This is a genomic window from Methanobrevibacter sp. V74, assembly GCF_963082495.1.
Classification (GTDB): Archaea; Methanobacteriota; Methanobacteria; order Methanobacteriales; family Methanobacteriaceae; genus Methanocatella.
In genome coordinates this window covers 345,882-400,054 of sequence record NZ_CAUJAN010000003.1, presented here as the reverse complement: position 1 = coordinate 400,054, position 54,173 = coordinate 345,882, and the positions used below count along the sequence as shown (strand labels likewise).

Sequence of the window (54,173 nt, the reverse complement as noted above, 5' to 3'; positions counted from 1 at the left end):
ATTTGAAAGTGATTTTAAGAGTCATGGAAGGCCTAAAGAATATTATTTGGATGAATTATTGGGTTTTGTTGTCTATGGAGTTTATAATAATAGATTTAGTTGTAGAAGTTTGGTTGATTGGATAAATAATAAATGATGAATCAGTTAATTATATCTTGAATGATAAGAAAGCTAAGAAATCGGTTATTCATTTGTTTTTACAGGAAAACACTTTGTTGATTAATAATGTATTTTTTCATTACACTGTAATTTTGGGGATTAATTTTGGGTTTAATTGATGGAGAGTGCGTTGCAGTTGATGGTAGCATTGTAAAAGCCCATGCCAACAATTTTCATTTGATCAAAATTGAAGAAATTGAATTTTTACAAAGTTTGATTTTAGATTATGGTGGAAACTGGAGTAAAAATAGTATTTGGTACAAAATACACCAATACTACAACCAAAATAAAAAAAATGAGGAAATAAGTAATTTAATAAGTGAAATAAATGATAATTTGAATAAAAATGCGTTAATTCTTCTTAAAACTGCTTTAATTAGTATGGATAATATGTATTATGTTCTTGATTTATTGAGTGTTTTAAAAGCAAATTATAATGAAAAACATACTATCAGTTTAACAGACCCTGAATCAAGATGGATGATGGATAAAAAAGGAAATATGGGTTTAAATTACAATTATCAAGTTGCTGTAGACAGTAAAAATGGAATGGTTGTAGGTCAATATCTAACACAGAATGCTACGGACGCTAATGAACTATTTGAAATGTTGCATGAACTAAAAATACAAATGGGAATCAATCCTAAAGTATTAATTGCAAACAACGGATATATGAACGACAATGTAATAAAATACGCTTATAAAAATAACATAGGATTATTGATGCCAGATCGAGCAGAAAGCAGTAAATCCAAACCTAAAAATAAAGAAAAACCATTTGCCAAAGCAAATTTCGTTTATGAATGGAAAACAGACTCATTTATCTGCCCAATGGATGAACATCTACATTACAAAAACGATAGAAAACTAAACGGCGAATGGATGAGAGTATACTCAACAAACAAGTGTAAAACTTGCTCTGTTAAAAATCAATGTACTCAAAGCAGAGTAAAAGAAATTTTCGAACCTGTCGATGATTTAAGATGGAAAATGAAAGCAGATTTCAAATCTCCTGAAGGAAAAATATACTATAAAAAAAGAGCAAATCTAAACGAAGCACATTTCGGATTACTCCGAAATGTACACCATTTCCAAAAATTAAATAGAATAGGCATGATAAATGCAGAAAAAGAACTAACAATACTCTCAATAGCCCACAACATACAAAAAATACACAAAAACCTAAACGCAACACTAATTTAAACAAAAAAACAAACAATTAAAAATACACTTCCAAACAAAAAACACAAATATAAACAAACTTAAAATTAAGCAAAACAACTACAAAAATAACCCAAAATTCTAAAAAAAAGTAACGAAGTGCAATTTCAAGTGTAAAATAACACCTGAAACTCCACTAACCTCAATCTAAGAATAAAACCTTTTTATTTAAATTCAATTAAAAAAATTGAATTATTGGACGAACTCTTATAATTTCTTTTTTTATTATTTTTAAGGATTTTGTCAATAATTTAATTTTTTGATATTTTTTCTTATTTTATCTATTTTAGAGTAATTTGGCTTTTGTTTTCATTTTTGAGTGTTGAGAGCTTTTATTTTTTCATTGTTTTTAGATGTTTTCAATCGTAATTTTTATTTAATTTGAGTTCAAAAATTAAATTTGAACTTCCATTTTTGAATTAATGGTGTTTCTTCTCAAAAAATGGTTGTTTAGGATATGGCGTACAGTCTATCTTAATGATAAACTATTAACACATCTAATGATGGAGATGCTTAATACGCTGTGTCTTTAAGATTAATTAGTCTTGTAAGGTTGTAAATGGTGTTTCTTAGTTGGATCTCGTTGTTTACTGCATTATCTGTAGTTCCGATTAATTTCAAAACTCCATTATCACCTTTCAAAAAACCATTTATACCTTCACTTCTTGAAAAACGAGCTTGATAATGAGTATTATATCTTTTATTCAAGAATTTTTCAGTCATTTCAAAATTAAGGTCTGTAGATTGGATTACAAAGGTTTTATGTTTGCAGTTTTCGATATTTGAGCATCCATTACAGGAATATGTTTCAAAGAAATACCTTTTTGTCTTACAATTGTCCGGAAGACCATCATCCTTATGTGGTTTCCGATGTTTCATAGTTTTGACTTTTATTAACCTCATAAAACGTTCATCTGGATAGATATGTCCGTTTTTAACTCTTTCAAAATCCTTTTTAGAAGAATAATTTCTTTTTTCCTTAAGATTATTCTCTCGTCTTAATTTATTGTTATGTTCTTCAGATAACTTTTTAGGCATTACTAATGCATTTATTTTATTTTTAAATAAGTAATGGAGGTTTTCCGTACTGAAATAACCTGAATCTGCGATTAAAATATGTTCTCGGAGCCTTCGTCGTATTTCTTTATAGTTCCATCTTTCTCTAAATTCTTTCTGCATTTCAATAAATAGTTTAACGGTTTCTTTAATGTCTTTTAAAACATATTTCATTGTTTTCCGGTCATTTGATTCTGATAAGAGCATTCCAATTAATATTATGTGATTTTCTGTCATGATTTCTTGCAGATTAAAAGAAAACGATTTTTCTTACATTCATCTTCCATTTTAAACTATCATAATATTGAATAGTCAATAAAAACCATTTAAAATCAATGAAATTTAACCAAATTTAAGTAAAATAAAGAAAGCATCAATTAAATTAGTTTACAACTTTAACACTTGTAAAATAACAAAAGACAAAAAATAACTATTTAAAGAAAGAACAACAAACAGCAAATTATTAATAAAGTAATATGCTAATAAAATAGAAACTAAGAGTTTTTAGAAAAAATAAGGTTGACGACTTGATAAAACTCATAGTAATTAGTGAATTGGGAGGAGTTATTATTGCAAATAAAAATGTTGAATTAATGAGAGGAAAGCCAGAAATTGCTGTTAGAAAACTAGCGATTCCAATAATGATATCCATGCTTTTAACAGCATCATATAATATTGTTGATGGTATTTGGATTGCAGGATTAGGTCAAACTGCTATTGCAGGAATAGGTTTTGTAACACCAATATTCATGATTTTAAATGGTGTTAGTGTAGGGTTAGGTAATGGGGCGACAAGCAGTATTAGTCGTGCTGTTGGAGCAAAAAATCATAAAAGAGCTAGTAAGTCAGCAACACATTCAATTGTAATTTTACTAATGGCTTCGATAATTTTGACTATAATTTTGCTTATAATTCAGGAACCTTTGCTTAAAGCATTCGGTGCTAGTGGTCAATCATTAGTTGAAGCAATTAAATATGCAACACCATTATTTGCAGGTTTATTTGCTTTTATTTTTGCTAATGGGGGAAGTGGGATTCTCCGTGGGGAAGGTGATATGAAAAGGGCAATGTATGCAATGATAGTCTCTGTTGTTTTAAATTTTATTTTAGATCCTGTTTTTATCTATGTTTTAAACTTAGGTTCAACTGGAGCTTCACTTGCAACAATAGTGAGTTCTATTGGTGCTGCAATTGTGATAATGTATTGGATTTTAATTAAAAATGATACTTATGTTGATGTTACTTTTAAAGGATTTAGATTTGACTTAGAAATAACTCGAGACATCTTAAAAGTAGGTATTCCATCTTCATTGGACATGTTTATGATGTCACTTGCAATGAGTTTTTATTTGATATTTATTTCATCTGTTGGTGGTGAATATGGTATTGCAGCATTTACATCTGGTCAAAGATTGTATTTGTTTGGAATAATGCCTTTAACAGCTATTGGTAGTGCAGTTGCAGCTGTTAGTGGAAGTGCTTTCGGCGCTAAAAATTGGGATTATTTGTCAAGAACCCATAGTTATGGTACAAAATTCGCCATGCTATTTGCAGTCCTAATCATGCTTATTTTAGTAATATTTGCACCGCAATTATCATTGATTTTTGCATATACTCCAGATACAGCTCCTTTAACTCCTGAAATAACAAATTTCTTAAGAATAGCTTCCTTTGGTTTACTTTTAGTTGGTTTTGGCATGCCTTCAAGCTTTTTCTATCAGGGAATTGGTAGGGGAACAACTTCTCTTATGTGGACAATCATAAGAGAATTAATTTGTACTGTAAGTTTTACTTATCTATTTGGAATTGTATTTGGTTGGGGGTTAATTGGTATTTGGACAGGTTTGGCAGTTGGTAGAATCATAGCATCTATTTTCAATTATGCTTATGCCAGATATACCATTCGCAAGTTAAAAACAACTTTAAATGATGCAGTTATTTAATCATTGAGAACAGAGATTTGTTTTAAAAATAAATAATTTAAATCTTTCTACTAGGCAGTAGGGGTATTTGTATTTATTTTTTTCCAAATTTCATATTGTTTTAGTCTTTTATCAGTTTAAAACACCATTTAAATCATTTTATTTTTATCATTCTGGAAGTAATATTAATTTTTAATATGTCATTGTTAAGTATTATTTTTTAAATTTTCTCTAATCCGTGATATTTTTGTTAATCATGGGTTGAATTTATAATAATCATTTTATAGTTCATTAATCTCTTTTTAAATTTATTTAAATTATTGTTTTTTTGTTAATAGGTATTTTTTTTAAAAGTTTGATAGGTGTTGTTATTACTTTTTATATAAAAAATAATAGAATTGTATTAAATAACTTTATATATGTATTATTTCAAACCAATTCTTATATTCTTGATAAAATTTCGATTGTTGGGAATATGTTAAAAATTAATTGGAGGTCAAAATATTAGAAAACAACTACTTTTATTCATTACTCTTATTACATTCTTAATGTTTGTAACAGGTGCAGTTTGTGCAGGTGATGCAGATGCATTTGATAATGCCGCTTTAGGTATTGATTCAGCATCTTATTCGGATGCAATATCAAGTTCTAATGATGATATTAACGAACAAGTTTCTGATTCTCAATCTTCAAATATTTTGAAAGATTCTGGATCCGGCAATACTACTTCTGTTGAGGTAAAAGTTAATTATCAATATTCTGATGATGCAAATAAATTAGTTCCTGATTTTTATGTAGTTTCTAATGGAAAATACCTTAATTTTACAAAAAATTATAATGTGAATGATAAAAATTATGTTCTAAATATTAAAGATGCTTTGGCAGGCAGTTATAATATTACTGCAATGACATCTGGATATGTTAGTCAATCTAAAATAATTAGTGGTGCAGATTTAACTAACCTTGTTTCCTTTGATTTAAAAGCTACAAAAGCTTATGAATTAGGAAAAACAGTTACTGAATCAGCAGATAAATTATTAGATTTCAAAAATGCCGATGATATTCTTATTGTCACTTCAGCTGGTGTAGCTAAATTATATGGCAAATGCAGTGAAGAGGCAATAGAGGGTATTATAAATTATGGTAACCATATAGCTTATACCGATGTTTTAATGCTACGCCAATCTGCTGTAGATCCGATTGACTTTGCTTTTATAACTAAAAAAGGAAATCAATTAAAAGCAGCAATATTTGAGAACGGGTCAACAAAACACTCTTACTTGGGTACTATTTCTGAAAACATGACCAAAAAGCAATGGAATACTTACTTTAAGTCTATTAAAGGTAAGAACGCATGGGCATTTGCAAGTTTAGCAAATGGTTGGGTTGCAGGTGTTTCAAGAGAAGTGCTTCAGGAAGGTGCATTCCATGGACATATTTGTGAAGGAACATTAGGCGGATTTAGTATTGTGCAAGCTTTATTAAAATATTACCCTCCTGTAAAAGAAACCCAATCTGAAGGTGCAGGTTCTCCAGGCGATATAACTTCATACAAGATTCTTGGTGTTCCAGGGGGATCTGATGATGATGCAGCAATGTTTTTCTTAGATGCAACTATTGGTAAAACTGGTTATGTAGGTGTTGATACCACAGCAACTGGTGCAACTGAGAATATGATTGGCTTTATCAGATGGTATGCTAGTTCCAATACTGGTGATTTAATCATCATGTCATTAAATTCCACTAATGTTAAAAATACTTTCATAAAAGAAACTGGTATTAATCCAGATTCCGGAAGTTTGGAAGAATTAAAATACTGTTCATGGTGGATTAAAAAAATTAATACAAATCCTGGATGTTTAGTTGACTTTTTATATGAATTTACTAATTTAACTGCAGAACAGTATTATTATTTAATGGGTACAAATGCCGATGTTAGTGCAGATGGTCATGCTATTCAAGCTATTGATGCTCATGGTTTAGATATGAAATATATTTTATCTTTAAATTTACCAAAAGCAACAAGAACAAATGCTGATACTATTAAAGGCACATTAACTGATGCTCAAATGAAACAAATTGGTATTGATGCAGCTAAAAAAGGAAAAGAGTTATTCAAAAATGAATTAGGTATTGATATTGACAGAGATAATGTTGACTTTGCAGTATTTACTTCAGCAGGTTATGTTTACTTGAAAGGTCAAGAAACAGTTTTAGTTCGTGATGGTCTTCATGAAGTATTAGGCACTAGTTTATACAGTAAAAACATGTTACAATACCACCAAGCACTTTGGAAGCCATTATGGTTTGCATTTATCTTACGTCATCCGGACACAAAAGAAATTCATGCAGCATATCTTAGATACAATGTTAATGGATCATTCTTTGTAGGGGAACTTGATGGTGATAAAGTAATAAACATAGGCATTGATACTTTAAATAACTCTGCAAAAGTAAAAGCTATTCCAAAATCTTTCATGCCAGATGGAAATTGGTTCAGTATTCAGACTATTGCAAATGCATGGAGATCTCACCCAGCATTTGATCAAATATTGTCTTTCTTATACCACAATCATGTATGTCCGGGTGTACAACCGGGATTCTTTATAACTGACCACATTCAAAAGAAATATCCTTTAGGTGAAAATGAATCATATACTTACATTGCTTCAACTACTTTCTGTAAGGATGACAGTATGACTTATTTATTAGGTATTTCTCCAGGTATGGGTACTTTTTTAGTTAAAAAATTACCTAATAATGAAACTGTATCTGAATATATTGCTGGCGGAACTTACCAGGGTGTTCTTGTGGTATGGGATAATAATCTTAAAGTTGGTAAGGTTTCTATTTTAAGTTTCAAATGGGGTGACATTGATACAAGTATGTACAGTACCTCTGAAGCTAAACGTGCTGCTCAAATCGAGGCTTACATTGATTTGTATAATGGGGTAAATAATCCAAATATTAAATCACGCCCTATTGTTTCTACAGACTGTGAGAAATGGATTAATGAAGAACAATTTAATAAATTAAAGCAAGGTGCTGATGATTCCGTTATTAGATATGTTAAAGGTCTTAACAATGTTACTAAAGAAGATTTATTAAAGTCTATTGCAGATAATAATAAAGATAAGACAAAAAACAATACCAAAGACAATACTAAAAAATCTAACACTACATCTAATGCAAAATCTGATGGCTCCAGATCTAATTCAAATGGTCATTCTAAGTCCACTGATGCTAGGTCATCTAATCCATCTCAAAGTAGATATTATGGTCATGCAAATGCAGCTACAAGTAAAGAACCTGTAAATGTTGGAGACAGTTCACAACCTTTAGAAGATTCTGAAGCTGATCAAAGTTCAGACAGTAAGTCAAAATCTTATGAAGTTTCAAAATCTATTGAAACACAATCTGCAGATTCCAATAATCTTTTATATGCTTTAATAGGTATTTTAGCAATTGGAATTGTATTAGGTTTAGGTTACATGAGACGTAAATAAAACTAAACATATTAATTAATAACTCATTCAATTGAGTTATTATTTTTTTATTTTAATAATTTGGTTGAATTTAATTAAATAAATTTTTATTATGGGTTTGTTTAATTAAATTTAATTATAAAATGGTGATTTAATGAAATATAAAAGACTGGCATTGTTGATAACAATAATTTTTATCATATCATTTGTTTCAACTAGTGTATGTGCTCATCCAGGACATGGTTCTGAGTATGCTGAGGAGGTAACTGTAGAAACTCCTTCTCATCCTTCTGATTCAGGGTCTGGTTCTTCTGGAAGTTCTAGTTCTAGCTCATCTAGTGGCCATAGTTCTTCAAGTAGTTCAAGTTCTAGCTCATCTGGTAATTCTGCTTCTTCTGGAGGTTCTGCATCTTCTGGCAGTTCTGGAAATTCTCATTCAGGTGGTTCTAGTTATTCTTCTAGCAATCCAAATCAATTAAGTTCTGACGAGTCTTCATCTGGTGTTTTGGAAGTGAAAGATAATTCAACAATTGAAAAAAACAGTACTGATAAAGCAAGCAATGATACAAATATTTCTGATAATGATGATGAAAATAATGATTTGTTCAATATAAACAATATAATTTTATTTGTAATCGTATTGATGTGTGGATTTTTCATAGCGGTTGTGATGTCAAAATTTTTCACTAAGGAATAATTATGGAGATATTATGGTTTTTAGTTCATTATGGTCTATAGCTTTTATAGGTTCTATAATAATTTTTTCTATTGTTATTGGGTTGATTTTAGGTTTAAATGTTTCTAAAAAATATATGGTTAAATTTTCTATCGTTTCAATAATGGTCATGTTAATATTAATTTATTTAATGAATTTATATAATGATCAGTTAAATTTGGCTATTGGTTCGTATAATTATTTATTGCTGTTTGTAATTTCATCTATTTTAATTTTCATTGGATATTTGATTAATAAAAGTAAGGATGTAAATAAAGTTATTTCATTGTCTTATTTATCCTTTGTATTAATCGCATTCACATGTATTTTATCTAAAAATGTTTTAAATGGTTGGGGAGATATTCAAATAACGTTATTGGCAACATGCTTATTTAATTCATTGGTAATTGCGGTATTCGCTATTAAAAAATTGAAAATTTTAAGTAATTCTTATGAATATTTGGGTAAATTCTATTTTATTTTTGGAATTTATTTTTTGGTAGTTTCTTTATTCATTCCAAACCTCGTTGCTTTGGATGTTAATACTATGAAACCGATAAATATTGTTTCTATAGAATCAATCATTCTTACTATTGTGTTATTGGCTGTAGTGGTTAGTTTAGGTTTATTATATAATAAAAAAAATACTTTATTTAAATAATTTATGTGGTGTTTTATGTGGTAAGTATTCCAGGAAGTGAATTGTTAATCGCAGCATTAAATGTTGTATCTCAGAGTTTACAGATTCCGGTAATTATTTTCTTATTAATATTTGCTGTTTTTGCAATATTTGCATTTGGAGGGTTAATTTCAGATTATAATTGTCGTATTAAATTGAATAGAGAATATAAGGAGAAATTAATTTTTTCATTGGTCAATGCCAGTTCTATAGACGAACTTAAAAGCATTGTCAGCAATTCTGAAATTTATGATAATCAAAAGGAAGTATTATTGAAAGTAGTTAATGCACATTCTCTTTCAATTGAATCAAGAGAATCATGGGCTTTAAATTTGATTGAAGATGAAGAGGTAGTCATGGCAAAATCTCTTGAAAGACTTGATATTGTTACACGTATCGGCCCGACTTTAGGATTAATGGGAACTTTAATACCAATGGGTCCGGGTCTTGCAGCGTTGGGTAGTGGAGACGTATCTACATTAGCTAATGCAATCATTGTAGCATTTGATACAACTGTTGTGGGTATTGGAGCTGGTGCGGTTGCTTATGTTGTTGCTAAAATTAGACGTAGATGGTATGAAGAATATTCTTCTAATTTGCAACTATTTGTCAATGCGGTTTTAGAAAATTTAAAGGATTAGATGATTTCATGATTCGTAGAAGAAAAGGAAAATTTCTAAGCCATGGTGAAGAAGATCCAATGGCAGGGACAACTAATCTTGTTGATGCAATGTTAGTAATTGCTGTAGGGTTGTTAATATTTTTAGTAATTTCATGGAATATGCAAAATATTGTCTTTAATGAAAATATGGATGAACAACAAAGACAAAAAGTTAAAGATGCTATAAACGAAGTTTCACAAGTAGATCAGGGTGAAGAATTAGAAGACACTCCTGATTTAAGTAAATCATCAGGTAGTGGTTATACTGAAATGGGTAAAGTTTATAAAGATTCTGAAACGGGCAAATTGATCATGGTTGAAGGTTAATTATATTAAAATAAACCTTAAACTTTTTAGGGCATGTTATATTTTAATTAAAGTGATGCTTAAAATCATGATAAAATATAATATGGTGAGGAATTATTGTTTATCTAATAAATCCACTACTTTATTTGCAATAAATACGCAACAGTCAACACAGGGTGATTTATCCTTCCCATGATTAGTTATTTTATCGCATCTAACAGTGCCATATTCATCTTTAAAAGCATTAAAAATTTCTTTTGCATTTTCTTTAATGATTGGAGGAGCTTCATTTAAAATACCGTTGGCCATTAATGCACCAGTTACTGCGCCACAGGTTCCTTCATCAAATGTTCCGCCCATTCCTCCTGCAAATCCACAAGATAATTTTGTCATTTCTTGAGGAGTTATGTCCGCCTCAGCAGTTTCACAAAGACCCATTAAAGTTGATTCGGAACAGCTTTTAAATGTTCTATATTCCCTAATTTTTTCTTCTAAAATTTTTTTATCAAGTTTCATACTACAATCTCCCACATATTATTATATAAATTATATTAACAATGAATATTAAATAGTTATTTAGTGAAAATAGTGAGTTGATAAGAAAATGCATCCAAGACCAAGTCCAATTGCGGCTTCTCTTTATACTCTAAGAGATATGAATGTCGATGTTATTATTATGCATGGGCCAAATGGTTGTTGTTTTAGAACTGGAAGACTATTGGAAAGTGATGGAGTAAGAGTTCTAACAACTGCAATGGCCGAAAACGATTTTATTTTAGGCGCTGGTGAAAAACTGGAAGAAACTTTAATTAAGGCTTATGACATGTTTGAACCTAAATTAATGGGGGTTGTTGGAACATGTGCAAGCATGATTATTGGAGAAGACTTAAAAGAAGCAATAGCTAATGCTGATTTGCCTTGTACAGTTATCCCTGTCGAATCTCATGGAGGATCAGGTGAAGGGGATAATACTATTGGAGCTATTATGGTTTTAGAATCAGCTGTTGAATGTGGAGTAATCCCTCGTGAAGAAGCTGACAGGCAAATTGAAATGCTTGAAAAAGCAACGGAAGTAGAAAAAACTCGTGGAATGGCTCAAGGCAGATATATCAAACCAAACTTTGGAGATTCTAAAGAACGTGTTGCAAAAGTCGTTGTTCAAGCCATTAAAGAGGGCAAAAATGTAGCTTTTGTTCACAACGCCAAAAAAGAGACTGCATATTTATTTGCAGATATTATTAATTTTGATTACACGGAAATTAATCAAGATAATAAACCTATTGTTGTTGCCAATTTAGATGAAAATATAGGTTTAGAACGAATCAGAGGTCATGCAAGGAATATCAAAGAAGAATTGCCAATGGATATTGACTTTATTACTGGAGGATTAGATGAATATCCTGTAACTGCAGATGTTGCAGCCAAATATTTAAAAGATAAAGATTTAGATTTAATTGTTGTATTTGGTGTTCCTCATGCATTTCCAATCGAAGAATTTGACATTGAATCAGTAGCTGTAACCGATGGACCACGTTTAGTAGAACCTTTAAAGGATTTAGGTTATACTCATGTTGTTGCAGAACTTGATGCACATTCAAAAACACTTGGAACTGATAAAATCGTATTTTCTGACTTTGGCGAAATGATTAGGTCAACTAGCGGATGGTTAAATGAATGATAACAATAATTGATTATAAAAGTGGAAATTTAAAAAGTATTTCCAATGGATTTAGAAAAATTGGTGCTGATTATCAAATCACTGATGATAAAGAAATTATTGCAGATAGCGATTACTTGGTACTGCCTGGTGTTGGAGCATTTGGTAGTGCGATGGAGAATTTAAAACCATTTGAAGATGTAATAAATGAACATGTAAATGATAACAAGCCATTTCTTGGAATTTGTCTGGGTCAACAAGTATTAATGGGGTCAAGTGAGGAATCTCCAGAAATTAAAGGTTTAAACTTGTTTAAAGGACATGTGGAATTGTTGTCTGGGAATGTAAAAATACCTCATATGGGGTGGAATCAACTAAAAGTAGTCAATGATTCTCCAATTTTAGAAGGCATTGACAAAGAATTCTTTTATTTTGTTCACTCATATCATGTAGTTCCTGATGATGATGAAATAATTGCCGGAGTATGTGATTACGGTGGAGAAATTGTAGCAAGTTTATCTCAAAACAATTTATTTTCAACGCAATTCCATCCGGAAAAAAGCGGAAAAGCAGGATTAAAAATTATTAAAAACTTCACTAATTTGGAGATATAATTAATGGATATTGAAGGATTTGTAAGGGCAAGAATTGAGGATTATTCATATGATGATTTAGCTGAAATTCTCTCCTTACGTATTAGAGAGTATAAAAACATTTCACAAGATAATTCAGTTGAAATGGCAAAAGCTGTAATTGATGAGGTTTCAACAACTTTAAAATTACAAGAAAGTGATGACGAATTTTTAAAAGAAATAGTTAATGTTAATAAATCCGAGGTCTTGATGGGTGAAATGGGTGTAGGTTCCCGTGGAGCCGGAGACTTTTTTGTTCACAGAAAAATAGCAGAAATTGTAGCTTCAACTAACACCGCATCATTAGTTAACCCTTCAGAACAAGATGATGGGGGTGTTGTTAAATCATCTGTTAGTGATGATGAAGTTTATATTACAACAGCTGTTGATGGGATACATTCAAGATTAAGTGAATACCCGTTTTTAGGCGGTTTTCATGTTACAAGAGCAACACTTCGTGACGTTTGTGTAATGGGAGCAGACCCGGTAGCTATTCTAAGTGATGTCCATCTAGCGGATGATGGAGACGTTGCTAAAATATTCGACTTTACGGCAGGTGTTGCAGCGGTGTCTGAACTAGTTGACGTTCCAATAGTTGCTGGAAGTACATTGCGTGTTGGTGGGGACATGGTTTTAGGCGATAGGTTTGTTTCAGCTGTTGGTAGTGTTGGTGTTTCGCCTTATCCTCCAACAGCAAGAAAAGGGGCAACTGAAGGAGATGTAATTCTTTTAACTGAAGGATCTGGCGGCGGAACAATAACAACTACTGCATTATACAATGGATTTTTCGATGTGGTGTGGGATACAATGAATGTTAACTTTGTTCAAGCGTCACATGCATTATTCGAAGCTGATTTAGTCAAAGACATTCATGCAATGACTGATGTAACTAATGGGGGATTGCGTGGAGATGCTCATGAAATATCAAACACTACAGGTGTTGGATTGGAGTTTTACGAAAAAGAAATTCGTGAAATGGTGGCTCCGAATGTATTGAACATGCTTGAAACTTTAAATATTGATCCATTAGGGGTTTCAACAGATTCATTGATGTTAATCGTACCTCCTGAAATTTCAAATGATGTTAAAAAAGCTGTTAGCAAATACGATGTTGCTATATCTGAAATTGGGCAAGTTAATAACTCTGGTGAACCGATTTTAGTCAAAGAAGATGGTTCTATTGATAAGTTAGTTCCATTATTTAGGGAAGCAGCATATACAAAAATTAAAAAATTGGTTGGGGATACTACTCCTGAAGACTTTGAACTTATGAAGCAAAAGGTTCAAAAAGCTTCAGATGAAGCTATCGCCAAAAAAGATAAAGTCATTGAATACATTAAAGGAAATTAAATAATTTCCTCCCTATTTTTTTCTGAAGTGCGACTAGGCACAAAATCGCACTTGGCAATTTTTTATAAATTTAAAATCCCAATTATTTAGCATGTTAGATATTAAAGGGTCATTTTACATTATTGATGCACTTCTTGCAGTATTTTTACTTTTAATCGTATTTTTAGTAGTCAACACAGCAATAACCATGCCAACATATGATTATTCTTATGAAAGCAGAGACATAAGGATTGCTCAAGATGTTATGGAGTCATTAAGTGGAAAAATAGATTTTACAGACCAAACATTCATTGGTAAAATTTCAACTATTTTAAAAGATGAGGATAATTCAAAAGAAAGTATTAAAGAAGTTTCTAAAATGTCTAGGGATAAATTAAATTCATATAATCTTAAAAATTATAAGTTATGTGAGAATAATGTTTTTGATGGGAAAATTCTGGCTTCTCGAGGGAATTTTAAAAAAGCTGCCGATGTTGATGTAGCAACAAGAAATTATGGGGATTATTCTTACACGTTATCTGTGTGGGAGAATTAATTTGAGAGGTGACACAATCATTTTATGTTCAATAAGAACATCAAATAATAAAAAACATTTAAATTTAAAGTTTGAATTTTAAAAATATATAAATTAATATTAATTAGACAAAAATCTAATTTTATGGTTGTGCTGCATCGTCAATCTGGAATAAAAAAATTAAAAATAAAAAAGAAGAAAACCCTTAAGTTTCTAGGAATGAAATTATTTCATAAACATTAAATACTATAAAAACCTTACGTTTATATGTTATCTTATTTTGTTTAGCCCTGGTGGTGTAGTTTGGATAACACATGGGACTGCGGATCCCATTCCCCGGGTTCAAATCCCGGCCAGGGCATTATAATTCCGTGATTATTATGTTAAATGCTGATACTTATGTTACTCCTCAAAAAGGAATTGAGGGAACTATTAGAAATAGATATGAAGATTTTTATGTAGAGGAAATTCCAGAAATTGTTCCGTCTGGCGAAGGTCCAAATATTTATATCTGGATTGAGAAATTAGGAAGAACTACATTAGATATTGCTCTAGATATTTCAAGAGACTTACATATCTCAAGAAAAAGATTGGGATTCGCCGGAATGAAAGATAAAAAAGCTTTAACCCGTCAATGGATTTGTATTGCAAATATGGATTCGGAAGAACAAATGAAGCAAGTTCAAAATTTAGATATTTACAAAACTGATTTTTTAAAAGTTGTTCGTGGTCGTAAAAAACTCAGAATGGGTCAGCTTAAAGGAAATAAATTCAAAATCTTAATTAAAGATTTAGATGATATAGAGAAATCCGCAGGGATTGCTAATGATGTCCTAAATGAGTTACAAACTACCGGCGTTCCTAATTACTTTGGCTGGCAGAGATTCGGGAAACCTAGAACAAATACTCATTTGGTTGGTGAAGCTTTAATCGAAAATGACTTAAAAAAGGCTGTAGACAGATATATTGGCGGGCCATCTGAAGAGAAACATGAAGAAAATCAAATGGCGAGACAAGCTTATGATGATGGAAACCTTGAAGAATCTCTAAATTTAATGGGTAAGGGAATGAGATATGAAAAAATGATGATTCGTGAGTTAATTAAAGATTCTAAAAAAGGCGAATTAACTGATAAATCATATAAAAATGCTTTACATGCGCTCCCGAAACCTTTACAAAGAATGTTTGTCCATGCTTATCAATCTTATTTATTTAATGAAGCTGTAAGTAATCGTGTAGCTATGGGAATTGATAAATACATTGAAGGGGACATTGTCATTGACAGAGAAGAACACATTGTCTATGATAAAACTCCTGAGGAGTATCAGAAACTAATTGATAATTTTGAAGCAAATCCGACCTGTCCATTATATGGTACTAAAGTTCCATACGCAGGGGGAGTAGTTGGAGAGATGGAAAGAAATGTATTGAAAGGTTATAATCTTACTAAAGAAGATTTTGAAGTTCCAAAAATGCCGCGTTTAGGAAGTCATGGTCTTAGAAGATTCATGAGATTCCAAGTTTGGGATGCTAGTGCAACACCAACAGATGATGGTGTTTTGTGCGAATTTTCAATCAATAAAGGTTCTTATGCTACTGCAGTTTTAAGAGAAATCATGAAAGTTGAGGTAATCTAGGTGAAATAATGGTAATTTGTCTAGATTGTGGAAAAGAAGTTCCAAAAAATAAATTTTGCAAAAATTGTGGAGCTTACATTTCAAATATTGATGAACCAGTTAAAATAGAATCTAAACCTATTGTGGAAGGCAATGCTTTAAATGCAGAAAATCAAGATAAATCCGCGTCCTGTTTTAATTGTGGTCATGAGTTGTCCTGTGATTTTCATTTTTGTCCAAATTGTGGTCAGGATTTAACATCTCAAAAAATTAACTCTAAAAAGGATGGCGGTGATAAAAACACACTTTTAGCTGTTATTTTAAGTGTTTTCATACCGGGATTAGGTCAAATTTATTTAGGGCTTGATAATAAGGGAGCAATATTTTTAATAGCTTATATTGTATCGGTATTCTTGATTTTATGTTTAATAGGTATTTTATTTGTAATTATTATTTGGGTTTGGGCATTAATTGACACTATAATATCAATTAATGCTTTAAATCGTGGTGAAGAGGTTGTAGATAAACTATTTTGAGTGATTTTATGATTAAATGTAGAAATATATCAAAAGGAAAAGGAAAAGGCAAATTAATTGTTTCATCAGAGCCGATTAGTTTTTTAGGAGGAGTAAATCCTGAAAATGGTGAGATAATCGATCCAAATCATGAATTGAAAGGAAAAATCATTAAAGATAAGGTATTATTTATTCCGGGCGGAAAAGGTTCTACTGTTGGATCTTATGTAATTTTTCAAATGATGAAAAACAATACGGCTCCTAAAGCAATTATTTGCTTAAATGCAGAACCAATAATAGCAACTGGCGCCATAATGTCTGATATCCCAATGGTTGACTCTCCATCTGATGTTAGAAATTTAACAACAGGAACATTAGTGGAAGTTGATGGGGATAATGGAACGATAGAGATATTATAGTGAAATTATGCAAACCCTAATTGAAAATGTAAATATTGTAAATCCATTTGAAGAGATTAAAACAAATCAAAGTATTTTAATCGAAGATAAAATAATTAAAGAAATCTCATCAAGTAAAATAAAAGCAGATGGAAAAGTTATTGATGGAGAAGATAATTATTTGCTCTCAGGATTTATTGATTGCCATGCTCATATTTTTGCAAAGGGTTTTCACAAGCAAGAAAATATGGCAAATCCATTAGGAATTCATTTTTACAATGCGGTGCCTCATTCTTTGCAAACAATTAATGCAGGCGTTACAACAATTAGAGATTGCGGATCTGCTGATTTAAGTTTTAAATTAGCTCAAAAACAAAAATTATTCATAGCTCCAAAAGTACATTTGTCAATAACTCCATTAGTCATAACTGGGGGACATTTTGATTTATTCCTGCCTTCTGGTTGGGATATGGAAATAAGGTATCCTGGTTTTCCTAAAGGGAGATGCGATGGTGTTGAAGAAGTCTTAAAAAAGACTCGTGAAGTTAAAAGGGCAGGTGCTGATTTTATTAAAGTAATGGCAAGTGGAGGAGTATTGACGGCAAATACTTCACCGGAATTTGCTGAATTTAACAAAAGTGAGTTAAAAACAATAGCATATGAAGCTAAATCCACCAACATGAAAGTTTCAGCTCATTGCCATAGTTTAAAAGGCATTAATAATTGTATAGATGCAGGATTTAGCTCAATTGAACATGGAACATTCATTGATAGAAAAACTTCTAAAAGAATGGTTGAAAAAAATGTCAGTCTTGTTCCGACATTGCTTGTTCATAATTTCTTATATAAAAACGGTTTTCCAGTATGGGACAGCTATGCGAATGAAAAAACATCTAAACTAAAAGAGATAGTTAAAGTTCACAAAGAAAACATATCGCTTGCCTATGGGGAAGGGGTTAATATATTAATGGGAACTGACAGTGGTGTTATTCCTCATGGACATAATTTAGAGGAATTAGTTCATTTAACTGATATTGGAATGAGTGAAGATGAAGCAATAGCTAGTGGCACAGTCAGATCTGCTGAATTTTTAGGATTTGACAACTTGGGATTAGTTAAAGAAAATTATGCTGCAGATTTAATTTTAGTTAATTCAAATCCTTTAGAGGACATTAGCGTTTTAAGTAATAATGATAATATTTTGAGAGTTATTCAGGATGGTTTGGAAGTTAAAAATTGATGCTGGTTGCAATCAATATCCATATTGTATCAGTATGATTGTTTCAATACTTTGCAGTTGAAGTTGATAGTGCAGGGAAATATGTAAAGTATGCGTAATTGCACGTAAATCTTATTATTAATGCTTCATTTTTGACTAGCTGATTTATATTTAATTTTACTCTTTTTTAATCTAACAGTTTATTTTTTTTTATCTGGCACTGTTGCAGGTTTTGTTTAACCTAAACTTTTATAATGGTTAAAAGCAATATTATGTTTTATATAATAGAAACGGTTGTGATGGAATGGTAAAACATAAACGTATGGATTTGCCAATTGAAGGAATGCACTGTGCTTCATGCGTTTTAAGTGTTAATAAAACTTTTGGAAAAATTGATGGTGTAGAAGAAGTTGATGCGGATTTGTCAGCTAATAAACTACATATTACAATAGACACTAAAAAAATTTCTTATGAAGACATGGAAAGGTTGGTTAAAAACCTTGGCTTTGAACTTCATACAGATGAAATGACTATAAGAATCCAAGGTATGCATTGTGCGTCATGTACAATGAATGTTGAGAATTACCTAATAAGGTTAGATGGTATTTTTGATGTTAAAGCTGATTTGACTTCACAAACAGCAAAAATACGTTATGACTCTTCTAAAGTAACATTAGATGAAATTGAAGAGGTGATTGTTTCTTTAGGCTTTGAACTTTTAGGTGTTGAAGGTCAAACAGAAATTGATGAAGAAGCTATATACCAGCAAGATTTAAAAGAGAAAATGAATAGAATCATTGTTGGTTTGATATTTTCCGTAATTTTAATGATTTTAATGTTTAGTGGATGGGATCCTTTAATGGGTTTGACCCATAACATTCATGAAGCTACTGGAATTCACATATCCTCTATGGGATTGTTATCATTGATTGTAAGTATAGGACCATTTTTCTACATTTCCTTACCGATCCTCAAAGCAGGAATCAACGGTTTAATGCATAAAAACTTGAATATGGATGTAATGTATTCCATGGGTATTTTAGTTGCATATGTATCAAGTATTTTTGGAACTTTTGGTATTGTTTTAGACCACACTTTCATGTTTTATGATTCAGCTGTAATGCTTCCTTCATTCTTAATGATTGGAAGATATCTTGAAGCTAGAGCTAAAAAACGTACCTCTGATTCAATTCGTGAATTAATTGGTCTTCAACCAACTGTTGCAACATCAATTGAATTAGATGAAAATGGCGAGATTGCCTCTCAAAAAGAAGTTTCCATTGTTGATATTGTAATTGATGATTTACTTTTAGTAAAACCCGGTGACAAAATACCTGTAGATGGGGATGTTGTTGGTGGGGAATCTTATGTTGATGAATCAATGATTAATGGTGAACCAATTCCTAAAGTCAAAAAAGACGGTGAAGAGGTCTTTGCCGGAACTATTAATCAGGATGGTGTTTTGCATATTAAAGCTAAAAAAATTGGTAAAGAAACAGTTTTATCAAATATTATCCGTTTAGTTGAAAAGGCACAATCCTCAAGGCCTCCAGTTCAAAAATTCGCAAATACAATTGTATCATACTTCATTCCGGTTATTTTATCAATAGCTATTATGGTATTCGCAATATGGTATTTTGTGTTGGGAGGAACTTTATTGTTCTCACTTACATGTTTGATATCCATTCTGGTAGTTGCATGTCCGTGTGCATTAGGGCTAGCTACTCCAACAGCGGTTACAGTAGGTGTTGGAAGAGCCGCTGAATATGGTATCTTAATTAAAAATGGGGATACCTTGGAAAACGCAGGTCAAATTGATGTAGCTGCTTTTGATAAAACTGGAACAATTACTGAAGGTAAACCGGAAGTAGATGATGTTATGGCATATGATGGGTCTGAGGATGATTTGATTAAACTTGCAGCAAGTATTGAGCAAAATTCAACTCACCCAATTGCTAAAGCTATTGTAAATAAATCAAAAGAGCTAGATTTGGAACTTTATCCAATCACCGGCTTTGAAAATGTTGCAGGTAAAGGCCTCAAAGCCGAATTAAATGGGGAAATGGTTCTTGCAGGTAATATGGCTTTAATGGATGATTATGATGTTGAAATTTCAGATGAGCTTGTTGATAAATATCATGAGCTTGAAAGTTTAAGTAAAACTATTATCTTTTTAGCTAGGGATAAATCTGTAAAAGGCCTTTTAAGTTTGTCTGACAAAATCAAAGCTAATTCTAAAAAAACAATTGATGAATTGCATAACATGGGTGTTAAGACATATATGCTTACAGGGGATAATGAATCTACTGCTTTAAATGTTGCTAGGGAAGTTGGAATTGATAATATTGAGGCAGGTGTTCTTCCAGAAGATAAGTTAGACATTGTTAAAAAGACTCAGGCGAATAACACTAAGAAAGTTTTATTTGTTGGAGATGGTATTAATGATGCACCGGCGCTTACACAAGCTGATATTGGTGTTGCCATGGGTAATGGTACTGATATAGCTATGGAAAGTGGAGATATTGTCATAATGGAAGGGGACTTAGAAAATGTTGTTGCAGCTGTGCAATTCTCTAAAAAAGTAATGCGCAGAATTAAGGAAAACATTTTCTGGGCATTTGCATATAATTCACTTTTAATCCCAATTGCAGCGGGAGTTTTATATCCGGCATTCGGAATAACATTCGAACCTGCTCTTGCAGGTCTTGCAATGGCAATGAGTTCTGTAACAGTCATATCTCTTTCACTGATGCTTAAGAGATATGTTCCTGAAATAAAAAGAAGTAAAAATTAATTGATTTTTTAATCAATTAATTCTATTTTTAATTTTCCTAGTTTTGGGGATAAATAGTTGTAGAATATTGCAATGAGATAAGCTTCAACAAATCCGCCAATAAAACCAATCAGGACAATACCGATGGAGTTGGTGATTGGTGTTCCACTTATAGCCATTATTATTGCAAAAAGCAAATTCAAAACACCGCTAATAATTGCAAATACAATAGCTAATTTTAAACCATCAACTGATTCAATAGCAGTATAATCATTTTCCTTAACTAAATTCAAAACAATTCCTCTGCCTCTGCCTGATAAATAATTGTAGATTAGGGTTCCAAGTAAAACAAATACAAAAGTTATAATCAAAGTACCAAAAATTAAAATTGCAATTGTTGCCGGTTGGCTGATTACAAGCAATAATTTATAAACCTGATATGCTAGGATTTGCTGACCTGAATACATTAAAGTTTGCATCATTGTGCTTAAAAACAAAGGCAGGATTAAAACTGAAACTAAATAAAATAAAATCGCTTCTATTGTTGCAATAATTGAAAGCATCATTGCAGTTTCAGTTGTAGAAATTTTAACAATTTCTTTATCATCTTTAATTTCTATAAAGATTGTTTTAAATCTTTTAGCGAGGAGATTGTATAATAAACCTTCACAGAAGGTATTGTATATTGTAAACATAAATGTTCCAACGATAATTGTTGGAATTAAGTAGATTGCAACACTTGCACCTTTTGGTGCAGTCAAACTTATTACAATTGCTATGATTATAGCAATAATTATTGAAAATACAACTGAGATTCCTGTTGTTATTGTAGTAAAGGAAGCCAGTTCAATTGAACGTAATTCTTTTGCATTTGTCATTTAAAACCACCTTTCAGATTTTTTAAGTAATTCATCGATAATTGTTGGAATAGATCCAATGTATGTGTGAGGATCCATTATTTTTTCAACATCATCTTCTGTTAGATATTTTTGAACTTCGATGTCTTTTAAGATTAACTCTCCAAGTAATAATTTTTCTTTATTTGCTTTAATAGTGTTTTTCCTAACAATTCCATATGCGGTTTGTTTTCCCATTCCTGCACGTGTTAGCTCAGCCATTAATCTTTCAGCCATGATTAAACCGTTAGTCAAGTTTAAGTTTCTTTCAATGTTTTCATCATAGAATACTAAATTATTCATTAATTTGATAGTTAAGTTTAGGATGTAATCGGTTAAAATACAGCTTTCCGGAAACATTATTCTTTCACAAGATGAATTGGTCAAGTCTCTTTCATGCCAAAGTGGATTATTGTCAAGAGCCGCATTAACATAGGATTTTACAATTCTTGCAACACCACAAATCCGTTCAGCAGTAATAGGATTCATTTTATGCGGCATGGTACTGCTTCCAACCTGTTTTTCAGGGTCAAAGTATTCTCCGACTTCCATAAGTTCAGTTCGCTGCAAGCTTCTGATTTCAAGTGCAATTTTATCTAATGTACTTGCAATGTTAGCTAAAACACTTATGAACTCAACATGGTTGTCCCTTTGTACAACCTGGTTTGTAATTGTAGCTGCAGGTAATCCTAAAATTTCTGCAACTGTTTTATGGATTTCCCAACCTTGCTCGCCTAAAGCTGCAGTTGTACCAACCGCCCCATCCATCATTCCAATACAAACATTTGATTTTGCATTTTCTAATCTTACATATTGCCTGTGCAATTCATCTGCCCAAATACCAAATTTCATACCATATGTAGTTGGAAGCGCATGTTGGCCGTGTGTACGGCCAATGCACACCTTCATTTTGTTTTCACTAGTAAGTTTGAGCATTATTTTAGTTAATCTTTCTAATTTATCTTCTAACACATTAATAGAGTCACGAATAAGTAATGAATTTGAACTGTCTACAATATCGTTAGATGTAGCTCCAAAGTGCACATATTCTCCTGCACCATTTTCACATACTTCAGTAATTGATTTTGATAATGCAGCAATGTCATGATTGGTTTCAGCTTCAATTTCTTTCATTCTTTCTAATTTAACATAATCAATATTGGCTTTTTTTGCAATTTCATCAGCAACTTCTTGGGGAATAATCCCTAGTTTTCCTTCAGCAAGTGCTAGTGCAGCTTCTACATCTAGCATTCTTTGTAATTTATTTTCTTCTTCCCAAATACTTTTCATTTCAGGAGTACCATACCTAAATTCTATTGGGTGTATAGCCATTTTTTATCAACTCACAAAATTATTATTTAATAATATTAGTTTAGTTGTTTAAAGTTTTATATTTTAGCAAACATTTATATTATTTTGTATAAAAATATATTATTGTCCTTAGGTTTTATGATAGGTGGTAACTTGGAAACAAAAATAAGACAGTTTCGCCAAGAAAAAGGTATGACTCAACAAGAGTTAGCTAATCTGGCTGATGTAACTCGTCAAACTATCAATGCTTTAGAAAATGCTCGCTATAATCCTTCATTAGTATTGGCATATAAAATTACTAAAATTTTGGGTAAAAATGCAATCGAAGATGTATTTATACTTGATGATGCATTTTAAGTGTTAAGTACTTTCGGAGGATATAGGTAACTGGTTAATTTTTCAGATTTGTGTATATAATTTTTTTTAAACAAATTTCTTTTTGATTATATGTCTTTATTTAATGATAAACTTAAAAAAATCACTTTAGAAGAAGTATTGTCTTTAATTGTTGGATTATACGTAATTCACTATTTTATTATTAAGTTTAACATAGTTAATATAGATGCAATATGGATTTATGTATTTGTAATTTTTTACTTTGTTTTCAAACTAAGAAATGAAATTCCATCACTCGGAGAGGATATTTCACAACTGTTCAAACTGAATTTACTCAAAACAATTTTTTTAGTAGTTATTTTAAACATATTTTTATCATATGGAATGTTGTATTTAGCCGATTTTATTTTAAATATTTTCACAGTTAATTTTAGCATGGCATCCTATTCAATATTGTCCAGTAGTTTACTAACTATTGTTGTAGTTGCACCAATTTCTGAAGAGTTAATATTTAGGGGAGTTTTTCTAAATAGGTTAAAATTATTTATTCCTTTAATGTTTTCTGTATTAGTTTCCTCAGTATTTTTTGCATCGCTTCATAGCTTCGGATCTATTTTTTCGGCATTTATTTTTGCTATTTGCGTATCTATTTTGTACTTAAAAACTGATAATATTGTTGTTCCGATATTTGCTCATTTTTTAAATAATTTATTTGCCGAGATTATTATTGTTCTGGATTCAAGTAATGTTTTATTCAATAACACTTTAGTTATTATTGTAATGTCTATTTTAGCTGTTATTTCATTTGCATTAATTGTCATGTCAATAATTCCCGAATTGAAAAATATTAATAATAAGGACTTATAAAACCTCATATTATGGATTTGCGAAAAATTGGAATTGTGTTGATTTTCGCCGGAATAGTTGTCACTATAGTCTTTATTGACATTCAGCAAATATTTGTCCCGGCTTTAACAATAACTATTTTGGGTTTTTTTATTACTCTTGTAGGTTTCATTAGTGAAGTCAAAAAAAGAAAGACAATCAATGATAGGTTAGATGAGGATATTGGGAATGTTCTCCAACCTTTAATCACCAAATACTCAAATTTGAATAAGCAGTATAAGGCAGAATTTGAAGGTGAAAGCTATAATCAAAAACGATTAGAGTTAAATAGAGATTTAAAATGTGAAATAAGAGAAAAACTACCTTATTTGGAAAGTAGAGAAATTAAAAAGATTGTTATTCAGTTCAGTCAAGAACAAGACAAGATGTAATTTCCATGACCGTAATGTCTCATGAAATTTCTCTTATAACGTATTTAAGGTTTTTGTCATGTTGGATGAATGAAAAAATTAAACAAAGACTTGAAACTTTAGACGGCACAATATCTTTAGGAAATTTAAAAAACGAAGTTTCCTTAATGAGTATAGCTAATGAATTTCCATAATTGAGGTCAAAAGGCCATCACCTTCAAATGGATGGATTGTTGAACATGATGGGGATGAAACAAGATGTATCCTTGCAGTTGGTGCTGAAATCATATGTTGAAATAATGAAATATTGATAAATTTAGCCTACATTGAAAATAGTATTGGTCTACTATAGATGTGTTGGTGGGGATGTTATTTTTATTTCAGAAAATGGCATTAAAACAAAAGAAGATGTCATCAGATTAAAAGAAAATAATGTTGATGCATTTTAATAATGGGTGATTTTGATTAAAAGTGATGGTAAGAATGCTCTGGTTTGTGAGTTGAAATGATTAATAATTGATCGTATTAATAAAAAAAGTTAAACTTATAATATATAAAATATAAATATATTAACATTATTTATAAGAGGATTATTTATGTTTAAAGCAGAATTAAGTGATTCTAGTATATTAAAAACCAGTTTTGATGCTATTTCATCTATTGTTGATGAAGTACAAATTCAAACTGATAGTGAAGGCATGAGATTAGATGCCTTAGACCGTAGTCATATAACTTTCGTACATTTAGAACTTAAAGCTAGTTTGTTCGATGAATATATTTGTGATGTACCTGAAAAGATTAATATTGATACTGACGAATTTATGAAAATTCTTAAAAGAGCTAAATCACAAGACAGGGTATTAATGTCTGTAGATGAAGGTAATTTTATCATTACTTTTGAAGGAGATGCTACAAGAACTTTCAAAATTAGATTGATTGACATTGAGTATGATAATCCTAATCCTCCTGTGATTGATCACCCAACTAAATTCAAAGTACGTTTCTCAATCTTAAAAGACTGTATTAACGATATGGATATCTTTTCGGACAAAGTCATTTTGCAAGTCGATGAAGACTACTTCATGGCATCAGCTGATGGTGAATTTGGTGATGCTAGTATTAAGTATCTTCATGGGGAAAATATTCAAGAACATGTAAAATCTTTGTTCTCTTTAGACAAGATTAGAGAAATGCTTAAAGCAGATAAATTTTCGGAAGAAGCAGAAATTAGATTAGGTACTGATATGCCATTAAGTTTAACCCTTAATATGGTAACTGGCGATGGCAAACTTAGTTTTTTACTTGCTCCTAGATTAGAACAAGATGATTAAGTTCATCGGTTCATCTTTTTTTTTTATTTTAATAGTTCGAGATGGTATTAAGTGGATCAATATTTTCAAGTATTGCGAAAAATTCAGAAAAAAGAGCGCAACAATGGCACATTAGCTCGTGTAGATGAGACTTTTTACAGTGATATGCATGAGTATATAGATGCTTTAAAACAACAGGCAATGAGCGATCCATTTTCTAAAGCTTTATCATTACTTAAACAATCTCAAATTATTGCAAATGAAATTTGCGGAAGACGCGAGAAGAAAATTTCAGAAGCGGCTGTTGTAAATATACAAAGATCTTATCATTTATTCACTGATGAGCAAAAGTTTGATTTAGTGGATACAACCCCTTTAAATTTAACTCCAGAGGAAGAAAAATTTTATTATTCTTTAATTGATGTTTTAAAAAACCATAGAAATAATATTTCCATTGCAGAATATTCCGATGACAAAGAATTTAGTAAAAAACATATTATAAAACCTAAAGAACCTCAGAAAAATACATTAACCTCCGGAATTGGAAAAACTATTAAAAAATCCAATTCAGAACCTGTTAGTGAGGTTATTGAGCCTAAAGTTTCTGAAGTTAGTCCCAAACCTGTTAGTGAGGTTATTGAGCCTAAGGTTTCTGAAGTTAACCCTAAACCAATCAAAAAAGTTCAATCAAAATCTGCTGGAAATATTGAAGATAACCCAAACGCTTTTGATAGTCAAAATGAGGTTTATGATTTTGAATCGCAAAGTGTGGCAAGAGAAACAGAACTTGTTACAATGCTTGTTTTTGATGAAATAGGCGCTATTGTATGTGTTGATGAGAAAGTTTATGGACCTTTCAGATCACAAGATATAGTAACATTGCCATTAATTAATGCAAAAATATTTTTCAAAAATAGAAAAGGTCGCAAGGTTAAAATTTAATAATGTTTTTACAATATCCCCGCCAAATTGTTAAATGCTAAATCATTATGCATCGAAAAAATATTAGTTTTGACACTCACTTAGTTTTCTGGATATTTCAAAAACTTGTGTGTTTCATTTTAAACAAATTTTTCACTAAGGGGATTGTCATTAATTTTGTTTTTTAATATTTTTCCCCATTTTTGTCATTTTCACTATTAATTTTCATTTGTTTTTAAATTTAAATGCTTTCATCAATTTTTTGAGTTATGAATTTTTACGTTTTTTCAATCTGAGAAAATGCAAATTTTTATTAAATTTAAATTTCAATAGGTTTGAACAGCAATTTCTTAAAATTCATAAACTTTAATTAAAATTGCTTGTTTCAGATACGGCGTACTGTCTATCTTAATGATAAACAGTTAACATTTTTAGTAGTGTTTAATGTTAAATATGTTGTATCAATTAGATTAACTTGTCCTGTAAGGTTGTAAATGGTATTTATTAGTTGATTTTCGTTGTCAACTGCATTTTTTGTAGTTCCGATTAATTTCAAAATGCCATAATCACCTTTCAAGACTATAAAAATTAGAAAACTAAGAAAAATTAAGAAATTATGGATTTAATGACAAACCTCCTAAAAACTGTTTTCTGATATTTGGAGGCATCTTTATAATTAAAAAAATAATCTATCACTAAAGTTTGAAAGTGCAAGTTTTCCATTACCTTTAAATAACTTAATTTATAGACATATTAATTGTATCTATTTGTGATAATAAAAAATTGTATTTTATATAATTTGGATTTCTGCTGTATGTAGACTTGATGCGTTACAATGCAGTTTTTATCTCTACTTTTTTGATAGAAATTGAATTTAGATAAATTCACAACTAGATTTATCATAACTTATTAATTAACGGTGAAAAAATGAAAATACCAAAGGAAAAAAGAACATATTGTCCTCATTGTAAAAGACACACAGTACATGAAGTTCACACTGCAAAGAAAAGAAAAGCTAGTGAATTAACCTGGGGACAAAGACAATTCAGACGTGTAACTGCTGGTTACAGAGGTTACCCAAGGCCTTTACCTGCTGGAAACAAACCAGTTAAAAAATTAGATTTAAGACTTAAATGTAAGGAATGTGGAAAATCTCACATTAAACAATCTTTCAGAACAGGTAAACCTGAATTCGTAGCTAAATAAGGTGGTTAACATGGTTAGTAAAGGTAGAGGAAACTTTTTAAAAGTTAAATGTTTGGATTGTGACAATGAACAAGTAATCTTTGATCGTGCAGCATCTGATGTAAAATGTATTATTTGTGGCAAAACCCTTGTCAAATCTCGCGGTGCTAAAGCTAAAATCACTGCACACATTGAAAAAGTTTTAAACTAAATTTTAGTTTTAAACTTATTTTTTACTATTTTTTATAATTTCTATTAAATGTTGGTGAGAGTATGGTAAGAAAAAATCAAGAATGGCCTGATGAAGGGGAACTTATTGTCGGTACAGTATATAAAGTTCTTAATTATGGGGCTTTTGCTAAATTAGAAGAATATCAGGGCAAAGAAGCTTTCATTCACATTTCTGAGGTATCTTCTGGATGGGTTAAAAATATTAGAGATCATGTAAGAGAAAATCAAAAGATTGTCTGTCGTGTTTTAAGAGTAAACCCTAAAAAGGGGCATGTTGATGCTTCTTTAAAAAGAATCCGTGAAGACCAAAGAACTAAAAAAATCCAACATTGGAAAATTGAACAAAAAGCTGAAAAATTCTTAGAATTATCTGCTAAATCTTTAGATAAGACTTTAAATGAAGCTTATGATGAAGTAGGTTATGAGCTCATGGACATCTTTGGGGATGTTTATGGCGCTTTTGAAACTGCTGCTGATGAAGGAGCAGAATCTTTAACTGAAGAAGGAATCCCTCAGGATTGGGCTGATGCTATTGCTGAAGTAGCTGTAAAAAACATTACTCCTCCTGAAGTTCACATTAGTGGTTATGTAGATATTGAAACTTTTGTACCTGATGGTGTTGATGTTATCATTGCTGCACTAAGGGCTGCTGAAGAACATGACAATGAGGAAGAAGAGATTAAAGTCCAATGTGTTGGTGCTCCAAGATATAGGATTACCGTAAAATCTACTGATTATATATTGGCGGAAAAAACTCTTAAAACAGCTGCTGAAAGATGTATTGCAGTTGTTGAAGGATCTGGAGGCAACGGTTCATTTTTAAGAGAGTTAGATAATAATTAGATTCTTATGAATATGAAAATGAATAAATGTCCTGAATGTGGAATTTATACTTTGAAAGATGCTTGCCCAAAATGTGGCGGGCAACTTAAAGTAATTTATCCTCCTAAATTTTCAGTTGAGGATAAATATGGTAAATACCGCCGTATTTTAAAAAAAGAAGCAATGAATAAGGAGTAGTTATTGTATGAATACTACTGAAATAAGTGTTTTAGAAGAAATCGAATTGGATAATCCTATTTTTATAGAAGCGTTGCCTGGTCTTGGACATGTTGGCAAATTAGCTGCAGATTATATTATTGATGAATTGGGAGCTACTAAATTTGCTGAAATTTATTCTCCATCATTTCCTCCGCAAGTTTTTGTAAAAGAAGAGGGCATAATCGAGAACATGTTAAATGAGTTGTATTACTTAAAAGATGTTGGTGAAGATAACTTAGATTTAATTATTCTTGTAGGCAACACTCAGGCTTTATCTCCTGAAGGACAATATTTGGTATGTAAAGAAGTCTTAGAATTTGTTTCAAATTACAATATTAATGGAATTTTCACTTTAGGCGGCATGGTTACTTCCCCACAACCTATTGAAAATCCCAAAGTCTTTGGAGCGGCTACTTGTGAAGCTAATGTTGAATTATTAAAAGAAGCTGAGATTGAAGTAAGATCTAATGACGGTGGCATTGTTGGGGCTTCCGGATTATTCTTAGGTTTGGGAACTCGTAAAGGAATCGAAGGATGCTGTCTCATGGGGGAAACTCCAGGTTACTTTATTGATGCTGAAGCTGCTGAAGCTTTATTGAATAAATTATCATTATTGCTCAATTTTGAAATCAATACTAATAAATTAGAAGAAAGAGCTGAAAAAACCAGAGAAATGATTGCTAAGGCTCAGCAAATGGAACAGGATTTGATCAACAAAGCCAATGCTGGAAATGCTGATGATTTAAGATATATTGGATAGTTCAATCCAATATTCATTTACTTTTTTTATGAATGTTATTGTCATACCTGATGCTTCAATGATTGTCATTCCATTAATCGAAAAAAATGGACACACTTATTTATCTCCATCTAATTTTTCCAAATATGATAACATGGATATTTGTGATGGAAATTTAACCTTTAATAGCTTAATTACCAAATATTCGTCTAGTGAACTTCCATCTGGTGTAAAATCAAGACTGTTTTTATTTTCTAAAATTATTGATGATGCTGATGCAGCCATAATTATTGGAAAGCGTCCGAAAAACTATAAAAGAATGTACGATTCTTTAAATGAGTTAATATTGTTCGGAGGCAATTCATGTAATAACGCTCATAGTTTGCTGGTTAAAATTGTTAATGATTTAGACATTCCAACATTAAAACTTCAATATCCCACTACTCAAAAAGAAATCATTGAGTTAATGCATAAAACAAACGCTTTTTTAAAAGATTTCAAATCAAATAGTGAAATTAACACTGATTTAACAGATAATAACCAGAAATGCTCACTTCATGAAGTTAAAAAAATATTAAATAATAATACGTTCTAACATTTAATCATGTTAGTAAATGCTGATTTTCACATTCACAGTTGTTTTTCAATGGCATCGTCTAAGGATATGCTAATTAATAATATGGCTCCTAAATCCAAATTAAAAGGTCTGCAATTATTAGGAACTGGGGATGCATTTCATCCAAAGTGGCTAGATATTGTTCAAGAAAGCACTACTTATTCAGGTGATGGAATTTATACTGCCAATTCTATGGATTTTGTTTTAACAACAGAAGTTGAAGCAAAACATAGAATTCATCATGTAATAATCATCCCTGATTTGGATATTGCCCGTGAATTATCTAATAAGTTGCCTTCGAAAAACAAAGCTACTGATGGAAGGCCCAAAACACATCTTGGAGGTGCGGAGCTATTGGAATTGGCTCATGATTATGGTTGTTTGATTGGTCCGGCACATGCATTTACTCCCTGGACTGGAATGTATAAATCTTATGACAGCATTTATGATTGTTATGAAAAAAAGCCGGATTTTGTTGAATTAGGTCTTTCAGCAGATACAGATATGGCAGATACGATATCTGAACTTAAGGACTTTCCATTTTTAACAAATTCAGATGCACATTCCCCTTGGCCACATAGGTTAGGTCGTGAATTTAATCAGATGGAGCTTGAGGATATTTCATTTTCTTCAATAAAAAAAGCCATTAAACACAAGGATATTAAAGCAAATTATGGTTTGGTGCCAAATTTGGGGAAATATCACATGACTGCATGTACAAAATGCTACAGATTAATTGATCCTGCAACTGCTCGTGAGAATAAAATGAAATGCAGCTGCGGAGGTACAATTAAAAAAGGAGTGGACTATAGAATATCTGAAATTGCCGATTTTAACAAACCTCACCATCCTTCTTTTAGGCCAAAATATGTTCATTTAATGCCATTAGCCGAAATAATCTCATCAGTTTACAATAAAGGAGTTACTACAAAAACTGTCCAGGGGATATGGCGGAAATTAATTGATAATTTTAAAACTGAAATCGATGTTTTAATAAATGAGGATGTTAATGATATTAAAAAAATAGATGCAGATGTTTCTTTAGCTATTGAATCTTTCAGAAATAACACAATTGACATTATGCCTGGAGGTGGAGGCCAATACGGTAAAATCTGTTTTAAAAAAGAAGTTAAAAAACCTAAAATGATTACTTTAGATAATTTTTAAAAAACGGACTTGGAGGGATTTGAACCCTCGATCTTAAGATTAGGAGTCTTACGCCCTTCCAGACTAGGCTACAAGCCCAAAATTAAATTAATTATAAAAAATATTTTAAAAAAAGATTTTAGTAAGAGCGGACCCGCCGGGATTTGAACCCGGGACCTTCGGATTAGAAGTCCGACGCCCTATCCAGCTAGGCTACGGGCCCTCACTAACAGCAATAATAATTTTGTAATTTTTATTATATATATTTATCTATTTTTAAACATTCCTAGAAACTTAAGATTTTTTATTTTTTTTATCATTGTTTATTCATTGAAATTGCTAATTTTGATTTATTTTGCTTTAATCCGTTATTATTTATTTTAATACTTTATTAATTAATTTTAATTTATTTATATCTAATTTTAATAATTATTAATAGTTTATTTTAAATATTATTAATTATATATATTTATATAAGTAATTAAAGTTTTTTAATCATGAATTTATTTGATTGGGGGTTGGATTGATGTATTCTTATGATAGATTTGTCAAAGATTTTTTCAGTTTATTTGATGTTTTTATATCTGAAAAATATGTAACTGAAGATAATAAGTTTATTAGAGATAGAAAAATGACTCAAAAAGAGTATACAACATTTATTCTTTCTCAAAGAAGCTGTACATCTTATATTGAAACGATTAGATTTTTCACAATAGGATTGAATAAGAAGTTTAAAACAATTTCTAGCCAAGGAATTGGAAAACAAAGAATGTTCATTGACCCAAAAGTTTTTATTGATATGAATGAATCTTTTATTGACCAATTATATGGCAAATATTCTGGATTTTCAAAATTTAAAGGATATATTGTTAGTGCTTGTGATGGAAGTATTATTGATCTTCCCAATGTTACTTTAACACGTGAAGAATTCCCTGTTGGTGATGAAAACCTGTTAAAAGAAAAAAGAATTCGTGCAAGAGTTTCATGTCTTTTAGACGTTCATTCTAAACATATTTTAACAGCAAAAATTGTTGAAACAACAATAAATGAAGTAGATTTAGCAATTGAACATTTAGAGAACTTAAAACAAAGATTAAACATTACAAAATTAATTACCATTTACGATCGAGGATATCCATCAATCGAACTCATGGCAAAAACCATTGATTTAAACTCTAAATTTTTAATAAGACTACCAAAAAATGTATTTAGACATTTAATCAAACAAATGAAGACTAATGATGAAATTATAAAAATAAATTTAACAAATAATAGATTAAGTCATTTTGATGATGAAAATTTAAAAGAAAAAGCAAGAAAGATGGGGCGATTAGAAATTCGCATAGCATTAGTAGATATTGGTAAGAACGAACCTGAAATACTTGCAACAAATTTAACATCTGAAGAATTCTCAACAGAAGATTTAAAAGAATTATATGGTAAAAGATGGTCAGTTGAAACTGGATTTGACAGATTAAAAAATTTAATCGAAATCGAAGATTTCAGCGGAATTCGAAGAACAATAATCGAACAAGATTTTCACGCCCACATATTCGTTTATAACCTAGCAATGACAATTAAAAATCATGCAGAAAACAATATAACAAGAATACCCAGAAATAAAGATGAAAAAATAATTTATCAGTCGAATTTCGCAAAAATAACGGGAAACATCTATTTATTCTTATTTGACCTAATATTTGAAACGCAAACGAAAAGAGAGCAAATAATCGATTTTATAGTAAAAGAAGCATCTAAAGAACTAATACAATATAAAGAAAATCAATACAATAATAAAGAACGAAAAACCCCGGATGTTTATAATAAACATCCAGGAAACAAGAAAAAAACACACTAATCAAATAATTTCACCAAAAATTAGTGAGTTTTCACATCTTGTTTAATAGTTCTGTTCACAAATCATATAAAAAACTTACGAAAATCAAATCCTAATCCCAAAATAATATAACAACGTTATCAAATAAACAGAATTAATAAAAAATTTCACATGAAAAATCTTAAGTTTCTAGGAATGGTTATAAATCATTCGGCTCTTTCAAAAACTTGTGTGATTTAAATATCTTCAAGTTTTTTATTAAAAACTTTTTCTTAATATTTGGAGTTATTTTTATAATTTAAAGCTAATTAATCCGTTATTTTGAAAAATTTAAATGAATAGATTAATCGAAAAAATTAGTTATCACACAAGTTTTTGAAAGTGCCAAAAAAATAAAAGAAAGGATTAAATTTAATCCTTAGGCTCTTTCAGTAAATCCAGTTTTATCATTTACTGCAATTGTGTCAACTACATTGCCCTTTGCATCATATACATTAAAGTACCAGTATCCTCCAGAATAGTAACCGCTTCCAGCATAGCAACCTTCTTCTAAAATTGCATCATTTGCAATTGCTTTTGCTGATGAGTAAGATAAATGGGTGTTTGAACTGCCACCTCCATTACTACCGCTGCCACTGCCTCTGGAGTTTGAACTTCCTCCAGAGGATGATCCTCCGGAACTTGAACTTCCTGATGAACTACCAGATCCACTTGATCCAGTTGAACTTGAACTTCCTGTTGTAGTTGCTACAGATGAACCTGAATTATTTCCAATGTTGGAATTATTTCCAACACCATGTCCAGCATTATCATCTTTTGCACTCATACTGGATAAATCAGAGAATATTGGGTTCCCACTATTGGTTATTCCATATGCTGCAACAGCCGCTGCAATACATAACACAATAATTACTGAAATAATTATATTTGCTTTATCCAATTTATTTCCCTCCTGTCAAGTATTATTAATTTTTATAATAAATAATCTTAGTTCTTTATCTATTATATATATTTCGATTAATCTCATTTGAAGTCACTTATTAATAATAAGGAATATATAATAATATTGTTAGTTTCTAATATAATTGAGGTGACATATTTGAAAGATAGAGTAGTTATATCCCCTACAACTCGTCAGGAGGGCCATGCCGAGCTAGTCATGGAAGTGGACGATGAAGGGATTGTTACAAAAGGTATGTATTTAAGTATAACTCCAGTAAGGGGTTTGGAGAAGATGGTTCTTAACAAAGCACCAGAAACAGCTCCAGTTTTATGCCAAAGGATTTGTGGGGTTTGTCCAATTCCTCATACTTTAGCATCTGCTGAAGCTATAGATCAGGCATTAGGTATTGAAATTCCTAAAGCAGCTCGATTGTTAAGAGAAGCTACCTTAGCAGCACACAATATTAACAGTGCCGCCATTCATCATTTTTTAATTGCAACAGATTTTGTCCCGGCTGATAAATTTGCCGCTGCAGTTGATAGTGTGAGTGAAGTAAGAAAAAATGTTCAATATGTTGTTGACATGGTTGCTGGTGAAGGTATCCATCCATCTGATGTGAGAGTAGGTGGAATGGCAAGAAACCTTACTCCATTTGCAAAAGAAAGATTAATAGAAAGAATGACTGCACTTAAACCTAAACTCGAAGAACATATTGAATTTATTAAAACATGTGTTTCTGAAAGTGCAGAGAAAATAGGTATTCCTGAAGATTTAGGTGTAGTAAACCAACCGTTACTCGCAGTGCACCCGACTTATGGTGTAAACGAGTTTGATATGGATGCATTTTCAGAAGTATTGCCTGAAGCATGGTATGATGACCCTGAAATTGGTAAAAAAGCATGTTCAGTAATTCCATTAATCAACGGCACCAATGTGGAAACAGGTCCTAGAGCAAGAATGGAAAAATTCGAAGGATTTAAAGGAAAAGGAGTTATAGCTCAACACGTAGCTCGTGCTGATGAAATGATGAAAAACTATCAATCCTGTATGGATGCATTAGATGCAATTGACACTTCTGCTCCAGCTAATGTAAGCTATGATAAAAGAGGCACTGGGGAATTAGGTTTCGGTATTATTGAAGGTCCTAGAGGAACCAATGCACACATGGCACAAGTTAAAGATGGTAAAACTCAATTCTATTCTGCAATTGTACCTACTACATGGAATATTCCAACAATGGGTCCGGCTATAGAAGGTTTCCATCATGAATTAGGTCCACATGTAATTAGGGCATACGATCCATGTTTATCTTGCGCTACTCACGTGATGGTAGTTGATGATGAAGATAAATCTATAATCAAAAATGAAATGGTGAAAATTTAATTTGGAGGAAAATAAATGCCTTACGATTCGGAAATTATTGTAATAGGATGCGGAAATGTTTTATTTAAAGATGACGGATATGGTCCAATACTTATAAACATTCTACAAAAATACTCTAATGATAAAAATGATTATTATGACCCTGCCATAACTGCATATGTGGAAAATGAATTTGATAAAGATGTTCTAAATCAAATCAAAGAGAAATTTGAAGGTATTGAATTGCCTGATGGTATTCAATTCATTGATGGTGGAACTGCAGCCCCAACCAACTTCTTCCCACTTTATGAAGAATATGATTGGAAAAAACTAATTGTTGTTGATGTAGTCGAATTTGATGCAGAGCCTGGTTATGTGCAAGTATTTGATCCTAATATAATGAAAGTAGGAAAATACGATAATCCTCACGGAATGACTGTTGAAGAACCTCTTCAAAAAATTTCAGAAAAATGTGAGGTTGTTGTTGTTGGTTGCAAACCAGCTGAAATTCCAACTCCGGACGTTGATATGGGTTTAACAGAACCTGTAGTTAAGGCAATTCCTAAAACTATTGATCTTATTTTCAATGAAATCGGGGTTAAAAAATGTTCGAAAAGTTAAAAAAAGTTTTTGGTGGTTCTCAAGAAGAAATCACATCTGATGTAGAAGAGAGGGTTGAAGCTGCTCCTGTAGAAGAAGTTGAAGCTGCTTCATCAAAACCGCGTATTGGTTACATACACTTAAGTGGATGTACTGGTGATGCAATGTCTTTAACTGAAAATTATGACATTTTATCTACAGTCTTAACTGATATGGTTGACATTGTATATGGGCAAACTTTAGTCGATAAATGGGTTCATGGTACTTATGCTGAAGAAATGCCTGAAATGGACTCATGTTTAATAGAAGGGTCTGTCTGTTTACAAGATGAACACAGTGTTCAGGAACTGTTAATGGCAAGAGAAAAATCCGGTTTAATTTGCGCATTCGGTTCTTGTGCTATGACTGGTTGCTTTACAACATTTGCACGTGGAGGTCAACAAGCACAACCTAAACACGAATCTTTTGCACCAATCAGTTCTTTAGTTAATGTTGACTGCGCACTTCCGGGATGTCCTGTAGCTCCTGAAATGATTGCAAAAGTTGTTGTGGCATTATGCAATGGTGACATGGAATACTTGCAACCTGCAATCGATAAAGCTGCTTGTAACGCCGGATGCGGCTGTGATGTATTGACTAATATAATAGTTAACGGATTATGTACTGGATGCGGAACTTGTGCTCTTGCATGCCCTACAAGAGCTATGGGATTTTCTGAAGGAAGACCTAGCTGTGATAGGGACAGATGTATTAAATGCGGATCTTGTTATACAATGTGTCCGAGAGCATGGTTACCTATAAATAGAATTAAAGAGGAAACAGGATTATAGGAGGATTTGACATGCCATTAGGTACTTATAAAGAAGCATTATCTGCTAGATCAACTAATAGTAAAATTTTAGATGTATCACAAGATGGAGGAATTGTTTCAGCATTACTTTGTTATGCGCTTGATGAGGGAATCATTGAAGGTGCAGTTGTAGCTGGAACTCCTGATGATGATTGGAGACCTAGTCCTATTGTAGCAACTTCTTCTGAGGAAGTTATCGCAAATGCAGGTACTAAATACTCAATATCTCCAATGTTGTCAGCTTTAAAAGATGCTACTCGCCAATACGGTTTAGAAAAAGTAGGTATTGTTACAACTCCATGCCAAACCCAAGGTTTAAGAAAAGCACAAGCGTATCCATTTACTAGATTTGTCGCTGATAAAATTAAATTGATCATTGGTATTTACTGTATGGAAAACTTCCCTATGGCTTCTCTTGATACTTTTGCAACTGCAAAATTGGGATTTGACAAATTAACTGATGCTACTAAAATGGACATTGGTAAGGGAAAATTCTGGTTAACTAAAGATGGTGAAGACTCAGGTTTAGCTATTAAAGAAACACACGGATATGAACAAGCTGGATGTAACATTTGTAGGGATTATGTTGCTGAATGGGCTGATGTATCTACAGGTTCAGTAGGATCTCCTAACGGATGGTCTACTGTTTTAACCAGAACAGATGATGGTGAATCCATCTTTAAAGCAGCTGTTGATGCTGGTTTAATCGAAACAAAACCAATGGACGAAGTAAAACCTGGTCTTGGTTTACTTGAAAAATTAGCTGCTGAAAAAAAAGAGAAAAACGGAAAAGAAATTGAAAGAAGAGCTAAATTAGGTTTACCTCTTCCGGTAGAATACTAATTCTACTTCTTTTCTTTTTATTTTTTTAAAATTAAGATATTGCGGGTAAATCCAAATTAAATGGTTGTTACAGTACAACCTTCTTTTTCAACAATTATTGTATGTTCTTTTTGGCTTACAAAACAATCTTGCTTTTCACGTAATGGTGCATAAGGATAAATTGCCATAGCTTCAGATAACTGTTTTAGTGCTATTGCTCCTTTTCTCTCACCAAATTCAGTTGTTATCCATCTGCCTGAAAATGGAACAAATCTGTGTTTATGCTGAATGTATTTCAAAATTCTTTGTGTGCTTTTCATTCTAAATGGCTTATTTGACATATATGAGTAAATATAATGTCCCGGAGCATCATTGACAATTCCTTCTCCATTTGTTGCAAACGGTTCAATAGCTATTGCCTGACCTTCTTCTAAAACATATTTGTCGTGGTTGTCATAATTCGGTATTGAGATTCCTGCATGTAAATTATTTTGTTCTAAGCTATGTCCGGTTAGGTTGAAAATTGGATTTAGTTTATATTCTGATATTGCTTCATGAACCGCTTGTCCTATTTTGGACACTTCAACACCTGCTCTTACAGTCGATATTGCAGCTTCAAGGCCTGCTGCTGATGCTTCTACTATTTCTTCATGCAGGTTTATTTCATCTTGAGTGTAGTTTTCATCAATATTTCCATCTGCGATTATAGTAATTGCAGTATCAGCAATATACCCATCAATCATAGCACCCAAATCTAATTTCACCATATCTCCAGCATGAATTACAGTTTTATCTCCTGCAGGAGATGTATAATGTGCAGCAACTTCATTTAGAGATACATTACATGGAAAAGCAATTTTCGCACCTGCTTTTAAAATTTCACTTTCTACATATTCAACCAAATCAATAACTAGAGTGCCATCTTTAATCATTTTAGAGGCTTCGCCACGAATTTTAGAAGCTAGTTTTCCAGATTCAATATAGGATTCTATCATAAATTTTTACCTTCTGTTTAATCAATTAAATATTTAATTGATAAAGTTTATATAATATTTTGTATTACAATTTATATATAAATTGGAGGTTTAAAAAATGGATATTCCTACAATTCCAGACCAAATTTTTTTATTAATAATTTTGGTTATTGTTGCTATTGTATTAATTATCATCGTTTTCCAATGGAAAAGTATTTCACAATCTAAAAATTCAATTTTAATGCTTGAAAAAGAAATTGAACTTAAAAAAATGTCCATGGTGGAAAAAGATATTGAATCTAAAAGATTAATGGATAATCCTATTCCATTACCGCAAGAGCAACAGGACAGTCTTTCAGCTATTAGACAATCAACCACTGAAGCTAGAAGTCGTGTTGGTTATCTTCATTCTGAAATTAATGAAAGATTAGCTAGACTCGAAGCTGAAACTGAACAAAGAAAATTGGAAAAAATGCTTAAAGAAATCGAGCAAAAAGAAGCTAAACTTAAAAAAATGAATAAATAGGTGTAAATATGGATGTTACTGAAGCGATTGCGGTTATAATTTTAATACTTGCTATTGCAATTTTAGTTTACTATTATTTATTAAATAATCCTTCTGCCTTGAATAAATTGAGGGATTATGTGCCATCAAGTGCAGATGCACATATGGAGGAAGTTTTAGGAGGCAATCCTGCTGATTTATCTGAAAATGCAGTTTCTCCAGATAAAGAAGAATCCATGACTAAAAGAATCAAAGTCAAATTAAGTGACATTGACATGTCCGGATTAAACACTGATGGATTTTCTAATAAACTTGATGCATTTCTTGATGCTAAAAGTGATGAATTAATTAAAGATTGGTCTTTAGCAACTACTGATGATTTAGTGGATTTGGAGAAGAAATTCAATGAAACTGCTGATAGTGTAGATGATTTGGATAAGGATTATAAGGAATTTAAAAAATCATCTGAGGAATTCAAAAAAATCACTGAAGAAAAGTTGGATGATTTAGATAAAAGAATTGAATCATTAGAAAATAATTAATATATTTTCTTTGATTTTTTCCATTTTTACGAAAGCTTTATATAATACCTATTACATAATTAATTATAGTTATTAGACTATTTCTGTATATAGCAGGGTGGGGTAGTCTGGTGAACCCGCGGGGCTCATAACCCCGAGATCCCTAGTTCAAATCTAGGCCCTGCTACTTTTTAATCAAAATTTTTTCTGGCAAGTTAAAGACAGCTACTGGTTTTTCGTAAACTAAGGAAACTCCGCACATCAAACAAAATCTATGGCGTTGAAAAACGTATACTGAGAAGTATGACTCTGGAGCAGAAACGACACGACTTTTAATGGTTGACTATGATATTGCTTGAGGACATTAAAAGAAGCGGTGAAACGGCCATTCCATAGGATGCAAGAACAAAGTTGCCGATAATCGTTTGTGTAGGCAAGGTAGTTCGCTAAGATGAATGCTGTAAAAACAGAATGTGGGTTACTATTAACATGCCATGTAATTATGTGGGTTACCAAACATTTATGATGGTAATCTGCATATTATTAAATGACAACCAAAACCAAATTTTCTGAAGAAGATATTAGATTAAATAGGATGGTTAAACGAAGAGGTTTAACTAAAAATGCTATAAAGAATTATGACACTGTTTTTAATGAAATATTTAATTTATTTGAAGTAAATCCATCTGATATTGTTCGTATTGGTAAAAGGGAACAGAAACCATTTTTAGTAAGGAAACTGGGTAATATAAAATATTGGAGCTAGAAGATAGGTCTGTTACTGAATATCAATTCAAATACCATGATTATTTAGAAAGTAAAAATTTATCCAACACTACATTAAAACTTAAATTGGATACTTTTAGAGCTTTATTGGGAGAGTATGATATAGAAAAACCAAAACCTATTGATATTGTTATTCAAAGAGATAGAATTCGTGATGAATATATAATTTCATAGAGAGAAGTAGATGGCAATGTCATTTTGTAAAAGTATTAGGGATAAAGATATCATTTCCTTTTTCGTGACAACTGGTTTAAGAAGTAGTGATGAGTATTGATAAAATTATTCATGTTTGTATTAATTATCTTGTGGTAGTTGTAATAATTGTAGATAATATCATTATTTTGCAAATATTTATTATGGGGAAGTTTGATATTAAATATTATATTACTTATCTTAGGTGATTATTATGAATGATAGAATTGAAATAGCTAAAGAATTTGCAAATACTATCAAATCAGATTATGTTAAATCAATTATGTTGTTTGGTTCTGTTGCTCGTGGTGATGATACTGAGGAGTCAGATATAGATATTTTAATCATATCCAATCATCATATGGAGATTGATGATAAAATAGCAGATGCTGTTGCATGGATTATGTATGATAAAGGAGAACTTATTTCAGCTCATGTAATGAGCGAAGAACACTTTAATAAAACTAAATCTTATTCATTTTTAACTAATGTTTTAAGAGAAGGTGTTGTAATTGGATGAAGAAATTATTGCGTTTATTACTAAAGCTGAAACTAAATTAAAACATAGCAAAGCTTTATTTGAAATTGAAGGTTATGCTGATTCTGTTTCATTATCTTATTACTGTATGTTTTTATGTGCTAAGGCATTGTTACTTAAAAAGAATTGTAAAATTCCAAAATCTCATCAGGGTTTAATTCAATTATTTAGTTTAAAATATGTTAAAGAAGATGATTTTAAGTATAATGTTTACAAATATCTGGCTAATGCCCAATCAGATAGGGAAAATGCTGATTATGATGCTATTGATGATATTGGTCAAAAGTTAGCTAAAAAAAGAATAGTTGAAGCTGAAGAATTTTTAAAAGAAACAAATAGATTTATATGAGTATGTTTTTTGTTGAAATTCGTTGTAGTTTTGCTCTATTTTTAGTTAGTAACCCACATAATTTTATGTAGCTTATTCTTAACATGCCATGTAATTATGTGGGTTACCAAATGGTGGTAATTTGCATATTATTAATCATGACGACTAAAACCAAATTTTCAAAAGATGATGTTCGGTTAAGAAAGTTAGTTAAACTAAGAGGTTTATCTTCAAATGCTATAAAAAATTATACTCGGTTTTAGAAATATGTGAATATGAGATATTGCTTCGATAGATGTTGTTTGTATTGCTAAAAGAAAGCAGCATCCTTATATTGATAAATAATCTGGCGTGTTTAAGTAATTTACTATTTAAACCAATATTTTTTAAATTAAATGAATTTTCACTGAAATGTAATTTCAACTTTAAAAATAATCATGTAGGAGTCCTATAAAATCTTACATACTCATAAAATTTAATAATGTTAGAAATATATTATAAGTAATGGCGATATTATGGCTGAGGAACTTTCATATGAAGATATAAAAGAATACGGACATTTATTCACAATTGCACCTTCATTTGTATTGGAAATGATGGCACGTAAAAATTCAAACATTGTATTAAAATTTAAATCAACTATCCGATCATTTTTAGAGTCATTAAGTGATGAAGAAATGATAAAATTAGATCTTATATTAACTTCTGATGTTGATGTCCTACAAGATTTAATGAATGAAGCATATGCTAAATCTGGGAAAAAGCAATATAAGATATTGGCCAATCCAAAATATAAAAATTTCATTATCTTGAATCTTGGAGAAATAGAAAAATTAAAAAGAGATTCGGATTAATTGAATAATCCAAATAATCCGCCTGCTGTACTATCAGTAGTGTTGTTTAAGACATTTGATACTTCAGTTTGATAGGTGTTTACATCCCCTTGAACGTTTTGTATTTGTTCAATACTTTCTGCAAGGTTTTCAATATCACTGTTTGTAATGTTGATGTTGTTTATAACAGTGTAATTATTGATAATGTTTACAATAGTTTGGTGGTCGGTAATATTGTTTTCCACCACTTCTTCTTTTACATCATCAACCAATTTGGATAACTCATCAGCATTAACATCCGAGTTTTCAACGATTTCTGCCTGGGTATAAATCTCATTATTGGCTGCTTCTTTTATATTGTCAGGAATTTTAGTATCAGTTGCCGCTTCATAGGAATTCATAATTCCTGCAAGAGCAGATTCTCCAGTTGCAGTTACTGGACTGGTTACATATACGTGTCCTGCTCTAATTCCTGCTGATTTAAGTGCAGAAAGATACATATTGCCTGTTATTGTAGTAATTTTTGATTTGTCTACACTAACTTCTAAATCATCATTTTCGTTTAAATCCACCAGTGCTGAAGAATATATTTGGTTAGATGAATAAGTTTTACCTGTAATGTCACGTGAAATCTTATTTACATTATTTGCAGTGATTATTTTGGAATCAACACCGTGTAAATCCACACCGGACTGTTTTACAAAGAAAGTATCAACAATATTTTTATAGCCGGCATTGTGGTGGGTTGTTTCCCCATAGGTTATTACTGCTTGCGTATCGCTTGTTGAAAATCCTGCTGGAATGAGCATTCCAACAATGATTATAGCTAGTAAAATCATTATTTTGCGCATTAATGTCACCTCATATAATGTTAGTGTTTCTTATTAGGTCAATGTAATATTTAAATGTATCTTATTTGTGTACAATTCGTTTTATTTTTCCATATATTGTTTTGATTTTAGTTAGTTTTATATATTTTCAAATTAAACTTAAGATTATAGTAAATTTTTTTTGCTATGTTTCTAATTGGGCATAAAGGGGGTGAAAACGATTATAGATAATAGATTGTTATTCGCATTAATTATTTCAATATTGCTTGTATTTTCTGTAGGCAGTGTTTTTGCAGGAGATAATGAAACAATATCTGATGTGGTGAGTACTCCATGTGAGTTAGAAGAAACAACATTGTATTCGAATGTTGGCGATGTCCAGGCTTCTCAATCAGGTGCGGAAATATTGGGGGCAAGTAATACAATTAATGTTCACGTTTATGATTCTTATAATGAAACTGGCAAAACATGGACGGAGGATGGTATTAAGTTAGGTGGAGCAACGGTTAAATTATTTGATTCTTCAAATAACTTGATTTCTACTAAAACTACAAATAAAGATGGTATTGTATCATTTACTGGATTAGGTTCATTAAAGTATAATTTAGAATTTTCTTATTCAACTTATAAATCTTTTAAGATATTTAATGTTGATTTTACTAAGTATAGTGGAACTCTTGATATGGATGATGTAATGTTTGTTCCCGACATATTGTTATTGGTAGATTATTCCTCTCATAATGAGAAAGTGGACCTGTTGATGAATATGTCCAGGCGTATTGCATATATTAGTACTACTAATTTTGATGAATCAAGGGCATGGTTAGCTGGATATGCTAATTATATTCATATTGATATGTTTGCTGAAAATTCCGCATATAATAAATTTACAGCATCCTATCTTAAACAGTTATTAGCTAATTCTCCTGCGAATAAAAATTATAGGGTTGCTTATACATTTGGTGTTTATTCACAAGAAATCCTAAATGCAACTGGTTTGCATATAATTGGAGCAAGTGAATCTAATAATACTTATGATACTATTGAAAATACATATATTGGGTCATATTTCCAATCAGAGGATATAAAGGATTCTGAAGTTTTAATAAGTAATATGGATAATTATTTCAAGTATGTTCGTCATTTAATCGAACCATCAAAATATTCTAATCCTACTTTAAATGATAATGGACTTCCTTTAATGAGTCCGGAATGCGGTTTTTATCATCCTGATTTAGGAAGGTATACACTTGTACCGGAACCAAGCTTAATTAATAAGTGGATTACAACAAATCCTGGTTATACTAAAACTTCAGATGGTAGTTTGAATTGGATGAAAGAAAACTATGAAAACTGGGTTGAAACTACTTTGGATCCAAAAGAGTTATTCAGTAAATTCGAAAAAGATTTTAAGAATAATATATCTTATAATCAAAAATTTATAGCTATTGTCACTTACTATTGTGGTGGAGATGTTGTTGATGCTCTAATTAGAGGTTATCAGGAAAGCGGTAGGCCTGCTTTTAATTTATTTAAAACAAGTACAAATCCTTCTGCTTCTTCAATTCTAAATAGAATTGTAAAGTGTTCTAAAATTGGCATCTCATCAGTAACTTCATTATATAGTTGGTCTTTAAGTTATGCAAATGGTTCAGCGGAATCAGATTTATCCGAAATCGATTTATCAGTTTTAAAAGGTGTTAATGAAATATCTGAATACAGTTATAACTCTGAATTGGGTCCTCAAGTTGAATGGACTTATGCCGTTACCTATCCAAGTTTTGAAGGGGTTTTTGGTCCTGTAATCTTATCATATGTAGATGGCGCCGGAAAAACTCATGTTATTCAATCCGGTGTAGATAAAATGGTAAAATTAAGCTGTGGTTGGGCGGATTTAAAAGATTTAAATAACTCTGATAAAACTATAGCTATTGTATTGTATAATTATCCTCCTGGTAAAGCAGAAATTGGTGCATCCTACTTGAATGTAACTCAGTCCACATATGATTTAATTGTCAAATTATATGAGGCAGGCTATGATACTGGAGGGGACATTAGGAAAAAACTAAATGCCAGTCAACTTGAAGAAATTATCTTTTCAATGGGTAATAAAGGTTCATGGGCATACGGTCTTCTTAAAGATTATGTTGAAAACAATTATGGGTCACTAGTTGAACATAATCAGTTAATTTCAACAAAAGTTTTCCGTAATTTGATTAAAGATATTCCAACTAACTTAATTAAAAACATGACAGACTACTGGGGTTCAGGTTTAGGTCCGTCAATGGTTTATAATGGTGCTAATGAACAATATATGGTTGTTCCAGGAATATGGTTCGGTAAGGTATTTATCACATTCCAACCAAGTAGAGGCTGGGAAGAATTGAAAACAATAGAGAATTACCATGATTTAACTTTGCCACCAACACAATACTATGTATCTTTCTATAAATGGTTAGATAAGATAGCTAAAGTAAATGCAATTGTCAATATGGGGACTCATGGAACTCTGGAATGGTTGCCGGGTACTAATTTAGGTGCTGTTGCAGGGGATTGGACTTTTGAGTTAACTTTAAACCCTACATTGTATCCTTATATTGTATCTAACCCTGGAGAAGCTATGGTTGCACGTGATAGGATTGCAGCATTGTTGATTACTCACATGACTCCTGCTATGGTTTCATCAGGTTTATATGGCAATTATACAGTATTAAATAATTATATTACATACTATAAAGATCAAGTAAATCTTAATGTAAGTTCTAATGCAGAAGAGTATAAACAAAAAATCATTAAACTGGCTCCTTCTCTAGGTTTTAGAAAATTTATAGAGTCTAATGAAACATTCCAAAAATGGATGGATGATTTGCATTTATATCTTGAAGATATGGAAGATGATTTCATCACTTACGGTTTACATTCTTTAGGTAAAATATTAACCGGCAATGAACTCATTGAAGAGGTTATTACAATTACAACTTCTCAAACTAAGATTTATAATCAAATCATGGAATTCCTATATCCTGAATTTAAAGGATTGAATTTCAATGAGGACATTTCAGGTAGTTTAAATTATTTAGTTCAAGCTAATGTGATAAAACAATTCTTGAGAAATTTCATAACCGATTTAGTTAACGGTTCTTCAATTGAGGATTTAACTGTTAAATATAATATTGTAAAAAATTCTGCATTATACAACTCAACATTATATGCTGAGCAAGTTATTATTAAAATCCAAAACAACAATGAATGGAACGCTATTTTAACCGCTCTTCGAGGAGGATATGTTTCATCAGGGTTATTTGCAGACCCATCTTATGGTGATTCAATTCCAACAGGTCATGATGGATATGCATCTGATCCAACAAGAATGCCTTCAGAGTCAGCATATCAATCAGCTGTCAAAATCGTTGATTTGTTACTTTCCCAATACTATGAAAAACATGGCCGCTGGCCGGAATTAACTTCATTAATCTTATGGGGTACAGAAATTTCAAGAACAGAAGGTATTGGAATTGCGGAATTCTTATATTTCCTTGGTTGTAAACCAGTATGGGAAAGTAATGGTAAAGTTACAGGTGTTGAAAAACTTCCGTTAAGTTCACTTACTGTTAAATTATCTAATGGGACAGTTGTAAACAGACCTAGAATTGACGTATTTGCAAGTATAGTTACAAGCAATAAAGATTGGCTTTCATGGATGTTACAAGCGGTAAAACTCGCTGCTTTTGCAGAAGGTGAAAACGAAGCAAACAATTTTGTTAAAAAACACTATGCAGAAAATCCTTCACTTGATAGATTATTTGGTCTTCCGGGTAATGTATTGGAAGGAACTGGTATGTCTACTCTTATTCCAAACACTGCTGACTGGAATAAAAGTACTCTTAATCAATTTGCAATGGATGTTTATCTTTCAAGAGTTTCTTATTCATGGACTCTTGATGAAAAGGGTAATATTGTAATTACCAATCAAAAAGCAAACTTCATTTATTTGCTTAATAAGACTGAGTTAATTACACAGAATTTTGACAGTACTTGGAGATTATTAGATTCAGATGATTACTATGATTGGTTTGGAGGATTATACAATGCAGCTACTATATTGAGACTACAATCAGGTCAGTCAAGACCGGATACTGCATTTGTCGATATAAGAAATAAAAATAAGTATGTTGCAAGAACCTATGAAGATGAAGTTGAGTTCGAAATTCGATCAATGCTTTTAAACCCTAAATATTACGCCCCTCTTATTAATGGTGGGGGTACTGGAATGAACTCTTATGCATCAAGAATCCAGAATATGTTTGGAGGTTTAACAATAAGCAATGGTAAACTTGAAAAAGAATTGGGTAATCAATTAGCCGGCACTTTGTTAGGTATGAAGGGAAGTATTAATGGAGCAACAACTTCTGCAGGTTATCAAACTTCTCTTGCATGGATGGTTTATCTTGCAAATCAAGGAACTTGGGCTGCTGACAAAAGCACTGTTCAAAAATTAGCTGATGAATATATGCGACAAGTAATCAAGTATGGTGTAGCATGTTGTCACCACACATGTAAAAACCTTGCATTTAATTCTAAGATTATTCAACAAAGTTCATTAACTTCAGCTCAAAAACAAAAATTTGCAGAAATATTGGCTCATGCAACAAATACTGATCCATTATATCAAATGGTTGATGAAAAGAGCAATGGTGCAAATTCAGATCATAAAGGTTCAAATAATGGTAAAACTGGTAAAGATGATTCTAATGCAAAAAAATTAGTTAACAAAACTTCTGATGATGCATCAAGTAACAGGAATGGTGGAAAGACCGCTTTTGGTATAGATGCTTCACAATCTGGTGATGCAAAAACCACTGCCGAATCTCAAAGTTCACAGTCTTCCTCCTCTGATGCTAGTTCTGGAGACTCTGGTGCTAATGCATATGAGGTATCTGAAAAATCTGCAGCTAAATCAGCTAGTGCAGTTGAATCTAGTATGCCAATATTTGTCATTGTTGCTGTAATCATTTTAATTGCAATATTCTTAGTTGGATATTGGAGAAATGATGAAGATGAAGATGATGATTACTAATCATCAACTTTTTTTTATTTTTTTAAATTTTAGAAATTTTTAAATATATTTTATTTCCAAACATAATAATATGCTAGATTATTTTTAAAATAATCTTGAATTCAATGTAGCGAGGCAGAATATGTTTAAAAAAATTAATATGATATTGATTTTATTACTATTATTGGTATCTATCACTGCTGTTAGTGCTAGCGATGATTTAAATGATACTGTAAGTAGTGATGAATCTATTGAATTGTCTACATCAGATAATAGTGATGTAGTTAGTGAAGAAGTTTTAACTTCAAATTCTCACACGGTTACTCCTACTACGTATAAGAATTATTTTGAGAATGGGGTATTAATTTCAACTTCTGTTAATGAAGGTGATACTCTCAATATTGACGGTGTTTTTTCAAATAAGACATTTTCCTTTAAAAAACAAGTAAATGTTGTAGGATCAAGCACAAATGTTCTTAAAAATTGTATTTTCATGTTCTATAACGGAGCATCTGGAAGTACAATTTCTAATTTAAATATTAATAATTCTGAGGATTACAAGTGTGGTGTGTTTTTAAATGGTGCAAGTAATTGTGTTATAAGTGGATGTACAATTAAAAATAATGGTATGTCTTCTTATGCTATTGGTATTGGAAATAATGCAAATCATAATAATGTTACGGATAATAAATTAACAACCTTCGGAATTACTTATGGTCATGGAACAAGGTCTGCACCTCCACTGGTCATAAGTGGATCTCATTATAATTATATAGCAAATAATAAGATAATTTGTGATGATGCAAATGGAATTTATCTATCTAGTTATCCTGGAGGATATTTTAATGGAGGTCATTCTAATTTTAATATAATTTATAATAATTCTATAAAATACAACGTATTGCCTACTTCTTGGAGTTACGGTATTCAAATTATGGGTTCTAATAATACAATAAACTCTAATAGGGTTATTGGAGCATATAGGGGAATTTCAACTTCAGGAACTGGAAATATAATTATAAATAATAAAATTATTAACCTCACAGGGGCTGATTTCAATAATCCTTCAGTTGAAATTGGGGGAGAATATGGTATTGTAGCTGCTCTTTATTCCACTGTTATTAACAATACAATTAAAAATGCAAAGATCATCCCAACAGGTTCAGGTATTTCAGCTTTAGATTATTCTATTATTAAAAATAATACCGTGGAGGTAATATTTCAAGGAACTGGTATTTATCCTTGCGGATCTTATATTAACATTGAAGATAATTTCATTTCAACTATTTCTGGTGCAGGAGTATTATTCAATACTCATTCTTTTAATTTAACAGTAGATAATAATACTATATATAGTCACTATGGTGTATGTGTTTTAATTCAAAAAATGAGTGTTCATAAAATGCCTGGAAATATTACAATTATAAATAATTATGTTTCAACTAATAATACTTATTCAATTGATGCAAGAGATGCAGATGCATCTGAATATTATAGGATTGAAGATAATAGCGGTCCTAAAGGCACAGGTATTGTTGCAACACCAGAAGGATCATATGATCCATCAAAACCCCAATACAAATTTAATGGGACTCACTATATAATTAATAATTCTAATTATGATGAATACATTAGTGCTAATGGTTATTTGTCTGCTACTATTAAAGATGGGGATACTTTACACTTTGAGGGTACTTTTTCAAATAAAACTATTTTCATTAATTCCGCAGTTAAAATAACCGGTAAAAACCCAATTTTTCACAATGTCAAATTTAAAATTTACTCGAATGGTGTTTGGATGGAAAATTTAACTATCCGAAACGATAAAGTTTCAAATGGTTGGGGAGTTTTAGTTTACCGGGCCGTTGGTGCTACAATCACTAACTGTAGCATTGATGTTTATGATAAAAATGCAGCTTATGCTATTTATGTAATTGAATCTATTTATGTTGATATAATTGGAAATAAACTTTCATCTTCAGGTAATTATTTAACTTATACTCTACTTGCTTATACTGCGGAAGATTGTAGATTTATAAATAATACTATCTTTACCAATGGAACTTCCGAAGTCTACATTAGTGGTGGGGGAGTATGTACTTCCGGAAATGAAACCTGCACTTCTGGTGGTGAGATTCCAGGTTCTGGTAATAGTTCTTGTACTTCTGGTAATGAAGTCTGCACCAGTGGAAACACTTTAAATGGAACTTATGTTTTAGCTGAAGTTTACAGGACTTATGGTATCTTAACGGCTTTTTCATCAAATAATATCATTTCTGGAAATAATGTAACTGTTACTTCAAAATTAAACCAAACATATAACAAAACTAATTCTACAAATTCACTTGTAGGTATTGATTTATATTACAACACCCACAATAATACTGTTTCAAATAATAATATCTATATCTATGGATATGATAATTACATTTATGGTGTTGGGGTTTTAGGTTCTCAAACTGGAGCTGAGGCTCCAATTGGCCAAGATGCATCAAATAACCAATTCATTAATAACAATATTCGTTTAAATGGTACTTATTGTGTTGAAGGAATAATAATTGGTGATAAATCTAAAAACACTACTATAATAGGCAATATTGTAAATGCCCGAGCAGATTGTGTTATATATGGTATTAATTTAGAAATGTCTCAAGGATCCACTATCAAAAAAAACATTTTAACATTAAATTCACAAATGGTTTATGGGATAGATGTTTATTCTTCTAATTATAACATAATTAATAATAATACCTTTGAAATTAACGCCAAACAATCATATGGTTCAAGAATTGTTAAAGCACAAAATAATAAATTAACCTCAAATATTATTTTTGTTAATGCAACTGGTGATGAAATCAATTTTATAAACTTTGATCCAACAGGGACTGGAACTGCAGGAGTCTATCTTAAATTAAATTCATCTTATAATAATATTTCTGAAAATAATATCACTTCCAAATTTGGTTATGCAGTTATTATTGATGATATTGCCATTGATAATGTAATTTATTCTAATTATCTTGACAGTGAAAATGGTATTGGAAATTATGCAGTAAATACTACAGTTAATAATACTGTTGATAAAAATTATAAGTATTTAGTAACTGGAACCCTCTCGGATATAGTTATAAAATATTTGGAGAAGGGAACATTTGTATTTACAACTACTGATGTTGGTTTAGAGGGAGCTAATGTTACATTTAGTTCTATGAATGGTGAAATTCAACAAGTTGTAATCAAAAATGGCACTGCAACACTTAATTATACCTTCATCGATTATACTCCGGCTACATATTTGATTCATGCTAACGTATTTAAAGAAAATTATAAATACACTGAATTCGAATCAACCTTAGAAATAAGAAAAGGTGATTTAACTGTACATGTTGATAATGTTACCGGAGCTATTGCAAGAAATGCAATATTTGTAGCAACTCTTGTAGATATTTTGGGAAATCCTGTTAGCGGAATAACAGTTGAATTTAATGTTGTGGATGATGGGTTTTATAGTTATTTAGGAAAAGTTGTTAGTGATGTTAACGGTAAAGCTATTTTAACTGCTGAAATTCCTCAAATTTACAGTGATAATCCTAAAATACTTGTAGAAATTAAAAATCCCGATTATTTTGAAACAGTTACTGCTAATGCTAATTTAACTGCATATAGGCTTATTTCAACAAGCATTACAATTAATTCAAAAGTTTATCCGGGGGGTATTTTAGCCACATTAAAAGATCAAAACGGTAGTGTCATGTCTAATAAAAAAGTCATTGTCATGGTGGCTGGTACTACTTACCCTTTAACTACTAATTCTGCCGGTCAAATTAGTTTACCTCCAATTTCAAGAGGAAATTATAGAGTTCACGTGTCTTATGCTGGGGATGATGCTTATTATGGATCTAAAAGCACAGCAGATGTTACTGTAATGCCTGCAATTACTGGAAATAAAAATTATGCTGTTTACTATGGCAATACTATTACTTATAAGCTTCGCATTATGGATTCTAAAGGCAAATATGTTGGAGCAGGTCATATTGTAAAAGTTAAAGTTAATGGTATAACATACAATCTTAAAACTGATAAAAGGGGATATGTTTCCAAATCTTTAAAACTGAACGCAGGATCTTATAAAATAACTGCCGAGTATCATGGTGATAAAGTTTCCAATGAATTAAAAATCAAACCAACATTAATCACTAAAAACATAGTTACGAAAAAAGCTAAAAAAATTAAATTTTCAGTTAAATTGGTCAATAAGAATGGCAAGGCATTAAAAAATAAAAAAATCACCATCAAATTTAAAGGAAAAACATACAAAGTGAAAACCAATAAAAAGGGTATTGTTATGTTGTCCCTTAAAAAATTAAAAGTGGGTAAATATAAAATTATTTCAAAATATGGTAAATGTAAAATATCTAATACGATTACTATTAAAAGATAAAGGTATTTAACATTTATTTTACTTTTTTTTCAATTTTTATTTAATAAAATTTAAATATGTTATTAAACTTAATCTTAAGTGTAGTCGTTAATTTATTAAATTTAGTTGACTATTGAACATTTGAATTAATTAATTTATAAGAGGTGTAATTATTAAAGGAAAAAACATATTTATTTCATTAATTTTGCTTTCTATCGTATTATTCTCTGCTAGTGTGGCTTTTGCTGCCGATGATGGGAATATTACTGCTAGCCAAGTAAATGATGAAATATCTACAGATAATGAAGTTCTAACTATTGATGAAGGTAGTTGTGAACTTGAAAGTGATAATGGTGGCATTCTTCAAGATAATGGTAGTATCTCTGATAGTAATGTGGTAACTAATGATACATTTTATAATTACTTTGATGAAGATGGGGTATTAACTTCTAATGCTACTGAATTAATTTTTGAAGGTGATTTTAGTAATATTGGTGTATATTGCATCACTATTGCAAAATCTGTTACCTTCACTGGACGTAATGCCACATTTAATAACATAGCATTCATCATTAAAGAAAACAATGTTGTAATTGATGGCTTTAATTTGAATATGAATAGTAATATGTATTTAGTTAATGTAAAAAATGTAGATGATGTTACAATTTCTAATAATGTAATTAATTTTCTATCATTAAAATCTATGGATAGTTTTGCAATATTGGCAAAGAATATAACTACATTAAATCTTTTAAAAAATACTATCACTTATGTTGGAACTACTGAAGGAGCTAATATAAACAATGCTGTCCGTGTTGAAGGCGGAAGAAATGTCACTATGTCGGATAATGTTTATAATATTATCATGCCTTCAGTTGATGTAAAATATGATTTGAATTATAATCTTGAA

Annotated in this window: 52 protein-coding genes, 4 tRNA genes and 1 other RNA gene (1 of these 57 only partly in view); 47 read left to right on the top strand and 10 right to left on the bottom strand. The window is 31.0% G+C overall.

The features are described 5' to 3' along the window. Positions 1-264 precede the first annotated feature (264 nt). Positions 265-1,362, top strand: a complete 1,098-nt coding sequence (locus tag Q9969_RS07025) for a transposase (RefSeq protein ID WP_305555724.1) — start codon at positions 265-267, stop codon at positions 1,360-1,362. A gap of 531 nt (positions 1,363-1,893) precedes the next feature. Here Q9969_RS07025 and Q9969_RS07020 read toward each other — a convergent pair. Next, positions 1,894-2,673, bottom strand: a complete 780-nt coding sequence (locus Q9969_RS07020; protein WP_305555721.1) for a transposase — start codon at positions 2,671-2,673, stop codon at positions 1,894-1,896. 332 nt (positions 2,674-3,005) lie between these two features. Here Q9969_RS07020 and Q9969_RS07015 point away from each other — a divergent pair, with 332 nt between their 5' ends. From Q9969_RS07015 to Q9969_RS06990, 6 genes are all read left to right on the top strand, one after another. Then, positions 3,006-4,379 (top strand): MATE family efflux transporter, encoded by a 1,374-nt coding sequence (locus Q9969_RS07015; RefSeq protein ID WP_342765950.1) that lies wholly within the window; start codon positions 3,006-3,008, stop codon positions 4,377-4,379. 527 nt (positions 4,380-4,906) lie between these two features. Further along, complete coding sequence (locus Q9969_RS07010) at positions 4,907-7,864, top strand: FmdE family protein (RefSeq protein WP_305555715.1); 2,958 nt, start codon at positions 4,907-4,909, stop codon at positions 7,862-7,864. A 133-nt stretch (positions 7,865-7,997) separates the two neighbouring features. Continuing rightward, complete coding sequence (locus Q9969_RS07005; RefSeq protein WP_305514531.1) at positions 7,998-8,540, top strand: hypothetical protein; 543 nt, start codon at positions 7,998-8,000, stop codon at positions 8,538-8,540. Between the two features lie 13 nt (positions 8,541-8,553). After that, entirely contained in the window at positions 8,554-9,219 is a 666-nt protein-coding gene (locus Q9969_RS07000) for a DUF2162 family putative transporter (RefSeq protein ID WP_305514533.1), read from the top strand. Between the two features lie 17 nt (positions 9,220-9,236). Beyond that, positions 9,237-9,878, top strand: coding sequence for a MotA/TolQ/ExbB proton channel family protein (locus tag Q9969_RS06995; protein WP_305555712.1), 642 nt, complete (start codon positions 9,237-9,239; stop codon positions 9,876-9,878). Between the two features lie 8 nt (positions 9,879-9,886). After that, the gene (locus Q9969_RS06990; protein WP_305514537.1) at positions 9,887-10,225 is read left to right on the top strand and encodes a DUF2149 domain-containing protein; all 339 of its coding nucleotides are present in this window, start codon (positions 9,887-9,889) and stop codon (positions 10,223-10,225) included. Between the two features lie 93 nt (positions 10,226-10,318). Here the strand turns inward: Q9969_RS06990 and Q9969_RS06985 are convergent, their stop codons facing one another. Beyond that, positions 10,319-10,720, bottom strand: coding sequence for a C-GCAxxG-C-C family protein (locus Q9969_RS06985; protein ID WP_305514539.1), 402 nt, complete (start codon positions 10,718-10,720; stop codon positions 10,319-10,321). 88 nt (positions 10,721-10,808) lie between these two features. Here Q9969_RS06985 and cfbD point away from each other — a divergent pair, with 88 nt between their 5' ends. From cfbD to Q9969_RS06935, 10 genes are all read left to right on the top strand, one after another. After that, complete coding sequence (cfbD, locus tag Q9969_RS06980) at positions 10,809-11,882, top strand: Ni-sirohydrochlorin a,c-diamide reductive cyclase catalytic subunit (protein ID WP_305555709.1); 1,074 nt, start codon at positions 10,809-10,811, stop codon at positions 11,880-11,882. After that, positions 11,879-12,475: an imidazole glycerol phosphate synthase subunit HisH gene (hisH, locus tag Q9969_RS06975; protein ID WP_305514542.1), complete on the top strand. Its 597-nt coding sequence runs from the start codon at positions 11,879-11,881 to the stop codon at positions 12,473-12,475. The genes cfbD and hisH overlap by 4 nt, the downstream gene beginning before the upstream one ends. 3 nt (positions 12,476-12,478) lie before the next feature. Further along, a complete protein-coding gene (locus Q9969_RS06970) occupies positions 12,479-13,843 on the top strand; it encodes an AIR synthase-related protein (protein WP_305555706.1) in 1,365 nt (454 codons plus the stop codon). A 91-nt stretch (positions 13,844-13,934) separates the two neighbouring features. After that, positions 13,935-14,378, top strand: coding sequence for a hypothetical protein (locus Q9969_RS06965; protein ID WP_305555704.1), 444 nt, complete (start codon positions 13,935-13,937; stop codon positions 14,376-14,378). Positions 14,379-14,644: 266 nt separating this feature from the next. Further along, positions 14,645-14,718, top strand: a tRNA-Arg gene (locus tag Q9969_RS06960). 19 nt (positions 14,719-14,737) lie between these two features. Then, positions 14,738-15,994, top strand: coding sequence for a tRNA pseudouridine(13) synthase TruD (truD, locus tag Q9969_RS06955; protein WP_305555702.1), 1,257 nt, complete (start codon positions 14,738-14,740; stop codon positions 15,992-15,994). A gap of 8 nt (positions 15,995-16,002) precedes the next feature. After that, positions 16,003-16,509, top strand: a complete 507-nt coding sequence (locus Q9969_RS06950; protein ID WP_305555700.1) for a zinc ribbon domain-containing protein — start codon at positions 16,003-16,005, stop codon at positions 16,507-16,509. A gap of 8 nt (positions 16,510-16,517) precedes the next feature. Continuing rightward, the gene (locus Q9969_RS06945; RefSeq protein WP_305514552.1) at positions 16,518-16,907 is read left to right on the top strand and encodes a DUF126 domain-containing protein; all 390 of its coding nucleotides are present in this window, start codon (positions 16,518-16,520) and stop codon (positions 16,905-16,907) included. Between the two features lie 7 nt (positions 16,908-16,914). Further along, on the top strand, positions 16,915-18,126 hold the full coding sequence (locus tag Q9969_RS06940) for an amidohydrolase family protein (RefSeq protein ID WP_305555698.1): 1,212 nt from the start codon (positions 16,915-16,917) through the stop codon (positions 18,124-18,126). Between the two features lie 283 nt (positions 18,127-18,409). Then, complete coding sequence (locus Q9969_RS06935; RefSeq protein WP_305555696.1) at positions 18,410-20,899, top strand: heavy metal translocating P-type ATPase; 2,490 nt, start codon at positions 18,410-18,412, stop codon at positions 20,897-20,899. Between the two features lie 8 nt (positions 20,900-20,907). On the opposite strand, the gene Q9969_RS06930 is transcribed toward Q9969_RS06935, so the two are convergent. After that, the gene (locus Q9969_RS06930; RefSeq protein WP_305555694.1) at positions 20,908-21,756 is read right to left on the bottom strand and encodes a hypothetical protein; all 849 of its coding nucleotides are present in this window, start codon (positions 21,754-21,756) and stop codon (positions 20,908-20,910) included. Beyond that, a complete protein-coding gene (gene purB / locus Q9969_RS06925; protein ID WP_305555692.1) occupies positions 21,757-23,106 on the bottom strand; it encodes an adenylosuccinate lyase in 1,350 nt (449 codons plus the stop codon). It abuts the gene before it with no gap. 132 nt (positions 23,107-23,238) lie between these two features. Here purB and Q9969_RS06920 point away from each other — a divergent pair, with 132 nt between their 5' ends. The 6 genes from Q9969_RS06920 to Q9969_RS06895 all read left to right on the top strand — a co-directional run bounded on the left by Q9969_RS06920 (position 23,239) and on the right by Q9969_RS06895 (position 26,929). Continuing rightward, entirely contained in the window at positions 23,239-23,442 is a 204-nt protein-coding gene (locus tag Q9969_RS06920; protein ID WP_305514560.1) for a helix-turn-helix transcriptional regulator, read from the top strand. Between the two features lie 90 nt (positions 23,443-23,532). Then, positions 23,533-24,288 (top strand): type II CAAX endopeptidase family protein, encoded by a 756-nt coding sequence (locus Q9969_RS06915; protein WP_305514562.1) that lies wholly within the window; start codon positions 23,533-23,535, stop codon positions 24,286-24,288. Positions 24,289-24,299: 11 nt separating this feature from the next. Beyond that, positions 24,300-24,698, top strand: a complete 399-nt coding sequence (locus tag Q9969_RS06910) for a hypothetical protein (RefSeq protein ID WP_305555690.1) — start codon at positions 24,300-24,302, stop codon at positions 24,696-24,698. A gap of 305 nt (positions 24,699-25,003) precedes the next feature. Continuing rightward, entirely contained in the window at positions 25,004-25,126 is a 123-nt protein-coding gene (locus Q9969_RS06905; protein ID WP_305555688.1) for a hypothetical protein, read from the top strand. Positions 25,127-25,273: 147 nt separating this feature from the next. Next, positions 25,274-26,008, top strand: a complete 735-nt coding sequence (pcn, locus tag Q9969_RS06900) for a proliferating cell nuclear antigen (pcna) (protein ID WP_305514566.1) — start codon at positions 25,274-25,276, stop codon at positions 26,006-26,008. 51 nt (positions 26,009-26,059) lie between these two features. Further along, complete coding sequence (locus Q9969_RS06895; protein ID WP_305555685.1) at positions 26,060-26,929, top strand: hypothetical protein; 870 nt, start codon at positions 26,060-26,062, stop codon at positions 26,927-26,929. A gap of 382 nt (positions 26,930-27,311) precedes the next feature. Here Q9969_RS06895 and Q9969_RS06890 read toward each other — a convergent pair whose 3' ends face one another. Beyond that, a complete protein-coding gene (locus Q9969_RS06890; protein WP_305555682.1) occupies positions 27,312-27,464 on the bottom strand; it encodes a hypothetical protein in 153 nt (50 codons plus the stop codon). A gap of 371 nt (positions 27,465-27,835) precedes the next feature. Between Q9969_RS06890 and Q9969_RS06885 the strand changes: the two genes are divergently transcribed. The 7 genes from Q9969_RS06885 to Q9969_RS06855 all read left to right on the top strand — a co-directional run bounded on the left by Q9969_RS06885 (position 27,836) and on the right by Q9969_RS06855 (position 31,887). Further along, positions 27,836-28,114: a 50S ribosomal protein L44e gene (locus Q9969_RS06885; protein WP_292739056.1), complete on the top strand. Its 279-nt coding sequence runs from the start codon at positions 27,836-27,838 to the stop codon at positions 28,112-28,114. A 10-nt stretch (positions 28,115-28,124) separates the two neighbouring features. After that, the gene (locus Q9969_RS06880) at positions 28,125-28,304 is read left to right on the top strand and encodes a 30S ribosomal protein S27e (protein WP_067044971.1); all 180 of its coding nucleotides are present in this window, start codon (positions 28,125-28,127) and stop codon (positions 28,302-28,304) included. 62 nt (positions 28,305-28,366) lie between these two features. Then, positions 28,367-29,167 carry a translation initiation factor IF-2 subunit alpha gene (locus tag Q9969_RS06875; protein ID WP_305555679.1) on the top strand — a complete coding sequence of 267 codons (801 nt, stop codon included), beginning with the start codon at positions 28,367-28,369 and terminating at the stop codon, positions 29,165-29,167. 6 nt (positions 29,168-29,173) lie between these two features. After that, complete coding sequence (locus Q9969_RS06870; RefSeq protein ID WP_305514607.1) at positions 29,174-29,344, top strand: RNA-protein complex protein Nop10; 171 nt, start codon at positions 29,174-29,176, stop codon at positions 29,342-29,344. Positions 29,345-29,351: 7 nt separating this feature from the next. Further along, entirely contained in the window at positions 29,352-30,125 is a 774-nt protein-coding gene (locus Q9969_RS06865) for a proteasome assembly chaperone family protein (RefSeq protein ID WP_305514609.1), read from the top strand. A gap of 28 nt (positions 30,126-30,153) precedes the next feature. Further along, positions 30,154-30,699, top strand: coding sequence for a DUF2112 family protein (locus Q9969_RS06860; protein ID WP_305555676.1), 546 nt, complete (start codon positions 30,154-30,156; stop codon positions 30,697-30,699). Positions 30,700-30,708: 9 nt separating this feature from the next. Then, entirely contained in the window at positions 30,709-31,887 is a 1,179-nt protein-coding gene (locus Q9969_RS06855; RefSeq protein WP_305555673.1) for a TIGR00375 family protein, read from the top strand. A gap of 4 nt (positions 31,888-31,891) precedes the next feature. Here the strand turns inward: Q9969_RS06855 and Q9969_RS06850 are convergent. Together Q9969_RS06850 and Q9969_RS06845 are read right to left on the bottom strand one after the other, a co-directional pair. Beyond that, positions 31,892-31,965, bottom strand: a tRNA-Arg gene (locus Q9969_RS06850). A gap of 50 nt (positions 31,966-32,015) precedes the next feature. After that, positions 32,016-32,089 (bottom strand) — tRNA-Arg (locus Q9969_RS06845). Between the two features lie 303 nt (positions 32,090-32,392). Between Q9969_RS06845 and Q9969_RS06840 the strand changes: the two genes are divergently transcribed. Next, positions 32,393-33,724, top strand: coding sequence for an IS4 family transposase (locus Q9969_RS06840; protein WP_305555670.1), 1,332 nt, complete (start codon positions 32,393-32,395; stop codon positions 33,722-33,724). Positions 33,725-34,121: 397 nt separating this feature from the next. Here the strand turns inward: Q9969_RS06840 and Q9969_RS06835 are convergent, their stop codons facing one another. Next, on the bottom strand, positions 34,122-34,643 hold the full coding sequence (locus Q9969_RS06835; RefSeq protein WP_305514615.1) for an endoglucanase: 522 nt from the start codon (positions 34,641-34,643) through the stop codon (positions 34,122-34,124). Positions 34,644-34,802: 159 nt separating this feature from the next. On the opposite strand from Q9969_RS06835, the gene frhA reads away from it, so the two are divergent. From frhA to frhB, 4 genes are read left to right on the top strand one after another with little or no spacing between them, the layout of a single operon-like run. Next, the gene (frhA, locus tag Q9969_RS06830) at positions 34,803-36,029 is read left to right on the top strand and encodes a coenzyme F420 hydrogenase subunit alpha (RefSeq protein ID WP_305514617.1); all 1,227 of its coding nucleotides are present in this window, start codon (positions 34,803-34,805) and stop codon (positions 36,027-36,029) included. Positions 36,030-36,044: 15 nt separating this feature from the next. Continuing rightward, positions 36,045-36,629 (top strand): coenzyme F420-reducing hydrogenase, FrhD protein, encoded by a 585-nt coding sequence (frhD, locus tag Q9969_RS06825; protein ID WP_305514619.1) that lies wholly within the window; start codon positions 36,045-36,047, stop codon positions 36,627-36,629. Further along, the gene (gene frhG, locus Q9969_RS06820; RefSeq protein WP_305555667.1) at positions 36,614-37,438 is read left to right on the top strand and encodes a coenzyme F420 hydrogenase subunit gamma; all 825 of its coding nucleotides are present in this window, start codon (positions 36,614-36,616) and stop codon (positions 37,436-37,438) included. The genes frhD and frhG overlap by 16 nt, the downstream gene beginning before the upstream one ends. Before the next feature lie 11 nt (positions 37,439-37,449). Further along, positions 37,450-38,301, top strand: a complete 852-nt coding sequence (gene frhB / locus Q9969_RS06815) for a coenzyme F420 hydrogenase subunit beta (RefSeq protein WP_305514623.1) — start codon at positions 37,450-37,452, stop codon at positions 38,299-38,301. 56 nt (positions 38,302-38,357) lie between these two features. On the opposite strand, the gene map is transcribed toward frhB, so the two are convergent. Continuing rightward, a complete protein-coding gene (map, locus tag Q9969_RS06810; RefSeq protein ID WP_305514625.1) occupies positions 38,358-39,275 on the bottom strand; it encodes a type II methionyl aminopeptidase in 918 nt (305 codons plus the stop codon). Positions 39,276-39,372: 97 nt separating this feature from the next. Here map and Q9969_RS06805 point away from each other — a divergent pair, with 97 nt between their 5' ends. From Q9969_RS06805 to Q9969_RS06765, 9 genes are all read left to right on the top strand, one after another. Continuing rightward, positions 39,373-39,780, top strand: coding sequence for a hypothetical protein (locus tag Q9969_RS06805; protein ID WP_305514627.1), 408 nt, complete (start codon positions 39,373-39,375; stop codon positions 39,778-39,780). An 8-nt stretch (positions 39,781-39,788) separates the two neighbouring features. Continuing rightward, a complete protein-coding gene (locus tag Q9969_RS06800; protein WP_305555664.1) occupies positions 39,789-40,301 on the top strand; it encodes a hypothetical protein in 513 nt (170 codons plus the stop codon). 91 nt (positions 40,302-40,392) lie between these two features. Beyond that, a tRNA-Met gene (locus tag Q9969_RS06795) sits at positions 40,393-40,467 on the top strand. A 23-nt stretch (positions 40,468-40,490) separates the two neighbouring features. Beyond that, an RNA gene (gene rnpB, locus Q9969_RS06790) (RNase P RNA component) lies at positions 40,491-40,773 on the top strand. Between the two features lie 54 nt (positions 40,774-40,827). Then, entirely contained in the window at positions 40,828-41,046 is a 219-nt protein-coding gene (locus Q9969_RS06785) for a hypothetical protein (RefSeq protein WP_305514630.1), read from the top strand. Next, complete coding sequence (locus tag Q9969_RS06780) at positions 41,037-41,240, top strand: hypothetical protein (protein WP_305514636.1); 204 nt, start codon at positions 41,037-41,039, stop codon at positions 41,238-41,240. The genes Q9969_RS06785 and Q9969_RS06780 overlap by 10 nt, the downstream gene beginning before the upstream one ends. 232 nt (positions 41,241-41,472) lie before the next feature. After that, positions 41,473-41,778, top strand: a complete 306-nt coding sequence (locus Q9969_RS06775) for a nucleotidyltransferase domain-containing protein (RefSeq protein WP_305514638.1) — start codon at positions 41,473-41,475, stop codon at positions 41,776-41,778. Beyond that, positions 41,771-42,145, top strand: a complete 375-nt coding sequence (locus Q9969_RS06770; RefSeq protein ID WP_305514640.1) for a HEPN domain-containing protein — start codon at positions 41,771-41,773, stop codon at positions 42,143-42,145. Before Q9969_RS06775 ends, Q9969_RS06770 begins: the two co-directional genes overlap by 8 nt. A gap of 494 nt (positions 42,146-42,639) precedes the next feature. Then, positions 42,640-42,978: a hypothetical protein gene (locus Q9969_RS06765; protein WP_305514642.1), complete on the top strand. Its 339-nt coding sequence runs from the start codon at positions 42,640-42,642 to the stop codon at positions 42,976-42,978. On the opposite strand, the gene Q9969_RS06760 is transcribed toward Q9969_RS06765, so the two are convergent. Continuing rightward, positions 42,975-43,808 (bottom strand): DUF1002 domain-containing protein, encoded by an 834-nt coding sequence (locus Q9969_RS06760; RefSeq protein ID WP_305514645.1) that lies wholly within the window; start codon positions 43,806-43,808, stop codon positions 42,975-42,977. The genes Q9969_RS06765 and Q9969_RS06760 overlap by 4 nt on opposite strands. 190 nt (positions 43,809-43,998) lie before the next feature. Between Q9969_RS06760 and Q9969_RS06755 the strand changes: the two genes are divergently transcribed. From Q9969_RS06755 to Q9969_RS06745, 3 genes are all read left to right on the top strand, one after another. Continuing rightward, the gene (locus tag Q9969_RS06755) at positions 43,999-48,864 is read left to right on the top strand and encodes a cobaltochelatase subunit CobN (protein WP_305514647.1); all 4,866 of its coding nucleotides are present in this window, start codon (positions 43,999-44,001) and stop codon (positions 48,862-48,864) included. Between the two features lie 121 nt (positions 48,865-48,985). Then, positions 48,986-53,284 carry a right-handed parallel beta-helix repeat-containing protein gene (locus Q9969_RS06750; RefSeq protein ID WP_305555660.1) on the top strand — a complete coding sequence of 1,433 codons (4,299 nt, stop codon included), beginning with the start codon at positions 48,986-48,988 and terminating at the stop codon, positions 53,282-53,284. Positions 53,285-53,468: 184 nt separating this feature from the next. Further along, positions 53,469-54,173 carry the beginning of a hypothetical protein gene (locus Q9969_RS06745; protein WP_305555657.1) on the top strand. It continues 2,661 nt past the right edge of the window, so 705 of the gene's 3,366 nt are visible here — the first part of the coding sequence; it begins with the start codon at positions 53,469-53,471; the stop codon falls past the right edge of the window.

Coding starts and splice junctions, on each gene's coding strand:
- Q9969_RS06915 (WP_305514562.1), top strand. CDS start 23,533: ATGTCTTTATTTAATGATAAACTTAAAAAAATCACTTTAGAAGAAGTA.
- Q9969_RS07000 (WP_305514533.1), top strand. CDS start 8,554: ATGGTTTTTAGTTCATTATGGTCTATAGCTTTTATAGGTTCTATAATA.
- Q9969_RS06870 (WP_305514607.1), top strand. CDS start 29,174: ATGAATATGAAAATGAATAAATGTCCTGAATGTGGAATTTATACTTTG.
- Q9969_RS06940 (WP_305555698.1), top strand. CDS start 16,915: ATGCAAACCCTAATTGAAAATGTAAATATTGTAAATCCATTTGAAGAG.
- Q9969_RS06855 (WP_305555673.1), top strand. CDS start 30,709: ATGTTAGTAAATGCTGATTTTCACATTCACAGTTGTTTTTCAATGGCA.
- Q9969_RS06875 (WP_305555679.1), top strand. CDS start 28,367: ATGGTAAGAAAAAATCAAGAATGGCCTGATGAAGGGGAACTTATTGTC.
- Q9969_RS06860 (WP_305555676.1), top strand. CDS start 30,154: ATGAATGTTATTGTCATACCTGATGCTTCAATGATTGTCATTCCATTA.
- Q9969_RS06785 (WP_305514630.1), top strand. CDS start 40,828: ATGACAACCAAAACCAAATTTTCTGAAGAAGATATTAGATTAAATAGG.
- Q9969_RS06805 (WP_305514627.1), top strand. CDS start 39,373: ATGGATATTCCTACAATTCCAGACCAAATTTTTTTATTAATAATTTTG.
- Q9969_RS06935 (WP_305555696.1), top strand. CDS start 18,410: ATGGTAAAACATAAACGTATGGATTTGCCAATTGAAGGAATGCACTGT.
- Q9969_RS06990 (WP_305514537.1), top strand. CDS start 9,887: ATGATTCGTAGAAGAAAAGGAAAATTTCTAAGCCATGGTGAAGAAGAT.
- Q9969_RS06910 (WP_305555690.1), top strand. CDS start 24,300: ATGGATTTGCGAAAAATTGGAATTGTGTTGATTTTCGCCGGAATAGTT.
- Q9969_RS06965 (WP_305555704.1), top strand. CDS start 13,935: ATGTTAGATATTAAAGGGTCATTTTACATTATTGATGCACTTCTTGCA.
- purB (WP_305555692.1), bottom strand. CDS start 23,106: ATGGCTATACACCCAATAGAATTTAGGTATGGTACTCCTGAAATGAAA.
- Q9969_RS07010 (WP_305555715.1), top strand. CDS start 4,907: ATGTTTGTAACAGGTGCAGTTTGTGCAGGTGATGCAGATGCATTTGAT.
- cfbD (WP_305555709.1), top strand. CDS start 10,809: ATGCATCCAAGACCAAGTCCAATTGCGGCTTCTCTTTATACTCTAAGA.
- Q9969_RS06880 (WP_067044971.1), top strand. CDS start 28,125: ATGGTTAGTAAAGGTAGAGGAAACTTTTTAAAAGTTAAATGTTTGGAT.
- Q9969_RS06950 (WP_305555700.1), top strand. CDS start 16,003: ATGGTAATTTGTCTAGATTGTGGAAAAGAAGTTCCAAAAAATAAATTT.
- frhG (WP_305555667.1), top strand. CDS start 36,614: ATGTTCGAAAAGTTAAAAAAAGTTTTTGGTGGTTCTCAAGAAGAAATC.
- Q9969_RS06760 (WP_305514645.1), bottom strand. CDS start 43,808: ATGCGCAAAATAATGATTTTACTAGCTATAATCATTGTTGGAATGCTC.
- frhD (WP_305514619.1), top strand. CDS start 36,045: ATGCCTTACGATTCGGAAATTATTGTAATAGGATGCGGAAATGTTTTA.
- truD (WP_305555702.1), top strand. CDS start 14,738: ATGTTAAATGCTGATACTTATGTTACTCCTCAAAAAGGAATTGAGGGA.
- Q9969_RS06865 (WP_305514609.1), top strand. CDS start 29,352: ATGAATACTACTGAAATAAGTGTTTTAGAAGAAATCGAATTGGATAAT.
- hisH (WP_305514542.1), top strand. CDS start 11,879: ATGATAACAATAATTGATTATAAAAGTGGAAATTTAAAAAGTATTTCC.
- Q9969_RS07005 (WP_305514531.1), top strand. CDS start 7,998: ATGAAATATAAAAGACTGGCATTGTTGATAACAATAATTTTTATCATA.
- Q9969_RS06970 (WP_305555706.1), top strand. CDS start 12,479: ATGGATATTGAAGGATTTGTAAGGGCAAGAATTGAGGATTATTCATAT.
- Q9969_RS06985 (WP_305514539.1), bottom strand. CDS start 10,720: ATGAAACTTGATAAAAAAATTTTAGAAGAAAAAATTAGGGAATATAGA.
- Q9969_RS06885 (WP_292739056.1), top strand. CDS start 27,836: ATGAAAATACCAAAGGAAAAAAGAACATATTGTCCTCATTGTAAAAGA.
- Q9969_RS06765 (WP_305514642.1), top strand. CDS start 42,640: ATGGCTGAGGAACTTTCATATGAAGATATAAAAGAATACGGACATTTA.
- Q9969_RS07020 (WP_305555721.1), bottom strand. CDS start 2,673: ATGACAGAAAATCACATAATATTAATTGGAATGCTCTTATCAGAATCA.
- map (WP_305514625.1), bottom strand. CDS start 39,275: ATGATAGAATCCTATATTGAATCTGGAAAACTAGCTTCTAAAATTCGT.
- Q9969_RS06800 (WP_305555664.1), top strand. CDS start 39,789: ATGGATGTTACTGAAGCGATTGCGGTTATAATTTTAATACTTGCTATT.
- pcn (WP_305514566.1), top strand. CDS start 25,274: ATGTTTAAAGCAGAATTAAGTGATTCTAGTATATTAAAAACCAGTTTT.
- Q9969_RS06840 (WP_305555670.1), top strand. CDS start 32,393: ATGTATTCTTATGATAGATTTGTCAAAGATTTTTTCAGTTTATTTGAT.
- Q9969_RS06775 (WP_305514638.1), top strand. CDS start 41,473: ATGAATGATAGAATTGAAATAGCTAAAGAATTTGCAAATACTATCAAA.
- frhB (WP_305514623.1), top strand. CDS start 37,450: ATGCCATTAGGTACTTATAAAGAAGCATTATCTGCTAGATCAACTAAT.
- Q9969_RS06930 (WP_305555694.1), bottom strand. CDS start 21,756: ATGACAAATGCAAAAGAATTACGTTCAATTGAACTGGCTTCCTTTACT.
- Q9969_RS06945 (WP_305514552.1), top strand. CDS start 16,518: ATGATTAAATGTAGAAATATATCAAAAGGAAAAGGAAAAGGCAAATTA.
- Q9969_RS06750 (WP_305555660.1), top strand. CDS start 48,986: ATGTTTAAAAAAATTAATATGATATTGATTTTATTACTATTATTGGTA.